Raw genomic sequence first — 41,690 nt, 5'->3', positions numbered from 1 at the left:
CCGAAGAGGTAAGAAAAGGTAATGTTGGTATTATTCAAGATCCACATGGAGCAATAATCGCGATTCAAAATACTAAATCTTAAAGACTATGAAAAAGACTAAAAAAATAACATTATTAATTCTTACTTTATTATTAATGGAACTATTTCATGGATGTGCGAATGCACGCTGGCGTACTGAGGCCGGTTTAAATGTATCATGGGGACCAAATGGACCAAGAGTAAGACCACATGTAGATTTTGACATATATAATGGCGGAAGATTATAACTTATCAACTATTAAACAACATAGATTATGAATTTTAAAAAAATAATAGCTGCAGCCTTTGCATTACAAATGATTTTCATGCCAACCTCCTTTGGATGTACAGGAATAATTATTAAAACCGAAAATGGGATATCAATTCCTGCAAGGACCATGGAATTTGGGTTTGATGTGCGCTCAAAACTATTGGCCATTCCAAGAGGAACGACAATAAAATTTCTAAGTTCTATTGACGGTAAGGATGGTTATACAATGACTACAAAATACGGTTTTGCTGGAATGAATGCTGTAGAAAAGAATATCGTAGTTGATGGAGTCAATGAAGCTGGCTTATATCTAGGATGCTTCTATTTCGCTGGATTTGCATCTTATGAAAAGCTCACCTCTGAGAATCAATCAAGAGCTGTTTCTAGTGAAGAATTTGGTAATTTTATACTGGGTAGCTTTGCTTCGATTGATGAAGTTATCAAGGGGTTAAATGATGTTACTATAGTTGGATCTTTTATTGAGGACATTCAAGGCGAAGCTCCATTTCATTATGCAGTTACTGATAAGTCGGGACGCTCTGTAGTTATTGAATATACAAAAGATGGTCTACAGATATACGAAAATACAGTCAATGCTATATGCAATAACCCAACTTACGATTGGCATCTTACAAATTTGAGAAACTATGTAAATTTAGCACCAAATAACGCTAAGGGGTTTAGTTTAAATGGTAAGAACTATACACCACTTGGCGAAGGTACAGGCATGCTTGGTCTTCCAGGCGACTACACCTCACCCTCTCGATTTGTAAGAGCCACTGCCTTTGTTAATACAACACTTCCTAGCCAAAATATAGAAGAAGGCATATTTCGTGCTTTTCACCTGCTAAATGCATTTGATATTCCTAAAGGGGTAGTAAGACAACCAACACCCGATGGAGTTCACACCGACTATACAGTTTGGACCTCTGCTGTAGATACCAAAAATTCAGTGTATTATTATAAAACATATAAAAATCAAAATGTTAGGAAATTAGTGTTAAAAGATATCTTAGAAAAAGCCAACGGAAAAATGTATGTGATTGAATCAGAAACACCCTTAACTTACGACACTGTAATTAAAAATTAAATGATGCTTAAAAAATTAAATACAATTGTAATTCTTATAGCCTTAATAACTTTAAGTTGCAAGAATGAAAAACCAAATACAAATCAAAACAAACCCTTAGTTAAAGCGGCTGCTAATAGCCTTAAACAAACTGTATTCTATGGTGGTGACATCATAACCATGGATGGGAATGAGCTGGAACTTGCTGAAGCTGTAGTGGCGCAAAATGAAGAAATTGTGTATGTAGGTTCCCTCGCTGAGGCTAAAAAAGAATTTCCAGAAGCAATAGAACATAACCTTAAAGGCCGCACTCTAATGCCGGGTTTGGTAGAGCCACACGTCCACCCCTCACTGGCAGCCACTATGCTGCCCAATGAGATTATAGCACCCTACGACTGGGTATTGCCAAATGGTACTAAAAAAGGAGTTACAGGACACGATGCTTATATGGACCGTATCACCAACTCTATTAATGACAATGCTAAAGAGGGTGAAATGTACTTTATCTGGGGGTATCATCAATTATGGCATGGTGAGTTATCACGCGATATGATTAACACCATTACTAAAGATAAACCCGTGGGTATTATTCACCGCTCTTTTCATGAAATTTATTTAAATGACGCAGCAATTACACTTCTAGGTATTACCGAGGAGGATTTTAAAGGCAACCCACAAGTGGAATGGGATAAAGGGCACTTTTATGAAGGTGGCTGGCTGGCATTGGTGCCAAAAATGGCACCTATAATGCTTGAGCCTACCCGCTACATGAAAGGACTAGGGATGATGACCCAATTAATCCAACAAAACGGAATTACCACCGTCGCTGAACCAGGTTTTCCAAGTTCTGATTTTGATGGTGAGTTGGCACTTCTAAAAAAGGAAATGGCCAAAAACCCACCTTATGATGTGTATTTAATACCCAGTGGTACACAATTATTTTCAATGAAAGGGGGTAATGAAGAAGCCATGGCTTTTATGGAAACCTTAGACACTACTTACAGTACAAATAATATTCATTTTTTACCAAAACAAGTAAAATTATTTTCTGATGGTGCAATATATAGTCAAGCGATGCAAATGAAAGATGATTACACCGATGGTCATCATGGAGAATGGATGACCCCTTTGGACTTATTTCAGAAACAAATAACAATGTATTATGATAACGATTATAAAATTCATGTACATTCTAATGGTGATAAGGGCATTCAACAAGTACTGGATTTTCTTGAACTCGATCTTAAACGTAATCCACGATCAGATCATAGACTTACCTTACACCACATGGGGTATTTTACAGATGATATGGCCCAACAAATTGCAGATATGGGCGTTGAAGGCTCAGTAAATCCATATTATTTATGGGCTTTAGCCGATAAGTATAGTGAAGTTGGTTTAGGAAAAGAGCGTGGAGAAAACTTGGTGCGTATCAATAGTTTAGTTACACGAGATGTACCTGTTTCTTTTCACTCCGATTTTTCGATGGCGCCGATGGAACCACTTACCTTAGCATGGACTGCAATCAATAGAGTTACTTCTCAAAATAGTGCGTTTTCGCAAGATCAGCGTATTTCTGTTTACGATGCTATGCGTGCTATAACCATTGACGCTGCTCGCACCCTTAATTTAGAAAAACAAATAGGTTCTATAGCAGTAGGAAAACGTTCTAATTTTGTGATTCTTGACGCTAGTCCTTTTGTTGTGGATCCCATGAAAATCAAAGACATAAAAGTTCTAGCAACTGTATTTGAGGGTAACTTTAATATAATTAAATCTAATAACCTTAAAACCAAATAAATTACGTAAAGCCTATTTAAAACGAGTAAAAAAAATAAACCTCGGTCATTAAATATATATCTGTTAAATGGATAAGTTTAAACACAAAATTAAAACTACTATGAGACATATTTCAACTATTATGTTATTCCTGATGACGTTCTTAACGAGCTGTAAGGGCGAAGACACAAAAAAAACATCGACGGAATCGACTAACACAGCCGTTGCCGAACCCTACAAATTAAACCAAACTGTCTTTTTTGGTGGAGATATTGTCACCATGGCTGGTGAAGAACCAAAATATGTTGAGGCCGTTGTTCAACGCGAGGGTCAAATAATTTTTACCGGTAGTAAAGCAGACGCTTTAGCGCGGTTTGAAGGTAAAGCAGACCTTGTAGACTTAGAAGGAGGGACTATGCTTCCAGGATTTATAGATGGGCATGGCCATGTATTTAATGTAGGTTTGCAAGCGGTCTCCGCCAACCTACTACCGGCTCCAGACGGCGATGGTAATAGTGTTGAAGCTTTACAAAAGATACTCAAAGATTGGATTGCTGAAAATCAAGAATTTATTGACACTACGGGCTGGATTATTGGTTTTGGATATGACGATTCACAATTAGACCGCTACCCTACTAAAGAGGATTTAGATCTCATTTCTACTGAAGTACCAATTATTATTATACACCAATCTGGTCACCTTTCCGTTGTAAATTCAAAAGGACTCGAATTGGTAAAATATACCGCTGAGACGGAAGATCCAAAAGGAGGTAAAATAAGACGTGTAGATGGAAGTAATGAACCTAATGGTGTCTTGGAAGAAGTGGCTCATTTTATGGTTTTATTAACTGGAGTCCTTCCAAACATTACACCAGAATTACAAGATGATATGCTTGTAAAAGGACAGGAACTTTACGCATCATTTGGTTATACAACTGCGCAAGAAGGGCGCAGTACACCAGATGGTTCGGCCACTATGGAACGAGCAGCAGAAAATAATGCTTTAATATTAGATGTTGTATCGTATGTAGATATACTGAGTAACAGAAAGGGTGCAAATTCTAAATACCAAGGACAAACGTATACCAATAAGTACAGAGTGGGTGGCGTTAAATTAAATCTTGACGGATCACCGCAAGGAAAAACCGCATGGTTGTCTCATCCGTATCATATTGTACCTAGTGGAGAATCAAAAGATTATCACGGGTATGAAAGTATGAGCGATGAGGAAGCCTATAAGCATGTTGCTGATGCCTATGAAAATAACCTCCAAATTATGGCACATTGCAATGGTGACTCTGCCATTGACCAATACATTAAAGCTGTAAAAAAAGCAAATACCGAATTTGGTAATGATGATCGTAGAACTATTATCATCCATGCTCAAACCGCTAGAGAAGATCAATTAGATAGTTTTGTGGAGGAAAAAATATGGCCTTCATTTTTCCCGATGCATACGTTTTACTGGGGAGATTATCACGTAAATTCAGTATTAGGAAAAGAGAGTGCTTACAAAATATCGCCTACAAATACCGCATTAAAAAAAGGACTTAAATTTACAAGTCATCACGATGCCCCTGTTGCGTTACCTAGTTCCATAAGAGTTCTTTCTGCAACAGTAACGAGAAAGTCGCGAAGTGGCGCTATTATAGGACCTGATGAACGTGTTACGGCATATCAAGGTCTCAAAGCTCTAACAGATTGGGCAGCTTACCAACATTTTGAAGAAGCTACTAAAGGTACTATAGAAAAGGGAAAAGTTGCTGATTTTGTGATCTTAGATAAAAATCCGCTAAAAATCGACCCACTAGAATTAGAAAATCTAAATGTTATTGCCACCTATAAAGGTGGTAAGGCCATTTACAATAAATAAAAAAGGGCTTACTTTTTAGATTAAGAAGTAAGCCTCTAATATACGATGTCAAATAGCATTCAAGAGTTAAGCGTTAGAAAAGTTGCCTATCCCATTGCCCAAAGTCAAGTTATGGTAGACGACATATTTATTGATGGTATATCATTACAGAAAACTTTAAAAACAGACTATAACGAATTGTTTGCAAAAGGACGTTTTAAAGAATCATTTATACTCTATCTAGGCAGAACACTATCTGACCTATATCATAGTAAGGATAAATTCTTACAATCGCCATTGCCGATAGAGGGCCAGACACATATTTCTCCCTTATATGGCTGTGCAGACTCTTGCTGTGTTTACCTGTATGTAAAGGTCACTAGGCAACAATCGATAGTGCATTGGAAGCAGATTGGGCGAAATACGGCATTTTTAAATGCATCATCAGACACAAATATTGAGTGGCTGACAAAATTCGAACCTTTAAAATTCAATCTCACTAATTATAAAACTATCATTCAAATTTTAAATTAAAACTATGAAATCAAACTTAGTCATTCTAATATTATGCCTCCTGTTTATCCAATGTAAGGATACTGATCAGGCAAGCTCATCGAAAATTGAAAATAATAATACAGCAACAGAAAAAGAAAATGTAACGAATAAAGCAAACCAAGTAGTAGGAGGGTTTAGTGCTACAGAAGTTACACCATTAATAAAAGAACTTGCATCTTATGTGCTTAATGAAAATAACATTACAAGTCCTTTAAAAGAAATCACAAATGCTTCAAGTCAAATAGTTAGTGGAAAGAACTACAAATTTGATATGGTACTAGAAGATGGAAAAAAGTATAGGACAAAAGTGTACGTCAACTTACAAAATGAGAAAGAAATTTTAGACTTTGAACTTATTCCATAAAAATGATTCGCCAAATACTATTTATAGTTTCACTACTTTTTATAACTTCAAATGTTACATCTCAAAATGATGAATGGAAAATTCTAGGGACAAAGGATGTGACCTTTAAACAAGATGAAGATATTATCAACCTTAGAGGCGACGAGAAAAATATTAAAAAGTTTAAAATTAAATGTACTCAAGGTACCTTAAAACTTAAAAAGATCGTTGTCTACTATAAAGACAATACAGAGGATGAAAAAAAACCAAATGGCACTGGTCTTATCTCTAAGGGAATGAGTTCCTTTACCTTTTTAATAAACAAGGATAAAACCCCAAACAAGATTGGTCTAATCTATGAAGCCATAGGTAATATGGTTATCACTAAACGAGCTAAAATACAATTACTTGGACGTGAATAAACTTGTACATTAAATCATAACAAACTAAATATTAACAAATGAAAAAAATTTTTATTACATTTTTTGGAGGTCTGCTAGGTCTTATTATAGGTGCTCAAAATAGCGATACCACCATGACTGTTGATGCTTCAAAACCAACAAACTTATACACACAAATAAATGGAGCATTTGAGTATCAAGCACATCAAAACAGTAGTGATTTATATGGTACACGCATTAATGTACAGTATGCCTTTGACCCTGACAACTTGCTGTTAGTTGAAATTCCACTATTGTATAATGAAGGCACTAAAAAATTTGGGATGTCAGATACTAGGGTGCGTTATTTTCATGCCCTAAAAAGAAATATTACTGAGCGTTTGATAGCTATTGCGCCGTATGCAGATATTACTATACCAACAGGTTCATTTTCAAATGGTCTTGGCGCCGATGTTTGGTCACTATCCGCAGGAGTTGTGGCTGGTTATGTTGTTTCTCCAAAAATTGGTATGTTTCCTGGGATAGGTTATGTGCATGTCACTGAACCAAATGATTATTCTGGTAAGTCTCAAAATGGTATCAATTTACAAACCAATATGAGTGTGAGTTTTAACCAACGAGCTTTTCTTTTTATTAATCCTATCGTTACTTTTTTATCAGATACAATTTGGAGTGGTGAATTTAATTTCAATTATATGATAACACCTAATAAGTTTAAAGTAAATGCTGGTTATTTTCCTAATTTCACCAATGATATTAATACGTTTAGAATCGGTGCAACACTATTTTTATGAAAGAAAAAACAATTAAAAGTCGATTAAAAACTATTTTATTTCGCTTTCTATTAATTAGCGTCATTGTCTTTTGTGCAATTCTTTGGATTTGCTCATGGACCTATTCTGAGGGTACACGTTCTGGAAATCTAATAAAAGTCTCTAAAAAAGGTGTTGTATTTAAGACTATTGAAGGTGAATTAAATCTTGGTGGTGTGAGCACGATGGAAGGCTTAGAAGGAAATATTTGGTCCTTTACTGTTTTAGATGGTGCATTAGCTGATGAATTTACACCTTATGAAGGCAAAAAAGTAAAAGTATATTATAGGGAGCGTTATAAGACAATGCCATGGCTAGGTGACACAAATTATATCGTTACAAAAGTCGAACTAATCGAGCCTTAATCTTAATAAAATAATTACTATTTGCACATTTTAAATGGGACTAGTTTATTTTATTAACAATGAAAAAGTTTACTTTATAATGATATACACTATTTTAAAATCGGCGTGTAGTCGATTCACCTAGCTGGAAAGAATAAAAATATTTCGATGCTCTTTAATTCTAGGAAATCACTTATTTTAAAGTTTAAAGTATAAACTTAGATAGTAAAAAATACGTTCTATGAATTAGATTGATAATATCATTAATTATATGTTTTAAGATAAAATACTTAGTATGAAAAATTTGATTTACGTGTTTATTTTATGCTTCTTTTGTAGTTGTGCACCAACCATGGACTATACATGGACGAAAAACTCTTATAAAGGAAAAAAGTTTAATAAAATAGGGGTTGTTGTTGTTAGTAAAGATCAGGCGGTAAGAAACGCTCTTGAGAATAAAATTGTATCAGACCTAAAAGAACAAGGTGTCGACGCTATAGCAAGTATTACAAGTTTTTTGCCTGTAAATGCACCAAAATCTGATTGGAACACTGATCAAATAGCTTCCAATCTTAAATCCTACGGTTGCGATGCGGCTATAGGAATTAGTCTTGTTAATATAAAGGATAGAACTGATTTTATCCCAGGAAGTTCTTATATCTATCCAACTGGGTACTATAGATATGGCCGTCATATCTATACCAATTACAACCGCGTGTATTCACCCGGTTATTACGAGCAAAATATAGAATATGTTATTGAATCAAATTTGTATGATCTAACCGTGAATAATATAGAAATAAATGCGATGGTCTGGAAGGGTCAGTCCTCTATTACAAATCCAAGATCGGTATCTGGTGGAAGCAAGATTTATGCTGATAATTTGGTTGATTATTTGATTAAAAATAATATTATCATTAAACCAGAACCTTAATTATGAAGAAATTATTCTATTGCTGTCTTTTTATTTCTATTGTTATTATATCTTGTAAATCTGATATGAAAACAGAAACTGCATTTTTTTGGATCAATAGCTCAAAGATTGATTGTGCTGGTGTAGGCCCTATGGAATGTCTACAAATAAAACGCTCTGAAACTGGTGCATGGGAGAATTTTTATGATCGTATTGAAGGTTTTGATTTTGAACCTGGTTTTATTTATCATATTGAACTTACAATTGATGAGTTGAATGAAAATACATCACCCGCGGATAAATCCAAATTAAAATATACTTTAGTAAATACAATTAGTAAAGAAAGAGATAAAAAATATTTTTTAAATGATATTTGGGCTGTAACACGTATAGGAGAATTGACTATTGACAAATCAACACTTCAAATACCTCAACTTGAAATTTCTATAAAATCGATGCAAATTATGGGTAACGATGGTTGCAATAATTTCAGAGGATCAATTGAGATTTTAAATGAATCAATGATGAAATTTGGTCCAATAATGAGTACCAAGAAATTGTGCTTGGATATGACAATCCCAAACGCTTTTAATGCCAACATATCAGACGTACGATCTTTTAAAAGAGAAAGCCTTAAGTTAACATTATTTGATAAAGACGGTGTGGCAATTATAGAATGCCTAAAAGTTGACTAAAATCCATTTTATGAATATTTCAAACTTAATGCATCCTAGTCAATGGAGTACTCTAAAGAAAATAAGTGTAGGGTTCATTTTGCTACTGGTAATATTTATGATTTTAGCCCCTTCTTTAGTAAAAAGATATATAGTTAATAACAGCGAGGAATTAATTGGTAGAAAAACTGAAATAAGTAGTTTAAAGTATAACTATTTTACCAGTGTTATTAAAGTTTATGATTTCAAGCTTTTTGAAAAAAATGATACTGAAGTCTTTGCTAGTGTGGATACTCTAATTTTAAATTTAGAGCCATTAAAACTGATAAGTAATACATTGGAAATAGAACAATTTTACTTAAAAGGTTTTATGGCGAAAGTTATAATGAAGCGTTCAGAATTTAATTTTGACGATTTGGTTGCTCTTGCAAATGACGAAGAACGAGACACTACAATCAGAGAGGATTCTGATCCTTTCAAATATAATTTTTCAAACATTGAGGTAAAGGACTCGAAATTTGTTTTTGATGATCAAAATGTTAACAAAGAAACTTCTATTGATAATATCTCGTTTACCATTCCTAATATCAGTTGGGATCAAGAGGAAAAGAGTAATGCTGATATACAATTCAATTTTGAAAATGGTGGTTATTTTGAATCTACTGTGAGGATAAATCCAGTTAATGGTGAATTTAATACATCAATAACTTTATCAAATCTAGCCCTTCACCCCTTTTATGACTATGTGGCGCAATATGCAGAAATTAATGATTTTAATGGCTCACTGAACGCTGATGTTTCAATTAATGGAAATACAAATGATATCCTTAAGTCCATTGTATCAGGAAACTTAGACATACAGAAGTTCCAAATGCTAGATGCCGATAGCAAAAAGTTCTTAGGTGCCGACAAAATTAGTACAGACATAAAGATTATTGATTATTTCAATGAAAATTATGAATTGAATTCATTAAACATTGACAATTCTTATGCTTTTTTTAAATTAGATTCAGTTTCCAATAATTTTGCCAAAATTTTTAAGGTAGACGAAACTACGACTACTAATGTTACAACAGATAGTTTAAAGAAACAAACAGAAAAAAATGTTCAATATTCCATAAATAAATTAAGATTAACTGATGGCGTCCTTGACTATACGGATAATTTAACCGGTGAACCTTTTAACTATAATTTAAGTGCTATTGAAATTGATTCGGATAGCATTACTAGCACTAGCAAATGGATTGATATTTATGCTACCATGCTCCTTAATAATCGAGGAACCTTAAAATCAGATATAGGTATCGATCCTAATAATCTAATGAACTCCACCTTGGATTTTGATATTCAAAACTTTCTGCTGGAAGATCTTAATATTTATACTAATTACTATACGGGTCATCGCATTTTAAAAGGGGACATGTATTACTTTTCTAAATCTAAATTAACAAATGGAGAAATTGATAGCCAAAATAAATTAATAGTAAAGAATGCCTCTCTTGAAAATTCAAAGGGAGGGCTTTATGACCTTCCACTGAAGTTTGCCTTTTTTCTTTTAACAGATAAAAATGGCGACGTAGAGCTCGATATTCCTGTACGAGGTGACCTCAAGGATCCTAGTACAGATATAGGTCCTATTATATGGAAAACTTTTAAAAATGTTATAGGAAAAACTGTTGCTGCACCTGTTAATTTTTTAGTAGGTTTAGTTGGTGGAGACCCAAAGGAATTAGAAGAGATAAATTTTACCTATAGAGATACCATACTCAGTCAAAAGCACAAAAGACAACTCTCTAAATTAATAGCCTTAGAAAAACGTAAAGACTCTCTCAAAATAACGATGACATATTATGTGGATTCCCTCCTATACAAAGAAGCTTTAGCTAAGGAGTTTGTAGGCAATACATTCTTGCAAGAAACGGGTAAAGACTATCTAAAAAATGACGCTGATTTCAATACATACGTATTAAATAAAGTTGGCAACGATTCATTAAATTTTAATCAAGGTATTAAAGCACTCACACTTAATCAACCAATTGATAGTTTATTTAAACAAAGAAGATCCTCAATTTTGAACCTTGTTAAAAATTACATTAAAGAAGAGTACCCTATTTCAAATATCAGAATCATAGCATCAAATCCAAATGATCCACAAAACTCAGGATCCTACCCTAAATTTTTACTTACTTACGGCCTCCTTGAAGATGATGATAGTACCCAAGATTCTAATTGACGACTGCTAAAAAGTAAGCTTAGTTGTTTAAATTTAATTGATTTAAACATCCATTTGATACCTTAATGATTACGACAGAATTAAAGCTTAGTGCACTATTCGGCTAATAAAGTAGAACTTATTTTCACTTGAAAAAATGTCTTATCCCCTTTTTGATTTACCAGAATTGAGATGCACTCTAACTATTCTATTGACCTAAAGAAATTAGTATGCATATAATACTTCTTCACGATCCTTATTGTTTTAATTAAAATTTAAAATTATTCATAATACTATTTAAAACTTTAGTCAGTCAATACTTCAACGATATACTTAGATTCGACCAGTAATAGGGCCTTGTCTTAAATCGTAATGGTTTTGTATTAGTGAATTAATGGTGTGTGTATCTCGTTTAACCTGGATTAATAAATGGTACTAATCTGCTTACACCTATGGATATTAGTATATTATAACAACCGTTTTCGTGAGGTGTCAAAATAGTGCTTCGCATTCCCCTACCAACTTTAGTGATAACTTTTTTACTTCGATTTAGTGATGAGAATGAGTAATTTAGAAATTAATGCCAAATATTTTCTTAAATTAACCATTGATATCAATACAATTGAAATCGATGCTACTCATTCTAAGATCAATAACATAATTCTGAACTAAAAACGAGCAATTTAAATTAGCGAAATCACAATGAATAAGGCAATATATATATTCAGGCTTATATGTTCTTTGGCATTTATTTTAAGTTCTTTTCATACTGAGGGACAAGAAATCTTGAACTCAAAACCAACTCATAATGATAGTTTATCAATTAAACCAAATCTATTAGAATCCGCCCCGATAATAATTGACTCTGACACATTATTTTACATAAAAAATTCTCCTGGAGATTATCCAGCTATACTTAGAGCTGTTGATATAAACACTCGCTTGGGCGGTTTCAAAGAGAATTATAACAAACTTTTGGACAGTTTTTCAATTGTACCTTTAAATAATTATGTCGAATTGAAATTGAATAATAATGTTCTAATGATCATCACTGCTTCGGACGCCTCTTTTGAAGATATGACCTTAAAAGAACTTTCCCAATTGAGATTAGATAAAATTCAAGCTGGCTTTTCAAGAGCAACTGATTTAAGCACAAAGGAATGGATAAAAAGAATTGCTCTCTTTTTTCTGTCATTATTGATCCTGTATGGAATAATTAAATTAATCAATTTATTTTTTAATAAGATGAATTTAAGGATGATGAAAATTGAAAAAAAGTTCTTGAGTGGTCGAGGGCATTTACTCAAATATTTTATTCCTGGTAATTCAAAAAATATATTTGTTTTCCTTGTTAGTGTTTTACGTTTAATATCTATTGCTATTGTTCTTTTTATTGGCGCACCTTTTCTTTTTAGTTTTTTCCCTTTATCTCAAAATTTAGTTGAAAAATTCTATCAATATATCGAAGAGCCCGTAATATACGTGTTCAATGGTATTATAAATTTTATACCATCTCTATTTTTCATAATTGTTATTGCAAGTACCGCGCGATATGTAGCAAGAGTGGTAAGGGCGATTACCATAGATGTCGAATTAGGCAAGTTAAAAATCAATAACTTTCATAAAGATTGGGCCAGACCGACAGGGAAGTTATTATCGCTATTTGTTTATGCATTAGCTCTTGTTTTAATTTTCCCTTATCTTCCTGGTTCAGGGTCAAGTGCCTTTCAGGGAGTGTCTATTTTTATTGGTGCAATTATTTCTTTTGGATCTACCTCTGCCATTGCAAATATTATTGCTGGTGTTGTTATCACATATATGCGTCCTTTTCAAATTGGTGATCGGGTTAAAATTGATAATATAATTGGAGATGTGATTGATAAAACAATACTAGTAACACATCTAAGGACCACAAAAAATGAAGATGTTACAATACCAAATGCCAATATTTTAACAGGAAATATTATAAATTATTCTAGTCACGAAACAGGGAGCATCATTTTACACACAACGATAACCTTAGGTTATGACGTTTCTTGGAAGAAAGCCAATGCGCTATTATTAGAAGCAGCAAATCGAACACCATTTTTAATGAAAGATCCTAGTCCTTTCGTTCTACAAACCAGTTTGGATGACTTCTACGTAGCTTATGAATTAAATGCACATACAAAAGAGTACAAAAAGATACCGGTAATATATTCTGATATACATAAACATATTTTGGATATTTTTGACGAAGCTGGAGTTGAAATATTATCGCCAGGATACATAGCTGCACGCGATGGAAGTTTGACAACAATACCCAGTCAAATAAAGAAAAATTCTAAAGGTCAAATATCAAAACTCGTTGATCACCTTACCGGTAGAAATCAACCTATTATCAAAAAGAACAATCAAAATCCATTTAACGATAAAAAAACCTAATGCATTGCCTAAGGTATTTTAGCAGACAATTTCTCATAAGAGATGATTTTAAACTACTCCTTTATATTGAAAATAGTAATGTAATGTTATAATTAAAGAAAGTTAATTGATTATCAATTCTGACATATTTAAAGTTTTTACAATGAAAAAGTATTTGTCGCAAAGCGTAACTCTCATAGTGTTTATAATATTTAATTCATGTTCTTTGGTTAAAATTGAGAGTGAACAAAAGCCACTTTCACAATTAGAATTGAACACGCGCTTACTAACTCAAGAATACATAAAAACAGCATCAGAAAGAGTAGAAAAAGGCGCTGACAGCCTTCTTGAGATTAGCAGTGACATTGAAATACAGAAAAATGCCTTAAAATGGAAAATTAATACCTTAAGATCTTTAAGACAAGTTGGGTTTCAAACATCTCCTAAGCTCGCTCTTTTAGATTGTTGGTCGATTAGTGTTGCCGTAAAGGATTTTTTTCAAAGCGACTCTACTAAAAAAATGTTTACACCTTATAACAACATCCCAATAAATATATCTAAGGACAATCTCAGGCAAATCGAGAAGATTGCTAGCATGGTGCTTCCGTCAAAAGAGTTTAATAAACATAAAGACTTTGTAGAAGCATATGCTAAATCTAATCCTGTATACGATCTAAACTTAGACCACAGATCAATAAGAGAATCTTATTTCGATTTTAAGAATATTCCTGATAGCTTGGCAATTGAAACTGTAGGTTCATTATCAGAAGTCGTTAATGATCTATCCAATAGAATTACCTATACATCCGATAATACTGGAAAAAGCTTACGATGGAATACAGAATTATTTTTAAAAGAAAAAGGAATTGATACAACACAAATTAAAATACTTGCAGATAGCTTAGACGTAAAATTTAGTAAATTAGTAGAGCTAGCAGAAAAATCACCCGTTCTTATTGATGATGCTTTAAATAAACTTCAAGGGCAATTAAATAGTTTTAACTGGAGAATTGACCAGAATATGAATACATCGTTAGAGCATTTATCTGAAGAAAGAAAGAAATTAATTGAGTTTTTAATAAGTGAAAGAAGAGCGTTAGATAAAATTATAGCTAGAGAAAGAGAATTACTTACCAATAAAGCCGACGAAATAAGCTCAAAACTTGTTGAGCAAACCATGGGGCATACTCAAGAGCTAATTAAAACCTCTCTAATATATTTGATAATTTTACTGGCTGTAATTATCATATTACCATTTTCTATGGGCTACTACCTAGGAAAAAGATTGAGAAATTCCAAAAACAACTAAAACAAAAAAGTCATCTCTGTTAAGAAATGACTTTTTGTGATCGCGACAGGATTCGAACCTGTGACCGTCTGCTTAGAAGGCAGATGCTCTATCCAGCTGAGCTACGCGACCTTTTTGTCGGGGTGGCAGGATTCGAACCTGCGACCTCCGCGTCCCAAACGCGGCGCGATAACCGGGCTACGCTACACCCCGAAAATTGGTTATCAAATTGCGGAGAGACCGGGATTCGAACCCGGGCAACACTTACGCGTTGACAGATTAGCAATCTGCTCCATTACCACTCTGGCACCTCTCCTAAACTATTTTAAGAACGTTCCTTAAAAATGCGGATGCAAATGTAACTTTTCAATTTCAAGAACGCAACAAATTTTTTCAGTTTTTTGGAATAAAATTTAGATTATTCTGGATACTCAATCCTTAAGTGGTAGATATTAGCTAGCTTATGTTTTAAGACCTTCTTAATGGCTTGAATTTCTTTAAAAGTAATATTGGCATTTAAAAATTGTCCACTCTCCATTTGTTTATTGATAATGTTTTCAACAAATTCATTAATCTTTGTCGTCGTTGGTTCTTTTAAGCTTTTAGAAGCTGCCTCAACACCATCACACATCATTAAAATGACGGTTTCCTTACTAAATGGTTTTGGTCCTGGATATTCAAAATCTTCAGTATTGGTCTCCTCATCATTTGCTTTTTCCTTCATATAGAAATAGTAGACTGTACTTGTGCCATGATGTGTCCGAATAAAATCAATGACGCGATCAGGTAAATTATTCTTTTTAGCAATTTCAATACCGTTGAGCACATGGTCAATAATAATTTTTGCACTTTCTCTATTTGAAAGTTCACCATGAGGATTTATTCCTGTACTTTGATTTTCAGTAAAATATGTTGGATTGGTCATTTTACCAATATCATGATATAAAGCTCCTACTCTAACCAACATAGCATTAGCACCAATTTCATTAGCTGATGCTTCTGCTAAATTAGCCACATTTAACGAGTGATGGAATGTTCCAGGTGCTTTATTCGATAATTCTTTGAGCAATTTAGTATTAGTATCTGAAAGCTCTAGGAGCGATACATCAGAAACTAATCCAAAAATCTTTTCATAAATATAGATTAATGGTTGCACAAATAATGTGGCTAAACCACAAAGAATGAACAGTCCAAAGGTCTCCCATTTTAAACTTGTAACCTGCCCCTCTTGAATTACAAAAAATGCAAAGTAAGCAATGATATAGATTAAAGTTATTTGACCGACTGAGATAAAAAGATTGGCTCGCTTATACAATTCAGATACAGTTAAAATCGTAACTATTCCAGCAATTATCTGCAGAAACATATATTCATAACTATTTGGTACAATAAATCCCAATAGTAAAACTGTAAGCACATGAGCAAAAAGGCCAAGACGAGCATCAAAAAATGCCTTAAGTATTAAAGGTAAAATACATATTGGAACTACATAAATGTATTGCGAATTATAATTTATAATTAGTGTTGATAAGACAACCATTAAAACTACGTTAAAGATTATAAAAGTTACCTTGGTATTATTACGAAAGACCGTTGCTCTATATTTTCTAAGAAAAAGAAGCAGCATCAATAATGTCAGCGCTACCAAAAGGGTGTAGGCTACTAAAACCCAATTATAATTGGTTGTATTCCATGCTTGTGATTCGTATTCCGATTTTAAAGAATTAAGGATATTGTACTCTTCATCTTCTACAATTTGACCTTTCGATATAATAAGCTGATCTTGATCAATAGATCCTCGAGTTAGTGAAATCTGAGCCATCTCTTCTTCCAAGGCATTTAAGGTCAAACTTTTATTAAGAGAAATGTCAGGTTTTATAATATCGAAAAACAAAGAAATCATCTTGTTACGTCGTTCTAAAGACGTTAAATTTGAGAAGTGTTTATCGAGACGCTGGCGTAAACCACTCATTTTAACTAAATCAGAATATTCAAGTTGTTTTACTACCGTATTTGAAGATGTTAAGATAGCGGGCTTGTTTGAAGGGTAACTATAATCACTATCAAGTATGCCTTTATCATATAGGTAATTAATCAGTACTTTACCAGATTTATACAATGCTATATCTCTCGAGTTTAAAACTAAAGTATCTTGAAAAGTCTGATTAAACTTTGACTCATATTCAGAATGCACTTGATCTTTAATTTCTGAATTCTTGTCAAAATAAACCGATGCATTCTCTTCTATTTCGAGTCTTTCGGAATCTACTTCTGTCTGTGATTTCTTAATCGCAAAATTAAATGGCGCATATAAATTCTCTGATTGCCAGGGTTTTCCTTTTTCGAATGAATATCGGAATTTTCCTGTTTTTGGAAATAGATAAACAATGAAGAGTGTGGTTACTAAGAACAAAAGTATCTTGTAAATTAGTGCATGATTCTTGTACCACTTATTTAGAAATTCCTTCATATCAACCAAATGTAACAAATATTAGAATTTTAGACCTTCATAATCCCTATTACATTCCAAAATATCTTAAAAATTGATTAATTTCGCAGCTAGATTTTAAACCAAATAAAATGAATAAGGACGTCGTAATCGTTTCTGCAGTTAGAACGCCAATAGGTAGTTTTTTAGGAAATTTATCAAGTGTTTCTGCGCCGCAACTTGGTGCTTGCGCGATCAAAAGTGCACTTGGCAAAATTAATTTAAATCCAGAAATGGTAGATGAAGTATTAATGGGAAATGTTGTGCAAGCAGGAACAGGTCAAGCACCTGCAAGACAGGCTGCAATTTATGCTGGCATACCTGATACTGTGCCTTGTACAACTATAAATAAGGTCTGTGCATCAGGGATGAAAGCAGTGATGCAAGCAGCTCAAGCGATCCAATTGGGTGATGCAGATATCGTAGTTGCTGGTGGTATGGAAAATATGAGTCTTATTCCTCATTATTACCATGCAAGAAGCGCAACAAAATTTGGACCTGCGACTTTAGAAGATGGCATGCAAAAAGATGGTTTAGTAGATGCTTATGATAAAAATGCAATGGGTGTTTGCGCTGATGCTTGTGCTGTAGAATACAATTTCACGAGAGAAGATCAAGATGCATTTGCGATTCGAGCATACGAGCGTTCTAAAGCAGCGTGGGATAGTGGGAAATTCTCTGATGAAGTAATACCGGTTAATGTTCCGCAAAGACGTGGTGATGACCTAATTATAGACAGGGATCAGGAATATACAAATGTCAAGATGGAAAAAATTCCTACTTTAAGACCCGCATTCACCAAAGAGGGGACGGTTACAGCAGCAAATGCCTCAACTATTAATGATGGAGCCGCTGCACTAGTTTTAATGAGTCGTAGTAAGGCTGAAGAACTTAGTTTAAAAATACTTGCAACCGTTAAAAGTTATGCTGACGCAGCACATGATCCGAAATGGTTTACTACAGCGCCAGCTAAAGCCTTACCTAAGGCCTTAGCCAAGGCTAATATTGAACTAGATGATGTTGATTATTTTGAATTTAATGAAGCTTTTTCTGTTGTTGGATTAGCAAATATGAAAATTTTAGGACTGTCTGATGATAAAGTTAATGTGAACGGAGGTGCAGTTTCATTAGGCCACCCTTTAGGATGTTCTGGAGCACGAATCTTAGTAACCTTAATTAATGTTCTTCAGCAAAATAATGCTAAAATTGGGGCGGCCGCAATTTGTAATGGTGGCGGTGGTGCTTCTGCAATGGTACTAGAGCGTTCTTAAAAACAATCTATGCAATACGGCATTTGTAATCTTGGAATAGTTCCAATTCGTTTAGAGCCCAGTGATACCAGTGAAATGGTAACACAAGCTCTTTATGGTGACTATTTTAAGGTTTTAGAGCAAAGAAAGAAATGGAGCCGTATTCGTTTTGCTTTTGATAAGTACGAAGGTTGGATGGACAATAAACAATATTTAGAAGTGAATGAGGAGACATATAGTAACTTATCTAAATCTAAATTAAACCTATCCACTGATCTAATAGAATACGTAAGTGATGCTGCAGAGCAACTTTATCCAATTCCAATGGGCTCTGAGTTAAATAGTTTAGCATTTTTAAATCATAATTTTGATGGTAATAGATTGACTGAGAAAAATGAAAAATCTAACCTCATCAAAACAGCCTTTCTCTTTTTAAATGCACCCTATTTGTGGGGAGGCAAAACTCCTTTTGGTATTGATTGTTCAGGTTTTACACAAATGGTTTATAAACTGAATGGCTTTTCCCTTTTAAGAGATGCCTCACAACAAGCAACCCAGGGCGTTGCCTTAAGTTTCATCGAAGAAAGTGAGCCAGGTGATTTAGCCTTTTTTGATAATGCGGAAGGCTCTATTATTCATGTTGGCATAATAATGGAAAACAACTATATAATCCATGCTCATGGAAAGGTACGCATTGATCGATTAGATCACAGTGGTATTTATAATGTTGATAAAAACACCCACACTCATAAGTTAAGGGTTATCAAAAAAATTATATAAAAAAAGCGACTTTAAATAAAGTCGCTTTTTTTATTATTAATATCTAAATGTTAATTTCCCCCAGCCTCTAGTGCTTCTAATTTATCCTTAGTTGCTTTATATTTTTCTGTTTCGCCTAAGGCACCATAAACATTCTTTAACTGATTAAGAATATCTAAGCTATTACTCCCTGGATTATTCTCGATAAATGCTTCTAAATATCCCGCAGCATTAGTAAAGAATACATTCTTTTCAGCCTTTAGTTCATCATATCGCTTATTATCTGCCGCAGAAGTACCTAAGGTATTCATTTCATCGTTTATAGCATTTCCTCTGTTAATTTCTATTGCAGATAAGTTTAGTGCTGCATCTGAATAACTAGGCTTATAAACTAATGTCTTTTTAAAGGCATCAATTGCATATTCATATTGCTTTGCTTCCATTGCTAAAACCCCTACATTATAGTTTAGTTCTGGATTTTCAGGATCCATATCCAAAGCTTTTTGATAAAGCTCAGCAGCCTTTTCCTCATTTCCTAACTTCAAATAAACATTTCCTTCAGATAGAATTAAATTATAATCATTAGGGTTATCAGCTTTAGCATCCTCAATTGCAGCTAATGCCTTTTCATTTTCGCCCTTATTCACAAAAATGATAGCTATATTTTTTACAATATCCGCTCTCCTAGAATTAGATAAGGCTTCTCTAGGTTTAATGTGTGTTTTTAAAGTTCTAACCGATAAATCTCTACCTGACTTATCAGAAAATAGTTCCTCTTCACCAGTCTCTTTATTGGTAGCATAATAATTCGTTTTAACTCCAGTGTATCCTAAATCTTTCAACTCAATAAAATACTCAAGTGCTTTATCATAATCTTGATCTTCTACAGCTGAATACGCTGCATTAAATAAATATGTTGTGTCTTTAGGGGAAATTCTATACACCTTTTCAAATCTAACCGCAGCAGTTTTGTAGTCTTTATTGTTGAAAGCGTTATTTGCTTTAGTTATGAATGAATTGAACATTTGCGATTTCATTTCATTTGCCTGTTCGGTATATTTCAATTTACCCATTGCAGACTCTAAAGTCTTTAACTCGTCTAGCGATACTACAGCCTCATTTATATCTTTATCTGTACCCGCACCATTTGCATATAATGCTTGAGCTTTTAAAAAGTAAAATTTTGCCTTTGTTTTATCGTCCATGCCCCCCATTAACGCTTCAGCAGCTGCCACAGCAGATTTTGCATCAGAAAAATTCGAATTCCTAATTGCCTTCTCAATGGCCTTTACCTCGTTTTTTTGTGCATAAGACAATGTAGTTACCGCAAAGACCAGTACTAATGTCATTAATTTTTTCATTGTGTAATATTAGTTTTGTTATTAATTTTTAGTTTTCAGTTTCATTATTATCAAGAGCCGTGCCATCTTCATTCTGACCGCTATCTTCTGTTGTTTCGGTATCTTCTGCAACATTAGATTCTTCATCTTCATCTTTCATAACCTTAGCTACAGCAGCAATTGAGTCTTTACCTTTTAAATTAATCAGTTTCACACCTTGAGTAGCTCTACCCATAACTCTTAGATCTGCAACTTCCATTCTAATGGCGATACCCGATTTATTAATAATCATTAAATCATCGTCATCTGTTACATTCTTGATAGACACCAAGTTACCTGTTTTCTCTGTAATAGATATGGTTTTTACTCCTTTCCCACCTCTATTGGTAATTCTATAATCATCTAAACTAGATCGCTTTCCATAACCATTCTCAGACACCACTAAGATGTTACTTTCCATATCATTAACTGCAATCATGCCAATAACTTCATCTTCCTCGTGACCTAATGTTATTCCTCTAACACCTGACGCATTTCTACCCATAGGTCTCGTTTTGGCTTCTTCAAACCTAATAGCTTTGCCAGAATTTAAAGCTAGCATCACTTGACTTTCACCTGTGGTTAATTTAGCTTCTAGTAAGGTGTCATCTTCCTTGATGGTAATTGCATTAATACCATTAGTTCTTGGGCGAGAATACTGCTCTAAAGAAGTTTTCTTGACTTGACCCTTCTTCGTTGCCATTATGACATAATGACTGTTAATGTAATCTTCATCTTTGAGATCTTGAGTACATATAAATGCCATCACTTTATCATCCTGCTCAATATTAATCATGTTCTGAATTGCTCTGCCTTTTGATGTTTTAGCACCTTCTGGTATTTCATAAACACGCATCCAAAAGCACTTACCTTTCTGAGTAAAGAACAACATGTATTGATGATTAGTACCAACAAATAAATGTTCTAGGAAATCTTCATTTCTGGTTGTAGACGCCTTTTGCCCTACTCCTCCTCTATTTTGTGTTTTGTATTCAGTTAATGATGTACGCTTAATATATCCAGCATGAGAAATTGTAATTACAACCTTCTCGTTAGGGATCATATCCTCTATACTAAGATCACCTCCTGCATATTCTATAATAGAACGACGCTCATCACCATACTTATCTCTAATAACTTCTAATTCAGACTTAATAATATCCATACGTCTATCTTTCTTATCTAAGATATCCTTAAGATCCTCAATGGTCTTCATAAGCTCCTCATACTCAGCACGTAACTTATCTTGTTCTAAACCTGTTAACTGACGCAGGCGCATTTCAACAATGGCCTTGGCCTGGATTTCAGTTAATTCAAAACGCTCAATTAATTTAGCTCTTGCTTCTTCAGCATTGGCAGAAGCTCTAATTAAAGCTATAACTTCATCAATATTATCAGAGGCAATAATAAGACCTTCTAAAATATGCGCGCGCTCTTCAGCCTTTCGCAATTCATATTTAGTTCGTCTCACTACTACTTCATGTCTATGCTCAACGAAATAGTGTATTAATTCTTTTAAGTTTAACAATTGTGGCCGACCATTGACTAAAGCAATATTGTTAACGCTAAAAGATGATTGTAAGGCCGTGTACTTGTAAAGCTTATTTAAAACAATATTCGGAATAGCATCACGCTTTAAAACGTAAACGATGCGCATCCCCTTTCTATCTGACTCATCTCTAATTGTTGATATACCTTCTAATTTTTTATCATTTACCAAGTCTGCAGTTTTCTTTATCATGTCTGCCTTATTCACTTGATATGGTATCTCATTAACTATAATGCATTCCCGACCATTAACCTCCTCAATATTGGCTTTTCCGCGCATCACAATTCTACCGCGACCCGTATGAAATGCTTCTTTAACTCCATCATATCCATAGATAGTACCACCCGTTGGAAAATCTGGAGCTTTAATGTGCTGCATAAGCTCATCAACTTCGATATCGTTATTATCTATATAAGCAATGGTTCCATCAACCACCTCTGTTAAGTTGTGAGGTGGCATATTTGTTGCCATACCAACGGCAATTCCAGATGCACCATTAACCAATAATCCAGGTATACGTGTTGGTAATACTGTAGGCTCTTCTAGTGTGTCATCAAAGTTTAATTTGTGATCAACAGTATCTTTATCGATATCGGCTAACATTTCCTCAGAGATTTTTTGCATTCTTGCCTCTGTATAACGCATCGCCGCAGGACTATCACCGTCAACAGAACCAAAATTTCCTTGACCATCAATAAGCATGTATCGTAAACTCCATTCTTGTGCCATACGCACCATTGTGTCATAAACTGAGGTGTCACCATGCGGGTGATATTTACCTAATACTTCACCAACAATTCTAGCGGATTTTTTATGTGCTGTATTAGCTCTAACTCCAAGTTCATGCATACCATAAAGTACGCGTCTATGAACGGGCTTTAAACCATCTCTTACATCAGGTAATGCACGTGACACAATGACCGACATTGAGTAGTCAATGTAGGCTGATTTCATTTCATCTTCAATGTTAATTGGAATGAGTTTTTCTCCTTCTGCCATATATAAAAATAATTAGTTCTTTTTGTAGGTTTTCAAAACGTGCTAATATAAGCATTTCAGTAGTGTTTGAAGAGATACACAATGCCGTTTTTACGAGTTTTTATTAACAATTTTTGATATCTTTTTAGTTAATAAGTATCCATAGATTTGCTTTGATTTGAAATGCTTTTTTAGTCTCTTCGTCTAGCCATATTATTTAAGGTATGGTTTTTGACATATACCTAATATGTTTTTATTATTTTTAATGCAGAAAGGAATATACTATGGACGATAATTTTTCCCCAAGAGTTAAGGATGTTATAGCATACAGTAAAGAGGAGGCATTGCGCTTAGGCCATGATTTTATAGGAACCGAGCACTTAATGTTAGGCTTGTTACGTGACGGAAATGGAAAAGCTATTGATATTTTGAGTTCATTGGATATAGATCTTAATCATTTAAGAAGAAAAGTTGAGATTTTAAGTCCTGCAAACCCCAATATAACCTCGACATCCAATGAAAAGAAAAACTTGCATTTAACAAGGCAAGCTGAGCGTGCTTTAAAAACTACATTTTTAGAAGCAAAGTTGTTTCAAAGCACTTCAATAAATACCGCTCACTTATTGCTATGCATCTTAAGAAATGAAAATGATCCAACCACAAAACTATTGAATAAACTTAAGGTGGATTATGATAACGTAAAAGAAGAATTTAAATCAATGATAACAAGCGAAGACGATTACCTAGACCAGCCAAAAGCAGAATCATTCTCAGACGATGATATAAATGAGGAAGAAGAAGCAAAACAAAATCCTTTTGGATCAAGCCAGTCCGGAAAAACAAATAAAAAATCCAAAACACCTGTTCTTGATAATTTCGGAAGAGACTTAACTGTTCTTGCTGAAGAAGGAAAACTGGACCCTGTAGTTGGGCGTGAGAAAGAAATTCAGCGTGTATCTCAAATTCTGAGCAGACGCAAAAAGAACAACCCTTTACTTATAGGTGAACCTGGTGTGGGTAAATCTGCTATCGCAGAAGGCCTAGCGTTGCGTATTGTAAAACGAAAGGTCTCAAGAACACTGTTTAATAAGCGTGTTGTTACATTAGATTTAGCGAGTTTAGTGGCAGGTACAAAGTATAGAGGTCAGTTTGAAGAACGCATGAAGGCTGTGATGAATGAACTCGAAAAAAATGATGATATTATTTTATTTATAGACGAAATTCATACCATAGTTGGAGCGGGTGGTGCGACCGGAAGTTTAGATGCATCCAATATGTTTAAACCAGCATTAGCAAGAGGAGAGATTCAATGTATTGGTGCAACAACATTAGATGAATACAGACAGTATATTGAGAAAGATGGTGCTTTAGAACGTCGTTTTCAAAAAGTAATTGTTGAACCAACTTCTGTTGAGGAAACCATCGAAATTCTAAATAATATCAAATCTAAATACGAAGAACACCACAACGTCGATTACACCGATCAGGCTATTGAAGCGTGTGTGAAGTTAACGAATCGCTACATGACGGAGCGTTTCTTACCAGACAAAGCAATTGATGCTCTAGACGAAGCTGGTTCTCGCGTACACATTACAAACATCGATGTCCCAAAACAAATTCTTGAATTAGAACAACAACTAGAAAAGGTCAAAGAAACCAAGAATAGTGTTGTTAAAAAACAAAAATACGAAGAGGCAGCTAAACTTAGAGATGACGAAAAACGTTTAGAAAAGGAATTAGCATCTGCACAAGAAAAATGGGAAGAAGAAACCAAACAACATAGAGAAATCGTTACCGATGACAATGTTGCAGATGTTATCTCTATGATGACTGGTATTCCTGTTAATAAGATTGCTCAGACGGAACTTAATAAACTGGCACAGTTACCAGAATTAATCAAAGGAAGGGTCATTGGTCAAGATACAGCTGTCGGAAAAGTAGTTAAGGCTATTCAGCGAAATAGAGCTGGATTAAAAGACCCTAACAAACCTATTGGGTCCTTTATATTTTTAGGTCAAACAGGCGTTGGTAAAACGCAGTTAGCAAAGGTTTTAGCACATGAACTGTTTGATAGTAATGAGGCGCTTGTAAGAATTGACATGAGCGAATACATGGAGAAATTCGCGGTTTCTCGTCTTATTGGCGCACCTCCAGGTTATGTTGGGTATGAAGAAGGAGGACAGCTAACAGAAAAAATTAGACGTAAACCTTATGCTGTTGTTTTATTAGATGAAATTGAAAAAGCACATCCTGATGTATTTAATATGCTATTGCAAGTATTAGATGATGGCTATCTAACCGATAGCTTAGGTCGCAAAATTGATTTTCGAAATACAATCATCATAATGACCTCAAATATTGGTGCTAGAAAACTGAAAGACTTTGGTACTGGTGTTGGATTCGGAACATCCGCAAAGGAGGCGCAAGAGTCTGATTACGCTAAAGCAGTTATAGAAAATGCGCTTAAAAAAGCTTTTGCCCCTGAATTCTTAAATCGTATTGACGATGTTATTGTCTTTAATGCTCTTGAAAAAGAAGACATCAACAAAATTATCGATATTGAATTAGTTAAACTTATTTCAAGAATAAAAGATTTAGGATATCATCTTGAGCTTACTGATGAAGCTAAAGATTACATTGCCGAAAAAGGATTCGACAAGCAATATGGTGCAAGACCTTTAAACAGAGCAATCCAAAAGTATGTTGAAGATGCACTAGCTGAAGAAATTATAAATGCAAAAATTCAAGAAGGTGATACCATTACAATGGATTTAGATACTAAGAATGATGAATTGAAAATTAAAGTTAAAGGATCAAGTAAAACAACGGAATCCTAAGTATACTCAACGATTATTATTAAAACTCCTTCAATTTGAAGGAGTTTTTTTTTATATTAAAGAAACAAAAACCAATTTTCATGAAAGAAAAACTTGTCTTCGACTTTTGTGATATGACCATTTACGATAATTATGTGGTTAATGTAATGAAAGAAGGAGTTAATCTTACACCAGAATATAATGCTGTATTAGTAGACGTTGCTGAGACCTATTATTCGGACAAACCTTTTATATATATTACACATCGTTTAAATTCATATTCAGTAGACCCCAAAATTTATTACGAAACATCAAAAATTAAAAACCTGAAAGGATTCGCTGTTGTTTCAAATAATTATAAATCTAAAATTAATGCTCAAATAGAGCAACGATTTTACAACAAACCTTTTGAAATATTTACAGACTTAAATAAGGCCTTTGAATGGGCTGACGATTTAATAAAAAATCTTGATAAAGCTTAATGTTTAGCTACTCCGTAATTATTTATAAACAACTCTTCAACTTCAATTTCGACATCCTTTAAAAATTGTATTGAATTTTCAATATCAAAATGCAATACTTGGTCCTCCTTAATATAAGGTACTACCTTCCTATAATGCTCTAAAAAAGATTCTAAAAGTGGCGACGTCTTTAGAGGTCTTCGAAATTCGATAGCTTGTGATGCATTCATTAGCTCAATTGCTATAACGCGTTCTATATTTCTGATTAAGTTATAGGCTTGTGTTGCAGCATTTGCACCCATACTCACATGATCTTCTTGGCCATTACTTGACACGATACTATCTACACTTGCTGGTGAGGCCAATTGCTTATTTGCACTGACAATACTAGCCGCAGTGTATTGTGGTATCATAAAACCAGAATTAAGTCCAGGATTATCAACTAAGAATGCAGGCAATCCTCTTAAACCAGACACTAATTGAAATATGCGACGCTCAGAAATATTTCCGATTTCTGCCATTGCTATTTTAAGATAATCTAAAGCCAAAGCCAATGGTTGACCATGGAAATTACCACCTGAAATGATTAAATCCTCATCAGAAAAAATATTTGGATTATCCGTAACTGAATTAATTTCAGTTAAGATAACCTTCTCTACAAAATCTAAAGTGTCCTTAGTGGCACCATGTACTTGAGGAATACAACGGAATGAATATGGATCTTGAACATGTGCTTTCTCTCTTTCAATCAATTGGCTCCCATCAAGAAGTTCATTAAATCGCTTAGCAACTTTGCGTTGTCCAGGGTGTGGTCTTACATCATGTACCAAATCATGGAATGGATCTAATCTACCATCAAATGCATCCAATGAAATTGCAGCGATGATATCAGCTAAATATAACGTCTTGTGAGACATCAATAAAAGATACACACCATAGGCACTCATGAATTGTGTACCATTAAGCAGTGCAAGGCCTTCTTTAGCTTCAAGAGCAATAGGTTCCCATCCAAATTTGTCCAATAATTCGGAAGCGTCATAATTATCGCCATTATGTACTACATTTCCTTTCCCTAATAAGGGCAAAGCTAAATGTGCCAATGGAGCTAAATCTCCTGAAGCACCTAGAGAACCTTGAGTGAAAACAAATGGAAAAATATCATGATTAAAAAATTCAATCAGGCGTTCAATGGTCTGTAATTGCACACCACTATGACCATAACTCAGTGATTGAATTTTAAGTAATAACATTACTTTTACTACAGACTCTGGAACGCGCTGTCCAGTGCCACACGCATGCGACATTACCAAATTTTCTTGAAGTTTGGTTAAGTCATTATTTGATATTTTGACATTATAAAGCGATCCAAATCCTGTATTAATACCATAAATAGGTTTTTTATTAGAGGCTAACTTTTTATTTAAATACGCCTTACTTGCCTTAATTCTTTCAACAGAAGCATCAGACAATTTAAGTTTTTTGTCCTCATTGAAAATATTGTAAATCGTAACTATATCTAGCTTTTCTGAAGAAATGATATGGTAGTTATCCATATTGAAAGATTTATGTTATTCAAAAGTGAGAATATTTTTTGGTTTCGCAACAAATTGTTAATAAATCAACCAGACTTGGTTATCAGCAGATAATGTTTAATTTTATACGAAACAACATCTTATTTATGAAAAAATTATTGCTTTTAGGATTAGTGTTAGCCCTTTTTTCCTGCCAAGAAGAACCTAAAATTGACTATGCTATTGTTTCTGGACAAATTGAAAATCCGACTGATAAAACGGTTTCACTTTTTCAAGGTAGAGAGAAAATTACAGAAATGACTTTAGACCAAGATGGTAAATTCAGTGACACCTTAAAAATTGAAAATGGATATTATAATTTAGATCACGGCCGTGAAATGGCTTCGCTCTATCTAGAACAAGGAGATAACATTATTGTAACTTTAGATACTAAAGAGTTCGATGAGACCATATCATTCTCTGGAATAGGTTCCGAAAACAACACCTATCTATCTAAAAAAGTTTTGTTTGACGAAAATTCTAATTTTGACTTTGAAAAAGTTTATGCCATGAATGAAATGGAATTTATGGCGACTATGGAAGAAGTAAAAAGCTCAAAATTAGAATTACTTAAAAGTGTAGAAAATGTTGGCGAGACCTTTAGAACCAATGAGCTCAAAAATATTAACTATGAATATTTAGTTAATCTTCAAAATTATCAGCCTGCGCATCGTTACTACACTAAAAATAGTGAGTTTAAACCGAGTGAAGAATTTTTAAAACGTCTAGAAGATATAGACTATACTAATGAATCAGACTACAATAATTCACAATATTATCAAAGACTTGTTCAATCTCATTATTCGGAAAAAATTAGAAATACAGACAATCCAGCAGATATTTTCAAAATGATTAATGCAGAAGCTTTTCCTAAATTAAAACAAGATTTAGCGGATATGTTGAATTTTCAAATCTCACCTAATAACGAACACAATGAAGACTATTATAATGGTCTAATGGCGCTGTCGTCCGACGAAAAATACAAAGAAAACTTAACTATTAAGTATAATAAAATGAAGAAACTCGTAAAAGGTAAACCGTCTCCACAGTTTACAGATTACGAGAATCATAAGGGAGGTACAACGTCTTTGGAAGACTTAAAAGGTAAGTATGTATATGTAGATGTTTGGGCAACTTGGTGTGGACCATGTATAAGTGAAATACCTTCATTAAAACAAGTAGAAAAGGACTTTCACGGAAAAAATATTGCGTTTGTTAGTACATCAATTGACAGAGCAAAGGATCATAATACATGGGTTGAAATGGTTAAAAACAAACAACTGGGTGGTACACAATTAATGGCTGATAATGCTTGGCAATCTAAATTTGTTCAGGACTATGCTATTGAAGGTATTCCTAGATTTATTTTAATAGATCCTGATGGTAATATTGTAAGTGCAGATGCACCACGTCCATCCGACCCTAGGTTGGTTGAAATGTTTAAGGAATTAAAATTATAAATTAAAAAAAAAGCCTTCAATGAGAAGGCTTTTTTTATTGGTCTTGGTCTTGTTGCTGTTCTTGTTCTGGTTGCTTAAACAAATCTATATAAGCTTCTCCAAGTGTTTCGATTATATGACTTGCTATTAAACTCTGGTAACCAAAATCCTCAAGAGAAATATCCGCCGATTTGACATGCAAATACACTCCAAACATTGTTGCGGTAAGGGGTTCATAACTTTGGGCAATCAGTCCTGTTATTATTCCTGTTAATACATCTCCACTACCTGCTGTTGCTAATCCTGGATTGCCTGTTGTATTAATATAAAGCTTATCACCAGCTACAGTTATAGAATTTGCACCTTTTATTAATACAATGAGCTTATGGGTTTTAGAAAACGCTTTGACTTTATCTAATTTGTCAAAATCATCAGTCCAAGAACCAATTAACCGCTCAAGTTCTTTTGGATGTGGAGTTAGAATAGATTGTTCTGGGATTAGTTTTAAAAGGCTCTTTTTACTTGATATTAAGTTTAAAGCGTCAGCATCAATAACTAAAGGCAATTTATTTTGCTTTAAGAATTTTTCAAAAGCCTTAGCTGTATTTTCAGAAGTCCCTAACCCTACTCCTATTCCAATGGCATTAGGACTAATATCAAAATCAATACTGTTAATTGTTTTTTCGCCATCAGTTAAAACCATAATCTCTGGTAATGCAGCTTGTAAACTATGGTAGCCGCATTCTGGAACAAAAGCCGTAACTAATCCAGCACCAGACGTTAAAGCCGCTCTACTCGCTAAATTAACAGCACCGATTTTACCATAACTACCTCCTATCATGAGCACGTGCCCAAAATTACCTTTATGAACAAATCTATCACGTGGTTTATACATAGGTAGGACTTCAAACTTCGAAATCAATTCTACGGCTGTTTCTGTTTGCATTAAATAACCGCTATCTATACCAATATCGAGAACCTCCCATTGAACGGAATACTTTGCAGTTTCCGGCAAAAAGAAAACGAGTTTTGGAGATTGAAAACTTAAAGTATAATTGGCATGGACAACAGCATTTTCATCTTCTACAGCTTTATCTGTATATAAGCCTGAAGGAATATCAATAGAAAGCGTAAAAGCTTTCGAAGCTCTCCACATTTGAAAAAGGCCTTGAACCCAATCATTTGGTGGACGGTTTGCACCTATTCCAAATACGGCATCTACAATAATATCACGCTCCTCTATTACAATATCAGAATAATCCGTTTCACAGCTTAACATGAGTGGCCAATCCTTAGTAACATCTTTGATACGTTCATAATTGGAAAGAAATCCTTTAGACCGTTTATCGCTACAATTAACAATGTAGGTAATCACATTATAACCATGTGTAATTAAGTGACGTGCTAATACTAGTCCATCACCACCATTGTTACCAATACCACAAAATACATGAATAGGAACTTGAGCACCTTGCATTCTCATATGTATCCAATTAAATATTTGGTTGCCGGCGCGTTCCATAAGATCTGTTGGACCTAAGTTTTGAAGTTCCATAGTAAGCTTATCGCCCTCGTATATTTGTTCTTTAGAAAATACTTTCATCTAATTATTCTGTATCTTGAAATTCTAATTGTAAAAATAAGATATTCCCACACAACAGTAGAGTCTTCACTTTTTTAATTATAATGGGATATCAAACACATTGAAACTAATAGACTTCTATTAAGATTAGTACCTTTAAGTGATGCCACCTTTATTTTACAACTGATGAACACATCCAACTGGTTCTAATATATTGGAGAAAGGCAAATCAATACTTTAAATCAAGCCTCACACAACATCGCTAAAAAAAGTATATTCACAACTAGATAATCTTAATTTTATGAATAAGGTCCTTATTCTTAAAGAAGATGGTACAAAATTAGGTGCTTGCAGACTCTATCACAGAGATGCTAAATCTAATCCAGATATCGGCTTTGTGTTTTAATAAGAATTTGAAAGTTTTGGATGAGCTTTTGAAGCTAGTAAGGCTCTGATGCATTTAAGTATGGCTGATTATGGACTTAAAGAATTATGCATCTCAACCTTAGAATACAATTTTGAGTTCATGAAAACTATTATAATAGTTGCAATCTAATTTAGTTAATGTTGACTTCCTACTTGACAGTAAGGATGAACTTCTTCATTACCAGTGAAATTTTGAATTCAAATAACACTTTAGCTAAAATAAAAGTGGATCATATAGTTTTTGTACTCTAAAACCATTTAATAGTTACATTTATAGCCATTAAATGTGACTATGCGAAGATTAGCGCTTATCCTTATAATTATACTGGTGCCAACTCATCTGATTTATGGACAACAGTTTACTTTAGAAACAGCGTTATCTTCTACTGTTAAAGAATCTTCTGGACTATTATATCTTAACAATACACTTATTACCCATAATGACAGTGAAAATAGCAATCAGCTTTACGATATTGATGCGTCAAATGGTAATGTTCTCCGAACAGTTACAATTTCAAATGCAACAAATATAGATTGGGAAGATCTTACGTATGACGACAGTTATATCTATATAGGTGACTTTGGAAATTATCAAGGAGACCGCACTAATCTTAGGGTTTATAGAGTTGCAATTGCCGATTATTTTGCATCAACAAATGTTACTGCCGATATTATCAATTTTAATTACAGCGATCAAACTGATTTTACACCGAATCCTTTGGCAACTAATTATGATGCAGAAGGGCTCATTCATTATAATAATAACCTATATGTGTTCTCAAAAAATTGGATGGATGGAAACACCAATATTTATGAACTACCAAAAACTGTTGGCTCGCACAACATTTCAATTATAGATACTGTAGTTGCTCAAGGATTAGTTTCTGGCGCAACATATAATGCTTTGACTAATACAATTGTACTGACAGGATATAGTTTCAATGGATCGTTTTTAATTGAATTAAGTGGTTTCAATTCAGGCTTATTTTCAAACGGCACTGTAACCAAAACAAGTATTGAACCACCTACAGACTATTCAACACAAATTGAAGCTATTTTTCCGATAAATACCAATGAGTATTATATTACAGCTGAAGAAAACGGATCTTCCAGTTCTGGATTATATAGTTTTAACACGGCGACACTTGAAACTTCTGAATCAGAAAATATCGACTTTGGCTTTTATCCAAATCCAGCACAAACTCATTTCAAATTAAACAGAGACGATCTTAAAACCGAAATTTACTCATTAACAGGTCAACTCTTAAGAAGGTCAAAAGAACAGTATATTGATGTTACAGATTTACCGGAAGGCATTTATATTCTAAAAATTCAACATAATTCAGGAAAGGAGATAGCCAAACGATTAATCATTTATCGTTAATTATCCGAGAATTTTCACCAATAATTCCTTAAGCAAATCACCTTGTGGTACGGCATTGGAACCAACACCTTTACTTTTTACATCAAACTCTCGTAGTAGGGAAATTACGGCACTCACTTTTTTCATTGGATAGTTCCGCGCTGCTGCAAGGTACTCGTTCACAAAATATGGATTAACCCTCAAGGCTGAAGCAACACTACGAGGATTCTTATCTGCAAGTCCATGAAGATGCAACAATTGCGAAAAGAAATTAAATAACAAAGCAACAGTTACTACCATTGGGTTATCCTTAGGATTATCAGCAAAGTATTTTGCTATCTGATGTGCCTTAAACGTATTACGCTCACCAACAGCCTTGCGCAATTCGAAGTTATTGAAATCCTTACTGATTCCAATATTCTCCTCGATATGTTCTGGAGTTATCTGAGTGCCTTTTGGAAGAACAATCTTTAATTTATCCAATTCATTATTCACCTTACTTAAATCGGTTCCTAGAAACTCAACCAACATCTGTGCTGCCTTCGGTGAGATATCATATCCTTGCCCTTTTAGAACACGTCTAATCCAATCCGGTACCTGATTGTCATATAACTTTTTACTTTCAAAAACTACACCTCCCCCTTTAGTTATAGTCTTGTATAGTGTTTTACGTTTATCTAGTTTTTTATACTTGTAATTAATTACTAAGACTGTTGAAGGTTGAGGATTTTCGGCATACTGTGCGAGCTTCTCTATGGTACGACTTAAATCTTGAGCCTCCTTAACAATCACCACTTGACGTTCTGCCATCATTGGATAACGCTTGGCGTTACTCACGATATCATCAATGCTAATATCTCTTCCGTATAATACCATTTGATTAAATCCTTTTTCAGCTTCATCTAAAACATTGTTTTCAATAAAATCTGAAATTTTATCAATGTAGTAGGCCTCTTCACCCATTAAAAAGTAAATAGGTTTAGGATGACCCTTCCTAATAGCATCAACAAGTAGTTTTACGTCGTCCAATCTCTTAAATAGTTTGCGCGAATGGCATTATGTATTAATTTTGTGTAGTGCAAGAACTCAACTTTCCAAAGTTTGAATACCGTTTCAAAAGTACAGAAAATAAAATTTCTATTTTTGATGTAATTCGGAAAAAATTCATCATACTTCAACCTGAAGAATGGGTGCGCCAACATTGTATACACTACCTTATCAACGTAAAAAAGTTTCCATTATCTTTAATAAATGTGGAGAAGGGAATAACTATAAATGGCCTAAAAAAACGTTACGATATCGTGATTTTTAATTCAGATGGCAGTATTCACCTTATTGTAGAATGCAAATCTTATAACGTTGAAATTAATCAACATACATTTGATCAAATTGCACGCTATAATTTAACCCTAGATGCCAACTATTTAATGGTAACTAATGGGATAAATCACTATTATTGCCAAATGAATATGCAAGAGGAACGCTATGCATTTCTAAAAGATATACCAGAATATTCGCGAGTGTAACATGTACAAACAAAAAGACATAGCTGTTGTTATATTAAACTGGAATGGTAAGGCTTTACTTCAAAAGTTTTTACCGCCTTTACTAGAACATTCTGGTGATGCTGCAATCTACCTTGCAGATAACGCATCGACTGACGATTCCATCAATTTTGTTTCCGATAAATTTCCTTCTGTTAGAATTATAAAAAATGACGTTAATGGTGGCTATGCCAAAGGTTATAATGACGCGTTATCACAAGTTAATGAGGCTTTACTTTGTCTACTTAATAGTGATATTGAAGTTACTAATAATTGGCTTGAGCCCATCTTACAAGAATTCAACACTAATGAAGATACGGCAATTATTCAACCTAAAATTTTAAATTATACATCTAAAAGACTATTTGAATATGCTGGCGCAGGCGGTGGGTTTATTGATAAGTATGGCTATCCTTATTGTCGAGGACGTGTCTTTAATACCATTGAAGAAGATAAAGGTCAATATAACGATAAGATAGATGTGTTTTGGGCCTCTGGAGCTTGTTTTTTTATTAGAAATGTCGTTTTTAAGCATTTACATGGTTTCGATGAATTATTTTTTGCCCACATGGAAGAAATCGATTTATGCTGGAGAGCATTTAATGACGACCATAAGGTAAGATATATTGGATTATCGACGGTTTACCACGTTGGGGGTGCTACATTAAGCAATACCAACCCGCGTAAAACCTATCTTAATTTTAGGAACAGTTTATGTACTCTAGTCAAAAATGCAGACAAAAATGTATTCACCATTACTTTAGTGCGAATGACCTTAGATGGAATTGCTGGAATACGATTCTTATTGCAACTTAAGCCGCAACATTTTTTTGCTATTCTAAAGGCACACGCTTCTTTTTACACCAAATTAAGATCCATACTTAAGGCGCGCAAATCTCAGAAAAAACGTAGCAACTACTATCAAACCAAGTCTATTGTCTGGTCTTATTTTATTAGAAACAAGAAATATGTGTAATTGTTTATAAAACTGTTAAAAGTTTTGTTAATGAATGTCATGTCAATTTTTCTTTTCTCTACTTTTGATAAGTAATAATTTATATTTATAAAATTGAACTAATTATGAAGAAATTAATGTCAGTCGGCGTTTGTTTTATGCTTCTGTTAGCCTCATGTGTATCTAAAAAAGATTATTTAGCCCTTGAGGCCAAACAACAAGAAACACAGGACTTACTGAATAGTGCAACTGTCAAACTAAACAAATGTTTATCCGATGAAGCCGCAGCGAATGCTAGAGTTGAAACAATGAAAGACCAATTGGCAGATTTAAGAAAGGCCAATCAAGATTTAATTGATACTAAAGGAAATCTAACCACCTTAACCCAAAAAGGTGCTGAAAACCTTGAGAAATCTTTAGAAAGTTTAAAAGAGAAAGATCTAAAAATCTCAAGATTGCAGGACGCATTAAATAAAAAAGACAGTGTAACTTTAGCGTTGGTTTCTAGTTTAAAAAAGGAAGTTGGAATTGATGATCCGGATATTAATGTTAATGTAGAAAAAGGTGTTGTGTTTATTTCCATAGCTGATAAACTGCTATTTAAAAGTGGTAGCTATAACGTAACTGATAAAGCTAAGGAAGTTTTAGGAAAAGTTGCTACTGTGATTAACGGCAAGCCAAATTTTGAAGCCATGGTAGAATCTCATACTGATAATGTATCTTACAGTAAACCACCATTATTAGATAATTGGGATTTAAGTGTTAAACGTGCTACTGCAGTTGTTAGAGTTTTGGAAGAATTAAAAGTTAATCCTGCAAAGCTCATTGCTGCTGGTCGTAGTTATCACGTGCCATTAGTGGCAAATGACACTGCTGAGAACAGAGCGAAAAATAGACGTACCCGCATTATTGTGTTACCAAAGATTGATGAGTTTTATGAAATGATAGAAGAAGAAATGAAAAATCTTTCTGAAGGAAATTAAAAATAGATTCTTTGAATAAGTAAAACCCAATGCAAACGCATTGGGTTTTTTTGTCAATCTTTAATAACTTTAATAATCTCAGGTAATAAGGCTATTGCTGTCAGTACTACAGCACTATTGCGTCCTTTTTCTGGCTTAGCCTCAGCTTTATTCTCTACGACAACAGATTCTTTTTGTCGCAGTTGAACGTCAACTTTTGGCTTTGGAATTCGTATCATTACAACTGAATTTTCAGATGATGCAGTAAACTTTTCCTTAGCATTTTTATAGGCTAATTCTATTCCATCAGTTTCCAAAAACTTTATGCTCGATTTTGGATTTTCAATGGCATACATAAGCTTCTTGCTTTGTATACCATCAGTCCAGTTTAGAATTTGACCATTAATTTTATCATATGAAATAACACTGATTGTGTCTTGAGCGGTCAACCTTGACGTAAGTAGCTTAAAAGCTTGCTTAAGTACAACCTTATCCTCAATATTAAAACTGTCACCGTGTGATTGTATAAGGAATGTGATATTTCTAACAGGAATAGAATCTGTTACCGTAGGATACTCCTCAATAATAAAATTGATGAAGTTTTCTATAGAAACAGACTTCGTCTCTATATGCTTCTCTTGAGCTTCCATAACAATAAAGAAGAGTGCAGTTATTAAAATTGTGATACGTGTTTTCATTGGATCTACATTTAAAGTTGATATAAAACTAGATGCAGTTCCTTGAAATTTAAACTCAGAATGAGTGAAGTAAGTCTTTGAGTGAGTTTACGTTATCTGGTGACCAAGTCTAATGTTTTTTGGCGCTGTATTTTACCATTCACTGTTTCTACAAACTTATCTACAGCATAGATATGTTTTGGAACTTCAAACTTTGTAAGGCCTTTTACGCGTTTAATTCTATTAGAAATACTCTCAGCAGAATCCCTAGGATTTTCTATAATGAGAACTAGGCGTTCACCTAAATCCTCATCATCTTGACCTGCCACAATAAAACGATCATCAATTACCGGTTGTAATTTATCCTCTATTTGCTCAGGAAATAGTTTTACACCACCAGAATTAATAACATGGTCAAAGCGACCTAGCAATTGAAAACTAGATTCAGATTTTAAATCCACCACATCATTAGTAACTAAAGGTTCATTAACGAGCTTTGTAGCATTAACAATTAAGCAGTGACGCTCATCTTGTTTAAAAGTTACATTTGGTAACGCATTAAAATAAGTCTCGCCTTTTAAAACTTTAGACTCTAGCTGTCTTACAGCAACATGTGTTACAGTTTCGGTCATACCATAAGTTTCAAAAATACGAGAATCGCTACCTTTTATAAGCTGTACAATCGGTTGTGTAACCTTAGATCCGCCTACAATAATTGTCTTGATATTATAAGTGTATTTAATAGTGTGCTTTAATTGTAAAGGAATCATTGCACAAAAATCATAGTGTTTTTCGTAATCAAAAATAGGATGAGAACTTGGTTCTACACAATCAATTTCAAGTCCTAAGATCATAGCACGGACCAACATCATTTTACCTGCAATATAATGACTAGGCAAACAATTCATGGCTTTATCACCAGGTTGCAAACCAAAAAAATCTCCTGTAGCCAAAGCAGAATTGACCATGGCTTGCTTTTGTAGTTTGATGGTTTTTGGTTTTCCTGTAGAACCTGAGGTATTAACCAATAAATAGTCCTTATCGTTGAGCCAGTCAATTAAAAAATTCCCTGTAGCCTTTTCAAACGCCACACCTTCTTTTATTAGGCTATAAGCAACCTCCTTTAAATCGGAATGATTAAAATGTAAACCGTTAAGCTTAAATCTATTATGGACTTTATTAAATTTGGGTGCTTTCATTATCCTTGATTTACTCTATAATTTTATAATCCTCTTTTGGAGGCTCTGTAACACGTCCAAATAAACGTTCTTTCCAATTGTTCCAACCGTAAACTCTCGAAAGAATGAATAAAATTATTGGAAACATCACAAAAACAGGAATGGCTATATCTACAAGTGCCGCGTCTGACGGATCTGACGTATCCTTTAAAATAGAGTGCGTTTGAAATGCCGTCCAATCTGCAGTAACTAAAAGTGCCGTAAATAAATTGTTAGCTGCATGGAATCCGAGGGCTAGTTCTAACCCTTCATCCATCAAGGTCATAATGCCTAAAAATAAACCAGTACCGATGTAGTAGATCATGATTACATAACCTAATTTTTCTACCTCAGGATTGGCAATATGAAGCATCCCAAAGACTACAGAAGTTATCAATAAGGGAAACCATCTATTTTTGACAGCAACACCAATCCCTTGCATCAAATATCCTCTAAATAAATACTCTTCGCAACTGGTTTGTAACGGCACCATTAAAATGGCCACAACGGCCAGAATTAAAAACTTACTGAGATTAAAATTCCATTCATAATTCTCAGGAGACATAAAATAGTCTATCAGTACTAGACCAGATGATAAAATACCCCAAGCAAAAAATATGGTCCAAAAGCGTTTCCAATCAATCTTCTTTCTAGCAGTTGTTAATTGGGTTAGGGTCATTTTATGCAACCATTTATTGACTATAAGAATTCCTAAAAGGCCTATAGCGAAGGACAACAGCATTAAAAACAAATTGAGATTAGACTCCAATAAAGTCATCATATTATTCTCATTAAGTTCAAACAAGTTTAAACCTTGATTTTGAGCTTCAATAAAAACTGCAGCAGTAAATGGTAACTGTCCAAGTATCACAAACACAACTATAATAAATGTGCCAATCAAATACCGCCAACCTTCATGAAGTCCTTTAAATGCTTGTTGTATATAATTCATAATTATAAATTAAAATTCCAATCTTTTTCTAAATCGTATTGCAAAGTACCATTTTTTACCGTTAATGGCGAATCAAAATTGTTGGTGAATAAACTTCCTGTTCCTAAACCTTGAGGTAATTTATTCTCTAAAGTAAACGTCCATTGCGCAATGGCATTTAACCCTATATTACTTTCTAATGCACTGGTCACCCACCATTTAATATTTCGGTGTTCTGCGGCCGAAATCCATTCTCGGCTTCCTTTAAATCCTCCTATTAAACTAGGTTTTAAAATAATGTATTGCGGCTTAATTGTATCTAACACATTTTGCTTGTTTTCATTTGTGAAGACTCCTATTAATTCTTCGTCTAAAGCAACAGGAAATGGTGCTTGTTCACAAAGGAATGCCATGTCTTCAAACTGTTTTGGTTTAATAGGTTGCTCTATAGAATGCAATTGGTAGTGAGACAAACGTTTTAATTTCTCTAGAGCTTCTTTTGGAGAAAAGGCTCCGTTAGCATCCACACGCAATTCAATATCAGCTACTGAAAACTCATTTCGAATAGACTTTAAAATAGCTAACTCAGTTTTAAAATCTATGGCACCAATTTTTAGTTTAATACAGGTAAATCCAGCCTCGATTTTTTCAGATATTTGTTGCCTCATAAAGGCTTCCGAACCCATCCAAACCAGTCCATTTATGGGAATATGATCAAAACCTTTTGTAAACGTTGAAGGAAACAAGAGAAACTCACTTGAACTTTCAATAGACTTGAAAGCCATTTCTAAACCAAACTGAATACTCGGATACTCTATTAATTCATTTAATAAATGTTCTAAGCCTAAATGAATATTACTACAAGTCCATTGTAATTTAGCCTCATACTCTGGGCAATCATCAATTGATAAACCTCTCAATATTCCACATTCTCCAATGCCTTGTTTACCATAATCTTCAATGATAATAAACCATGTTTCTTTAGTGGCCATGACACCTCTTGAGGTACCACTAGGACGTTTAAAATTGAGAATGTATTTAACGTATTTAGCCTTAAGCATACTAAATTTTATGATGCATACTAAATTGTAATTGGCCCTTACCCCAAGCATTGGTCTTTTGGTTCATCCAGCCAAATTGAAATCTTATTTTCGAGTTCAGTACATATCCAAAACCTAAATACGTTCTATTTCTATCAAAAATTTCAACTTCTCTTCCATCACCAATATCTGTCTGTCCATTTATAAATAGCTCATTATATAGAGCTAGATAAATAGCCTTGGGACTAAGCTCTTTAGCATTTAAAGGCACATTTAAGAATAAGTTATAGCGATAGCGCGTTCTAAAATCTTGGTTTTCGACAAATCGTTGCTCGTATCGGAATCGGTGTGTTACATAAAATCTATTCCCTAATTTTTGAGGAATCAGTGCTTCTTGATAGATACGGCTCTCTCCTGAGGTGTCATCACTTTCACCAAACTGTCCTGTTGTAATATTTCCATACCCTAAAGTAAACATTACACCAGCATTTTTTGGTGAGTACGTTAGTCCTGATCTAAGAAGTAATTGCTCCATGTCACCCAATCCTTGCCAGTCACGATATTGAAAATCTCCTTGAATTCCCCATTGACTTTCGTTGAACTGAAGATTATAAAAATACATGTACCAGGCACCAGTCTGTGATTCATCTACTTGAGAAAAACTAGAATTGAGACTAAAGATTAAAACAAAAACTAAATAGGTATACTTCATAATAGTGTTTAATACGTTTTGAAAGCTCAAAAATACGGAACAGTCTATTTTAAAGCGAGAATTGTTTAAAATTTATCTTATTTTTAGCAAAAAGAAATGCCAGATTTCCCAAATATTATCCTCTACGCTATTCCGTTTTTTATCCTAGCAATGCTGCTAGAATTATATGTGACAACTCGAGCACAATTAAAACACATAAAAGGTTACGAACCTAAAGATGCGTTGTCTTCAATTGCCATGGGCTTAGGAAATGTTATCCTAGGTTTTGCCAGCAAGGCTTTGGTACTTTTAGTCTTTTTTTGGGTTTATAATAATTTGAAAGTATTTGATATTCCTGTTGCCTGGTGGTCTTTTGTTTTGTTATTTTTTGCTGATGATTTTTCGTATTATTGGTTTCATAGAATTTCTCATGAATGTCGCATCTTTTGGGCTTCGCATGTTGTACATCATTCATCCCAGCATTATAACCTGAGTACAGCTTTAAGACAAACTTGGTCAGGAGGATTCTACACCTTCATTTTTTGGTTGTGGCTGCCGTTACTTGGTTTTCATCCCGCAATGATATTACTTCAAATGTCGATTAGCTTACTCTATCAATTTTGGATTCATACTGAAGCTATTGATAAAATGCCAAATTGGTTCGAAGCTATTTTTA

General features: G+C 34.0%; 35 protein-coding genes and 3 tRNA genes. 24 read left to right on the top strand and 14 right to left on the bottom strand.

The features are described 5' to 3' along the window. The first annotated feature begins 88 nt into the window (after positions 1-88). From HRU49_RS03805 to HRU49_RS03740, 14 genes are all read left to right on the top strand, one after another. The gene (locus tag HRU49_RS03805) at positions 89-268 is read left to right on the top strand and encodes a hypothetical protein (protein ID WP_296354330.1); all 180 of its coding nucleotides are present in this window, start codon (positions 89-91) and stop codon (positions 266-268) included. A gap of 27 nt (positions 269-295) precedes the next feature. Continuing rightward, positions 296-1,381 (top strand): choloylglycine hydrolase family protein, encoded by a 1,086-nt coding sequence (locus HRU49_RS03800; protein WP_296354328.1) that lies wholly within the window; start codon positions 296-298, stop codon positions 1,379-1,381. Between the two features lie 3 nt (positions 1,382-1,384). Next, positions 1,385-3,160 (top strand): amidohydrolase, encoded by a 1,776-nt coding sequence (locus HRU49_RS03795; RefSeq protein ID WP_296354327.1) that lies wholly within the window; start codon positions 1,385-1,387, stop codon positions 3,158-3,160. A 100-nt stretch (positions 3,161-3,260) separates the two neighbouring features. Beyond that, positions 3,261-5,012: an amidohydrolase family protein gene (locus HRU49_RS03790; RefSeq protein ID WP_296354325.1), complete on the top strand. Its 1,752-nt coding sequence runs from the start codon at positions 3,261-3,263 to the stop codon at positions 5,010-5,012. 45 nt (positions 5,013-5,057) lie between these two features. Next, entirely contained in the window at positions 5,058-5,525 is a 468-nt protein-coding gene (locus tag HRU49_RS03785; RefSeq protein WP_296354323.1) for a hypothetical protein, read from the top strand. A 4-nt stretch (positions 5,526-5,529) separates the two neighbouring features. Beyond that, entirely contained in the window at positions 5,530-5,910 is a 381-nt protein-coding gene (locus tag HRU49_RS03780; RefSeq protein ID WP_296354321.1) for a cystatin domain-containing protein, read from the top strand. A 2-nt stretch (positions 5,911-5,912) separates the two neighbouring features. Continuing rightward, complete coding sequence (locus tag HRU49_RS03775) at positions 5,913-6,311, top strand: hypothetical protein (protein WP_296354319.1); 399 nt, start codon at positions 5,913-5,915, stop codon at positions 6,309-6,311. A 38-nt stretch (positions 6,312-6,349) separates the two neighbouring features. Continuing rightward, complete coding sequence (locus tag HRU49_RS03770) at positions 6,350-7,084, top strand: hypothetical protein (protein ID WP_296354317.1); 735 nt, start codon at positions 6,350-6,352, stop codon at positions 7,082-7,084. Then, positions 7,081-7,467 carry a 6-phosphogluconate dehydrogenase gene (locus tag HRU49_RS03765; protein ID WP_296354315.1) on the top strand — a complete coding sequence of 129 codons (387 nt, stop codon included), beginning with the start codon at positions 7,081-7,083 and terminating at the stop codon, positions 7,465-7,467. The genes HRU49_RS03770 and HRU49_RS03765 overlap by 4 nt, the downstream gene beginning before the upstream one ends. A 274-nt stretch (positions 7,468-7,741) precedes the next feature. Next, complete coding sequence (locus HRU49_RS03760) at positions 7,742-8,380, top strand: hypothetical protein (protein WP_296354313.1); 639 nt, start codon at positions 7,742-7,744, stop codon at positions 8,378-8,380. A 65-nt stretch (positions 8,381-8,445) separates the two neighbouring features. Next, on the top strand, positions 8,446-9,054 hold the full coding sequence (locus tag HRU49_RS03755; RefSeq protein ID WP_296354311.1) for a DUF4377 domain-containing protein: 609 nt from the start codon (positions 8,446-8,448) through the stop codon (positions 9,052-9,054). 10 nt (positions 9,055-9,064) lie between these two features. Next, positions 9,065-11,266: a DUF748 domain-containing protein gene (locus HRU49_RS03750; protein ID WP_296354309.1), complete on the top strand. Its 2,202-nt coding sequence runs from the start codon at positions 9,065-9,067 to the stop codon at positions 11,264-11,266. A 681-nt stretch (positions 11,267-11,947) separates the two neighbouring features. Continuing rightward, complete coding sequence (locus HRU49_RS03745) at positions 11,948-13,669, top strand: mechanosensitive ion channel domain-containing protein (protein WP_296354308.1); 1,722 nt, start codon at positions 11,948-11,950, stop codon at positions 13,667-13,669. 142 nt (positions 13,670-13,811) lie between these two features. Beyond that, positions 13,812-14,957, top strand: a complete 1,146-nt coding sequence (locus HRU49_RS03740; RefSeq protein WP_296354306.1) for a hypothetical protein — start codon at positions 13,812-13,814, stop codon at positions 14,955-14,957. A 37-nt stretch (positions 14,958-14,994) separates the two neighbouring features. Here the strand turns inward: HRU49_RS03740 and HRU49_RS03735 are convergent. The 4 genes from HRU49_RS03735 to HRU49_RS03720 all read right to left on the bottom strand — a co-directional run bounded on the left by HRU49_RS03735 (position 14,995) and on the right by HRU49_RS03720 (position 17,406). Beyond that, a tRNA-Arg gene (locus HRU49_RS03735) sits at positions 14,995-15,068 on the bottom strand. A 6-nt stretch (positions 15,069-15,074) separates the two neighbouring features. Further along, positions 15,075-15,149, bottom strand: a tRNA-Pro gene (locus HRU49_RS03730). A gap of 19 nt (positions 15,150-15,168) precedes the next feature. Then, positions 15,169-15,252: transfer RNA gene (locus HRU49_RS03725), tRNA-Ser, on the bottom strand. Positions 15,253-15,354: 102 nt separating this feature from the next. Next, positions 15,355-17,406 carry an HDIG domain-containing metalloprotein gene (locus tag HRU49_RS03720; protein ID WP_296354304.1) on the bottom strand — a complete coding sequence of 684 codons (2,052 nt, stop codon included), beginning with the start codon at positions 17,404-17,406 and terminating at the stop codon, positions 15,355-15,357. 110 nt (positions 17,407-17,516) lie between these two features. Here HRU49_RS03720 and HRU49_RS03715 point away from each other — a divergent pair, with 110 nt between their 5' ends. Both HRU49_RS03715 and HRU49_RS03710 read left to right on the top strand, forming a co-directional pair. Beyond that, positions 17,517-18,695, top strand: coding sequence for an acetyl-CoA C-acyltransferase (locus HRU49_RS03715; RefSeq protein ID WP_296354301.1), 1,179 nt, complete (start codon positions 17,517-17,519; stop codon positions 18,693-18,695). Between the two features lie 9 nt (positions 18,696-18,704). Further along, positions 18,705-19,454 carry a C40 family peptidase gene (locus HRU49_RS03710; protein WP_296354299.1) on the top strand — a complete coding sequence of 250 codons (750 nt, stop codon included), beginning with the start codon at positions 18,705-18,707 and terminating at the stop codon, positions 19,452-19,454. Between the two features lie 50 nt (positions 19,455-19,504). On the opposite strand, the gene HRU49_RS03705 is transcribed toward HRU49_RS03710, so the two are convergent. Both HRU49_RS03705 and gyrA read right to left on the bottom strand, forming a co-directional pair. Then, positions 19,505-20,794: a tetratricopeptide repeat protein gene (locus HRU49_RS03705; RefSeq protein WP_296354297.1), complete on the bottom strand. Its 1,290-nt coding sequence runs from the start codon at positions 20,792-20,794 to the stop codon at positions 19,505-19,507. A 28-nt stretch (positions 20,795-20,822) separates the two neighbouring features. Further along, positions 20,823-23,360 carry a DNA gyrase subunit A gene (gene gyrA, locus HRU49_RS03700; protein WP_296354294.1) on the bottom strand — a complete coding sequence of 846 codons (2,538 nt, stop codon included), beginning with the start codon at positions 23,358-23,360 and terminating at the stop codon, positions 20,823-20,825. 263 nt (positions 23,361-23,623) lie between these two features. Here gyrA and HRU49_RS03695 point away from each other — a divergent pair, with 263 nt between their 5' ends. Together HRU49_RS03695 and HRU49_RS03690 are read left to right on the top strand one after the other, a co-directional pair. Continuing rightward, positions 23,624-26,176 (top strand): ATP-dependent Clp protease ATP-binding subunit, encoded by a 2,553-nt coding sequence (locus HRU49_RS03695; RefSeq protein ID WP_296354292.1) that lies wholly within the window; start codon positions 23,624-23,626, stop codon positions 26,174-26,176. Positions 26,177-26,256: 80 nt separating this feature from the next. Further along, the gene (locus tag HRU49_RS03690; protein WP_296354290.1) at positions 26,257-26,637 is read left to right on the top strand and encodes a hypothetical protein; all 381 of its coding nucleotides are present in this window, start codon (positions 26,257-26,259) and stop codon (positions 26,635-26,637) included. On the opposite strand, the gene hutH is transcribed toward HRU49_RS03690, so the two are convergent. After that, positions 26,634-28,169, bottom strand: a complete 1,536-nt coding sequence (gene hutH, locus HRU49_RS03685; RefSeq protein ID WP_296354288.1) for a histidine ammonia-lyase — start codon at positions 28,167-28,169, stop codon at positions 26,634-26,636. The two genes, HRU49_RS03690 and hutH, sit on opposite strands and share 4 nt — an antisense overlap. A 125-nt stretch (positions 28,170-28,294) precedes the next feature. Between hutH and HRU49_RS03680 the strand changes: the two genes are divergently transcribed. Next, a complete protein-coding gene (locus HRU49_RS03680) occupies positions 28,295-29,647 on the top strand; it encodes a TlpA disulfide reductase family protein (RefSeq protein WP_296354287.1) in 1,353 nt (450 codons plus the stop codon). A gap of 34 nt (positions 29,648-29,681) precedes the next feature. Here the strand turns inward: HRU49_RS03680 and HRU49_RS03675 are convergent, their stop codons facing one another. Further along, positions 29,682-31,229, bottom strand: coding sequence for an NAD(P)H-hydrate dehydratase (locus tag HRU49_RS03675; RefSeq protein ID WP_296354285.1), 1,548 nt, complete (start codon positions 31,227-31,229; stop codon positions 29,682-29,684). Positions 31,230-31,926: 697 nt separating this feature from the next. Here HRU49_RS03675 and HRU49_RS03670 point away from each other — a divergent pair. Next, positions 31,927-33,018 carry a T9SS type A sorting domain-containing protein gene (locus HRU49_RS03670; RefSeq protein ID WP_296354283.1) on the top strand — a complete coding sequence of 364 codons (1,092 nt, stop codon included), beginning with the start codon at positions 31,927-31,929 and terminating at the stop codon, positions 33,016-33,018. On the opposite strand, the gene holA is transcribed toward HRU49_RS03670, so the two are convergent. Further along, the gene (gene holA, locus HRU49_RS03665) at positions 33,019-34,026 is read right to left on the bottom strand and encodes a DNA polymerase III subunit delta (protein WP_296354281.1); all 1,008 of its coding nucleotides are present in this window, start codon (positions 34,024-34,026) and stop codon (positions 33,019-33,021) included. Between the two features lie 47 nt (positions 34,027-34,073). Between holA and HRU49_RS03660 the strand changes: the two genes are divergently transcribed. From HRU49_RS03660 to HRU49_RS03650, 3 genes are all read left to right on the top strand, one after another. Next, a complete protein-coding gene (locus tag HRU49_RS03660) occupies positions 34,074-34,523 on the top strand; it encodes a type I restriction enzyme HsdR N-terminal domain-containing protein (protein WP_296354279.1) in 450 nt (149 codons plus the stop codon). Between the two features lies 1 nt (position 34,524). Further along, entirely contained in the window at positions 34,525-35,517 is a 993-nt protein-coding gene (locus HRU49_RS03655; protein WP_296354277.1) for a glycosyltransferase family 2 protein, read from the top strand. Positions 35,518-35,621: 104 nt separating this feature from the next. Beyond that, positions 35,622-36,479: an OmpA family protein gene (locus HRU49_RS03650; protein WP_296354275.1), complete on the top strand. Its 858-nt coding sequence runs from the start codon at positions 35,622-35,624 to the stop codon at positions 36,477-36,479. Positions 36,480-36,532: 53 nt separating this feature from the next. Here the strand turns inward: HRU49_RS03650 and HRU49_RS03645 are convergent, their stop codons facing one another. From HRU49_RS03645 to HRU49_RS03625, 5 genes are all read right to left on the bottom strand, one after another. Then, positions 36,533-37,156, bottom strand: coding sequence for a hypothetical protein (locus HRU49_RS03645; RefSeq protein WP_296354273.1), 624 nt, complete (start codon positions 37,154-37,156; stop codon positions 36,533-36,535). A gap of 92 nt (positions 37,157-37,248) precedes the next feature. Beyond that, the gene (locus HRU49_RS03640) at positions 37,249-38,334 is read right to left on the bottom strand and encodes an AMP-binding protein (RefSeq protein WP_296354271.1); all 1,086 of its coding nucleotides are present in this window, start codon (positions 38,332-38,334) and stop codon (positions 37,249-37,251) included. A 10-nt stretch (positions 38,335-38,344) separates the two neighbouring features. Then, a complete protein-coding gene (locus HRU49_RS03635) occupies positions 38,345-39,304 on the bottom strand; it encodes a CPBP family intramembrane glutamic endopeptidase (RefSeq protein WP_296354269.1) in 960 nt (319 codons plus the stop codon). Positions 39,305-39,306: 2 nt separating this feature from the next. Next, positions 39,307-40,344 (bottom strand): o-succinylbenzoate synthase, encoded by a 1,038-nt coding sequence (locus tag HRU49_RS03630; RefSeq protein ID WP_296354267.1) that lies wholly within the window; start codon positions 40,342-40,344, stop codon positions 39,307-39,309. A gap of 1 nt (position 40,345) precedes the next feature. Then, positions 40,346-41,035, bottom strand: coding sequence for a DUF2490 domain-containing protein (locus tag HRU49_RS03625; protein ID WP_296354264.1), 690 nt, complete (start codon positions 41,033-41,035; stop codon positions 40,346-40,348). A 96-nt stretch (positions 41,036-41,131) separates the two neighbouring features. On the opposite strand from HRU49_RS03625, the gene HRU49_RS03620 reads away from it, so the two are divergent. Beyond that, positions 41,132-41,690, top strand: a 559-nt coding sequence (locus tag HRU49_RS03620; protein ID WP_296354262.1) for a sterol desaturase family protein, incomplete at its 3' end; no start/stop codon positions are given.

The sequence above is a fragment of the Winogradskyella sp. genome (assembly GCF_013213975.1).
Classification (GTDB): domain Bacteria; phylum Bacteroidota; class Bacteroidia; order Flavobacteriales; family Flavobacteriaceae; genus Winogradskyella.
This window is presented reverse-complemented; position numbering and strand designations above follow the sequence as displayed.

Coding starts and splice junctions, on each gene's coding strand:
- HRU49_RS03805 (WP_296354330.1), top strand. CDS start 89: ATGAAAAAGACTAAAAAAATAACATTATTAATTCTTACTTTATTATTA.
- HRU49_RS03800 (WP_296354328.1), top strand. CDS start 296: ATGAATTTTAAAAAAATAATAGCTGCAGCCTTTGCATTACAAATGATT.
- HRU49_RS03795 (WP_296354327.1), top strand. CDS start 1,385: ATGCTTAAAAAATTAAATACAATTGTAATTCTTATAGCCTTAATAACT.
- HRU49_RS03790 (WP_296354325.1), top strand. CDS start 3,261: ATGAGACATATTTCAACTATTATGTTATTCCTGATGACGTTCTTAACG.
- HRU49_RS03785 (WP_296354323.1), top strand. CDS start 5,058: ATGTCAAATAGCATTCAAGAGTTAAGCGTTAGAAAAGTTGCCTATCCC.
- HRU49_RS03780 (WP_296354321.1), top strand. CDS start 5,530: ATGAAATCAAACTTAGTCATTCTAATATTATGCCTCCTGTTTATCCAA.
- HRU49_RS03775 (WP_296354319.1), top strand. CDS start 5,913: ATGATTCGCCAAATACTATTTATAGTTTCACTACTTTTTATAACTTCA.
- HRU49_RS03770 (WP_296354317.1), top strand. CDS start 6,350: ATGAAAAAAATTTTTATTACATTTTTTGGAGGTCTGCTAGGTCTTATT.
- HRU49_RS03765 (WP_296354315.1), top strand. CDS start 7,081: ATGAAAGAAAAAACAATTAAAAGTCGATTAAAAACTATTTTATTTCGC.
- HRU49_RS03760 (WP_296354313.1), top strand. CDS start 7,742: ATGAAAAATTTGATTTACGTGTTTATTTTATGCTTCTTTTGTAGTTGT.
- HRU49_RS03755 (WP_296354311.1), top strand. CDS start 8,446: ATGAAAACAGAAACTGCATTTTTTTGGATCAATAGCTCAAAGATTGAT.
- HRU49_RS03750 (WP_296354309.1), top strand. CDS start 9,065: ATGAATATTTCAAACTTAATGCATCCTAGTCAATGGAGTACTCTAAAG.
- HRU49_RS03745 (WP_296354308.1), top strand. CDS start 11,948: ATGAATAAGGCAATATATATATTCAGGCTTATATGTTCTTTGGCATTT.
- HRU49_RS03740 (WP_296354306.1), top strand. CDS start 13,812: ATGAAAAAGTATTTGTCGCAAAGCGTAACTCTCATAGTGTTTATAATA.
- HRU49_RS03720 (WP_296354304.1), bottom strand. CDS start 17,406: ATGAAGGAATTTCTAAATAAGTGGTACAAGAATCATGCACTAATTTAC.
- HRU49_RS03715 (WP_296354301.1), top strand. CDS start 17,517: ATGAATAAGGACGTCGTAATCGTTTCTGCAGTTAGAACGCCAATAGGT.
- HRU49_RS03710 (WP_296354299.1), top strand. CDS start 18,705: ATGCAATACGGCATTTGTAATCTTGGAATAGTTCCAATTCGTTTAGAG.
- HRU49_RS03705 (WP_296354297.1), bottom strand. CDS start 20,794: ATGAAAAAATTAATGACATTAGTACTGGTCTTTGCGGTAACTACATTG.
- gyrA (WP_296354294.1), bottom strand. CDS start 23,360: ATGGCAGAAGGAGAAAAACTCATTCCAATTAACATTGAAGATGAAATG.
- HRU49_RS03695 (WP_296354292.1), top strand. CDS start 23,624: ATGGACGATAATTTTTCCCCAAGAGTTAAGGATGTTATAGCATACAGT.
- HRU49_RS03690 (WP_296354290.1), top strand. CDS start 26,257: ATGAAAGAAAAACTTGTCTTCGACTTTTGTGATATGACCATTTACGAT.
- hutH (WP_296354288.1), bottom strand. CDS start 28,169: ATGGATAACTACCATATCATTTCTTCAGAAAAGCTAGATATAGTTACG.
- HRU49_RS03680 (WP_296354287.1), top strand. CDS start 28,295: ATGAAAAAATTATTGCTTTTAGGATTAGTGTTAGCCCTTTTTTCCTGC.
- HRU49_RS03675 (WP_296354285.1), bottom strand. CDS start 31,229: ATGAAAGTATTTTCTAAAGAACAAATATACGAGGGCGATAAGCTTACT.
- HRU49_RS03670 (WP_296354283.1), top strand. CDS start 31,927: ATGCGAAGATTAGCGCTTATCCTTATAATTATACTGGTGCCAACTCAT.
- HRU49_RS03655 (WP_296354277.1), top strand. CDS start 34,525: ATGTACAAACAAAAAGACATAGCTGTTGTTATATTAAACTGGAATGGT.
- HRU49_RS03650 (WP_296354275.1), top strand. CDS start 35,622: ATGAAGAAATTAATGTCAGTCGGCGTTTGTTTTATGCTTCTGTTAGCC.
- HRU49_RS03645 (WP_296354273.1), bottom strand. CDS start 37,156: ATGAAAACACGTATCACAATTTTAATAACTGCACTCTTCTTTATTGTT.
- HRU49_RS03640 (WP_296354271.1), bottom strand. CDS start 38,334: ATGAAAGCACCCAAATTTAATAAAGTCCATAATAGATTTAAGCTTAAC.
- HRU49_RS03635 (WP_296354269.1), bottom strand. CDS start 39,304: ATGAATTATATACAACAAGCATTTAAAGGACTTCATGAAGGTTGGCGG.
- HRU49_RS03630 (WP_296354267.1), bottom strand. CDS start 40,344: ATGCTTAAGGCTAAATACGTTAAATACATTCTCAATTTTAAACGTCCT.
- HRU49_RS03625 (WP_296354264.1), bottom strand. CDS start 41,035: ATGAAGTATACCTATTTAGTTTTTGTTTTAATCTTTAGTCTCAATTCT.